This is a genomic window from Pseudomonas sp. S3_A03 (assembly GCF_054668275.1).
In genome coordinates this window covers 5,906,626-5,959,056 of sequence record NZ_CP162753.1, presented here as the reverse complement: position 1 = coordinate 5,959,056, position 52,431 = coordinate 5,906,626, and the positions used below count along the sequence as shown (strand labels likewise).

Sequence of the window (52,431 nt, the reverse complement as noted above, 5' to 3'; positions counted from 1 at the left end):
CACCATCTCGCCGAGCCCGATGCCGCTGTTGGCCTACCTGGCCGCCAAGACCACCACCATTCACCTCGGCGCCGGCACCATCATCGCGCCGTTCTGGCACCCGTTGCGGGTCGCGGGCGAATGCGCCTTGCTGGACGTGATCAGTAACGGTCGCATGGAAGTCGGTCTGGCCCGTGGCGCTTATCAGGTGGAGTTCGACCGAATGGCCGGTGGCATGCCCGCCTCCTCCGGCGGCCAGGCGCTGCGCGAGATGGTTCCGGTGGTGCGCGCCCTGTGGCAAGGCGATTACGCCCACGATGGCGATATCTGGAAATTCCCGACCTCCACCAGCGTGCCCAAGCCGATCCAGAAGCCTAATCCGCCTATGTGGATCGCCGCTCGCGATCCGGACTCGCATAACTTCGCCGTGGCCAACGGCTGCAACGTCATGGTCACGCCGCTGATGAAGGGCGACGAAGAAGTCCTCGATCTGAAGAACAAATTCCAGGCCGCGCTGGATAACAACCCGGACGTGCCACGCCCGCAACTGATGGTGCTGCGTCACACCCACGTTCACGCGGCCGACAACCCCGAGGGCTGGAAAGTCGGGGCCAAGGCGATCTCGCGTTTCTATCGCACCTTCGATGCCTGGTTCGGCAACAAGGTAACGCCGGTCAACGGCTTCCTGGAACCGAGCCCGGAAGAGAAGTTCGCCGAGCGCCCGGAGTTCCAACTGGAGAGCCTGCACAAGACCGCCATGATCGGCACCCCGGAAGAAATCATCCCGCGCATCAAGTACTACCAGCAATTGGGTGTCGACGAATTCAGCTTCTGGTGCGATAACAGCCTGCCTCACGCGGAAAAGAAAAAATCCCTGGAGCTGTTCATCAAACACGTGGTCCCGGCGTTCCGCTGAAAGTCCACCACCCCGGCCCCTCGGACGCAAAGCCAGGGGCCGCCTGACGTGTGGGGTCGATTCCAATGATCAATGATCGCCGCCCATCACTCGCCCTTCCCTCCGGCGCCGAGCAGGCTTACCTGCGCGGCGAATCGACCGTTTCACATCTGCATTTCAAGCGCCTGCGCGCCAGCGTGACTGCCAAGCAGAACGGTTTCTGGCAACCCGTTTATTGAGCTGACCCGAACTGGAATTCACGCACCCGCGTCTCTTCAAAACGAGGCGTGCCCGGTGCTTTGTGCTTCGGCCCATGATCAGGTTTGCTCAATGAATAATAAAAACGCGCTGTTGATCATCGACATGCAGCAGGAGGACGGATTCGTCCTGGAACACTTCGACACCGTGGCGGCCAACACCGTCGCCCTGCTCAAGACCGCCCGCCGCCAGCGGGTGCCTGTCATCTATACCCGTCACATCAATCAGGCCGACGGCAGTGACCTGCCGCGCGGCGAACCGCGAGCGGCCGACGGCGGCCCCAGCAGCTATCGCGCGGGCACCCGCCACGTGGAAATCCTCGAACTTTTGGCGCCGCAGCCTGATGAGCTCGTTATCGACAAGAGCCGTTACAGCGCCTTCCACCGCACCGACCTGGATGGCCGGCTCAAGGCGCTCGGGGTCGATACCCTGATCGTCTGCGGCGTGTTGACCGATGTTTGCGTGCTCAGCACGGTGTTCGACGCCTTCGCCCTGGGTTATCAGATTCGGCTGGTCAGCGATGCCTGCACCACGACCACACTGGCGGGGCATTACTCGGCGCTGCTGATGATGGCCAACTGGATCTACGCCATGGAAATCCTCACCGGCGCCGAATGCCTGCGAGCCCTGGAGAACCGCGATTATCTAAGCCTGATCCCCGAGCGCCCAGACCTGTTCGCCCACCAGCCCCATGAGCTGGAACGCACCATCGCCCGCTTGCAAACCCATCTCGCCCGGACTCAGGAGTAATCGCCATGCAAGTTGAAAAAAGAAGCATCGATTTCATCCCTGAGGCTGAACGCCATGGCCAACCCGGCTCGCTGTTCTTCATCTGGTTTGGCGCCAACATGAACATCACCACCATTGCGTCCGGCGTGTTGCCGGTCGTGATGGGGCTCAATCTGTTCTGGAGCGCGCTGGCGATCATCATCGGTTCGCTGCTGGGGGCCATCTTCATGGCCTCCCATTCTGCCCAGGGACCGAAACTGGGCATCCCGCAAATGATCCAGAGTCGGGCGCAATTCGGCGTGCTGGGGGCGGTATTGCCGCTGCTGTTCGTGATGCTGATCTACCTGGGGTTTTTCGTCAGCAACACCTTGCTCGCCGCCCAGGCATTGGAGTCCGTCAGCCCGTTGCCGGCCACCGGCAACATCTACCTGATCGGGGCATTGTGCTTTGTCGTCGCGCTCTACGGTTATCGCCTGATTCACCGCTTGCAGAAGCTGCTGTCGATCCTTTCGCTGCTGGTGTTTATCGGCGCGACCGTGTCAGCGCTCCAGTTGCCAATTCCTGCGGAGCAATGGCTGCCAACCGACTTCTCGTTGTCGAAGTTCCTGGTGGCGGTGAGCATCGCCGTGACCTGGCAACTGTCCTACGCGCCGTACGTGGCCGACTACTCGCGTTACTTGCCGAGTAGCACGCCAACCGCAAAAGTGTTCTGGTACAGCTACGTCGGCACGGTCAGCGGCGGTGCCTGGATGATGATTTTAGGGGCGATTCTCAGCGTCGGTATCACGGGCTTTTCCAGTAACGTCGGCAGCCATATCGCCGGCCTGTTTGGGAGCGGCGCGCTGCTGCTGTTCGCCTTCATCGTCTATGGCCAGGTGTCGATCAATGTGTTCAACCTGTACGGCGCCTTTATGTCGACCATCACCGTGATCGAACCCTTTGCCCAGCTCAAGGTGACACCTCGTGTACGCGGCCTGTTCATGCTGCTGATCAGCCTGGTGGCCACAGCCTTGTGCACCATCAGTCAGGACGACTTCATCAACTTTTTCCTCAATTTCATTTTCTTCATGAGCTACTTCCTGATCCCTTGGACGGCAATCAATCTGGTGGATTACTACTGCCTGCGCAAAGGGCAATACCGGATCGATGACATCTTCGACAAGGACGGGATCTACGGACGCATCAACTGGATCGCTTGCGGCAGTTTCGTGCTGGCGATCGCGCTGGAAATCCCCTTCATGAACACCACGTTGTATGTCGGCCCGGTGGCCAACGCCCTGGATGGCGTAGACCTGGCGTGGATGGTCGGGTTGCTGGTACCCGCCCTGAGTTACTACTGGCTGATGAAACTCGGCAAGCGTGCCCAGGGGGTGGGCGAGATGTCTTGAGTGTGAGGCAGGGCAGCAGGTGTAAGGCCAACATCGATCGGTAGCCAACATGCCCTTGCTCGCAGGTTTGTGATGGATCATCGGGGCCCAACGATGCCTCGATGATCAGGTCTGTTTTCGGATCGAGGTCTTGATCGGGGCACAGGGAGCAAACGACCGTGTTGTTTCGCTGCTCACCCGGTGCGAATATTTCGCTTTATGTACCAGGCAATAGGGAGGCTTCGAACGTGAGCGCTACTGCTTCAATCTGGTTATTTGTCGTGCCATTCGCCATTGCAGCCGCAATCCCCGGCCCTGCTCAGGGAGCCCTGCTCGGCCAAGTGGTGTCGCGCGGCGCAAGGTCTACGATACCCTTCATCGGCGGTATGGTGCTGGGAAATGCGGCCTGGCTGGTGGTTGCCACCCTCGGTCTTACGGCGCTGGCACTGCAGTTCGAGCATGTGTTCATCGCGGTGAAATGGCTGGGTGTTGCCTTTATTCTGTTCATCGCATGGAGCCTATGGTGCAAGAGCACCGAACAACCTCAAGCACCTCCCAAGCGCTCAGTGGGCCGAGGCCTTCTTGCAGGCGCTGTGCTGACCCTGAGCAATCCAAAGGCGGTGGTATTTTTCGGCGCGGTGTTGCCTCATGCATTTGATCTGACGGCTCTGTCCTGGCCCGAAGTCCTCTTTATCACCGCACTCGGCATTGGGATTGATCTGACCATCCAATTGGCTTACCTGGTTACCGCATCGCGAATCAAGTGCGCCCTCCAGTCACCCAAGGCAATGAAGCGTCTGAACAGAACATCCGCCGGCGTAATGACTGGCTGTGCGGGCTGGATGGCTGTTTCACACTGATCTGCTTGCAGCAATGTTCACCGTTGAACGTCTACGCCGCCCCAGGTTGGCCTTTTGCATCAAGGATGAAATGCGAAATGCTGCAGACGAAAAAAAGCCCGCTCAATGAGCGGGCTTTCTGTGGTGACCTGGCGTTCAGCGTTCCAGGTTACCGAATATGGCGCAGCGGACGGGACTCGAACCCGCGACCCCCGGCGTGACAGGCCGGTATTCTAACCGACTGAACTACCGCTGCGCGTAACACATGAAGCGAATGGTGGGTGATGACGGGATCGAACCGCCGACCCTCTGCTTGTAAGGCAGATGCTCTCCCAGCTGAGCTAATCACCCTTCGTCTCGGTGTGGCGCGCATTCTACGGAGCGACCCTGGGTCTGGCAAGCACTTTCTTAAATCTTTTTTGAGGCCTTCCAATGGCTTAGGCAGGGTTGGCCTGGGGCGTTATCAAGAGAATAATGCCCCCCTTTGTATAAAGGAGAGACTCACCCCATGTGGTTCAAGAACCTGCTTATCTATCGCCTGACCCAAGATCTGCCTGTTGATGCCGAGGCGTTGGAGACTGCAATGGCCACCAAACTGGCGCGCCCTTGTGCAAGCCAGGAGTTGACCACTTACGGTTTCGTCGCGCCTTTTGGTAAAGGCGAAGACGCTCCCCTGGTACACGTCAGCGGAGATTTCTTGCTGATCGCCGCACGCAAGGAAGAACGCATTTTGCCGGGTAGCGTGGTACGTGACGCGCTCAAAGAGAAAGTCGAAGAGATCGAGGCCGAGCAGATGCGCAAGGTCTATAAGAAGGAACGCGACCAGCTCAAGGATGAAATCATCCAGGCCTTCCTGCCGCGCGCGTTTATCCGTCGCTCGTCGACCTTCGCCGCCATCGCGCCGAAACAAGGCTTGATCCTGGTGAACTCGGCCAGCCCCAAACGCGCCGAAGACTTGCTGTCGACCCTGCGTGAAGTGATCGGCACCCTGCCGGTACGCCCCCTCACCGTAAAAACCGCACCGACGGCGATCATGACCGACTGGGTGACCACCCAAAACCCGCCGATGACTTTTTTGTCCTCGACGAGTGCGAACTGCGCGACACTCATGAAGACGGCGGCATCGTGCGCTGCAAGCGCCAGGACCTGACCGGCGAAGAGATCCAACTGCACCTGACCACCGGCAAGGTCGTGACGCAACTGTCCCTGGCGTGGCAGGACAAGCTGTCCTTCATGCTCGACGACAAAATGACCGTCAAACGCCTGAAGTTCGAAGACCTGTTGCAAGACCAGGCGGAACAGGATGGCGGCGACGAGGCCCTGGGCCAACTGGATGCCAGCTTTACCCTGATGATGCTGACCTTCGGCGAATTCCTGCCGGCGTTGGTTGAAGCGTTGGGCGGCGAAGAGACCCCACAGGGCATTTAAAGCCATGTGAATCAAACTGTGGGAGGGGGCTTGCTCCCTGCCACATTTGATAGGTGTTCAACTTCAAGAATCTGATAACAAGGACATCCCCATGCGCGCACTCGCCGCCCTGAGCCGCTTCGTCGGCAATACCTTCGCCTACTGGGTGCTGATTTTTGCCGTGCTGGCCTTCCTTGAACCCGGTTGGTTCGTCGGCCTGAAAAGCGCCATCGTCCCGCTGCTGGGCCTGGTGATGTTCGGCATGGGGCTGACCCTCAAACTCGATGACTTCGCCGAAGTCGCGCGCCACCCATGGCGAGTGGCGCTCGGCGTGGTTGCGCACTTTGTGATCATGCCGGGCGTGGCCTGGTTGTTGTGCCAAGTGTTCCACCTGCCGCCGGAAATAGCCGTCGGCGTGATCCTCGTCGGGTGCTGCCCAAGCGGCACCTCGTCCAATGTAATGACGTGGCTGGCACGCGGCGATTTGGCGCTGTCGGTGGCCATCGCGGCCGTCACCACCCTCCTCGCCCCACTGCTCACGCCGGCGCTGATCTGGCTGCTGGCCTCGGCCTGGTTGCCCGTGTCGTTCATGGAACTGTTCTGGTCGATCCTGCAAGTGGTGCTGCTGCCGATCGTGCTCGGCGTGGTTGCACAACGCCTGCTCGGCGAGCGGGTGCGTCATGCCGTGGAGGTGTTGCCGCTGGTGTCGGTGATCAGCATCGTGATCATCGTTGCGGCGGTGGTTGCCGCCAGCCAGGCGAAGATCGCCGAGTCGGGCCTGTTGATCATGGCCGTGGTGATGTTGCACAACAGCTTCGGTTTCTTGCTGGGTTACTTCACAGGCCGCGTGTTCAGGTTGCCATTGGCGCAACGCAAGTCGCTGGCGCTGGAGGTGGGCATGCAGAACTCCGGGCTGGGCGCTGCGCTGGCCAGCGCGCACTTCTCGCCACTGGCGGCGGTGCCGAGTGCGCTGTTCAGCGTCTGGCACAATATTTCCGGGGCATTGCTGTCGACCTACTTCCGTCGCATGAGCGAAAAGGAAGACCGGCGCATGGTGGAGAACACTCCGCAAACTTGATCGCCCGATCCGTTTTCGGCACTCTACGGGCTTCGCGGGGACGACCTCGCGACGCCAACGAGCGTTGAATCCGGGGACGACCCCGCCTGAAGAAGCGAGGTCATCATGTCCTGGATCATTCTGTTTTTTGCCGGGTTGTTCGAAGTCGGCTGGGCCGTGGGCCTTAAGTACACCGACGGTTTCAGCAAGCCGCTGCCCACTGCCCTCACGATTGTCGCCATGGCCGTCAGCCTCGGCCTGCTGGGGCTGGCAGTCAAAGAGCTGCCACTGGGTACCGCCTATGCCGTATGGACTGGCGTAGGCGCCGTGGGTACGGTGATTGCGGGCATTGTCCTGTTTGGTGAATCCATGGCGTTGTTTCGGTTGGCCAGTGTGGCCTTGATCATTTGCGGGCTCATTGGTCTCAAGATCAGCACTTAGGCCACTGCCGCTTCCCAGAGCGAGCCCCACATTTTGATGTGTGAATGTGGGGCTTGCTCGCGATGAGGCCGACCCAACCCATGCAGGGCTACCGGACACTCCCCCGCAAACCGCCCACCACAGCCTGCAACTGCACAGGCGTTGCAGCCTGCGCGGCAATCGGCTCCCCGGCCACCAACACCACCCGCGACCAAATCCGGTGGAAAAACCCCTTGTTTGGATCGCGACTGAAGAAACTTCCCCACAGCCCCTGCAACGCCATCGGGATCACCGGCACCGCCGTCTCTTCCAGAATGCGTGTCACCCCGCCACGAAACTCATTCATCTCGCCATCGGCGGTCAGCTTGCCTTCCGGGAAGATGCACACCAGTTCGCCGTCCTTCAGGTACTGCGCAATCCGTGTGAAGGCCTTTTCGTAGATCTGGATGTCTTCATTGCGCCCGGCAATCGGAATCGCACCGGCGGTGCGGAAGATAAAATTGAGTACCGGCAGGCGGTAGATCTTGTAGTACATGACAAAACGAATCGGCCGACGCACTGCGCCGCCAATCAACAATGCATCGACAAACGACACGTGATTGCACACCAGCAACGCCGCGCCTTCATCAGGAATGGCCTGCAGGTTGCGATGTTCCACCCGGTACATGGAATGGCTGAGCAGCCAGATCATGAAACGCATGGTGAACTCGGGGACGATCTTGAAGATGTAGGTGTTGACCGCGACGTTGAGCAGCGACACCACCAGGAACAGTTCGGGGATCGACAGCTTGGCCACGCTCAGCAGCACGATCGACACAATCGCCGACACCACCATGAACAGCGCGTTGAGGATGTTGTTGGCGGCAATCACCCGTGCGCGCTCGTGCTCGGCGGTACGCGACTGGATCAGCGCATACAGCGGCACGATATAGAAACCGCCGAACACCCCCAGGCCGAGGATATCGAACAACACCCACCACGCCTGGCCGACACTGAGCACCGCCAGCCAGTCGTTGGCCTGGATGTTCTGCACGAAGCCGCCGGAATGCCACCACAGCAACAGGCCGAACACCGTCAGGCCGAATGAGCCAAAGGGCACCAGGCCGATTTCCACCTTACGCCCGGAAAGTTTCTCGCAGAGCATCGAACCGAGGGCGATGCCCACCGAAAACACGGTGAGGATCAACGTCACCACGGTTTCGTCGCCATACAACCACTCTTTGGCGTACGCGGGGATCTGCGTCAGGTAGATCGCCCCGACGAACCAGAACCATGAGTTGCCGACGATCGAGCGCGACACCGCCGGCGTCTGGCCCAGGCCCATGCGCAAGGTGGCCCAGGACTGGGTGAAGATGTTCCAGTCCAGGCGCAGCTGCGGGGTCGACGCCGCCGCACGGGGAATGCTGCGACTGGCCAGGTAACCCAGCACCGCGACGCCAACAATCGCCACGGACACCACAGGCGCATAGTGGGCGGACGACATCATCACTCCCGCACCGATAGTGCCGGCCAGAATAGCCAGGAAGGTGCCCATTTCCACCAAGCCGTTGCCGCCCACCAACTCGTCGTCGTGCAGGGCCTGGGGCATGATCGAATACTTGACCGGGCCGAACAGCGCCGAGTGCGTGCCCATGGCAAACAGCGCCAGCAGCATCAGCTCCAGATGGTTGGTCAGGAAGCCTGTGGCGCCCACGGCCATGATCACGATCTCGCCGATCTTAATCGCGCGGATCAGCGCATCCTTGTTGAATTTCTCGCCAAACTGCCCGGCCAACGCCGAGAACAGGAAAAACGGCAGGATAAACAGCAGCGCGCACAGGTTGACCCAGATAGAGCGGTCACCGTCGATGGTGAGCTTGTAGAGAATGGCCAGGATCAACGACTGCTTGAAGATGTTGTCGTTGAAAGCGCCCAGCAACTGGGTAACGAAGAACGGCAAAAAGCGCCGTGTGCGCAGCAAGGTAAATTGCGAGGGGTGGCTCATCGTCCGTGTTCCTGCGTGGCCGTTATTTATCAGGCCACGACTTTACCTAATCGCGCTCACTTATTCCCTAATCCTGCAATGCAGGGTGAAACAAAAAGCTCACCTTTGTAGGCGCCTTGCACGGTGCGCTTGGCGACAACCCACCACATCAGCGCCAAGGCCACTACCAACACGCAGCCCATTACGCCGAAGAAGCCCAGGTGCAGCACGGCTGCCAGTTTCAGCGTGGCCAGGGCATACACCCCCAATGGGAAGGTAAACCCCCACCAACCGAGGTTGAACGGGATACCGGCGCGCAAGTAACGCAGGGTGATCAGCACCGCGATCAGCATCCACCACAGGCCGAAGCCCCACAGGGTGATACCCGCGATCAGGCCAAGGCCGCCGGCAATTTCACCGACGCCGGGCAAGCCATTGGCGGCAAAGATGACGGGAGCATCGCCGCCCAGCAACAACATCCCAAGGGCCCCGGTGCCGATGGGACCGAGCGCCAGCCAACTCGACGCGGCCATATTGGCGTGGGGCAATTTATGCAGGGCCATGCGCAGCATCAGGATAGTCAGGATGCTGAACGCCACCGGCAGGGAAAACGCCCATAGCACGTAGCTGGTCACCAGCATCACCAATTGCCCATGGGCATCTGCCAGGTGTGGCGCGAGCAAGCCACCGCTGGCTGCGGCGACTTCAGCGGCGACTACAGGCAGCAGCCACACGGCGGTCATCCGGTCGATGCTGTGTTCCTGACGGGTAAACATCATGAACGGGATCAGCACACCGCAGGCCAGCGCCATGGCCACGTCCAGCCACCACAGCGCTTCGGCCAGCGGAATCACATCGGCACCCCAGCGCGGCAGGCCGAACAGCAACAAGCCGTTAAGAATGGTTGCCAGGCCCATGGGAATGGTGCCGAAAAACATCGAAACCGTGGAATGCCCGAAGATCCGGCGCGCCTCGTGAAAAAACATCACCCACCGCGCCGCATACAAAACGCTGAACAGCAGGAACAGGCCAATGGTCAACAGCCAAAGCCCTTCGGCGAGCGCCTGCACACCTGGCAGAGTGACGGGCAACTGCGCCAAGGCCAGCGCCAGCACCCCGGTGCCCATGGTCGCGGCAAACCAGTTGGGGGTGAACTGGCGAATCACTTCCTGAGGGCGGGTCAGGTGGCTGAAGGGTTTGAAGCGGGCAGTAGTCGAGCAGGTCATGATGGCAATCCTCTTCCTCGCATGAGGGTGGGACCATGGTAGAACCTGATCGAATATCTATATAACGGGTAATATCTCTAACTGTTATCTATTTTGCCGATAAGCGCTAAACACTGCCCTCGCTTTCTATCACCAGAATTCGCGCAGGGCCCTGGGGATGAGCCACGTGCTCGGTGCCGACGCTGGCGTAGAAAATATCCCCCACCGCCAGCTCCGCCACCTGCTCAAAACCATGGTCGCGGTAGTACATGTTTACCCGCCCATCCAGCACCACAAACACTTCTTCACCGTCGTTGGTGTGCCAGCGATACGGCTGGTCGGTCCAGTGCAAACGGGTGGTGATGCCGTTCATGTTGGCAATATCCAATGCTTCCCAGGCACGGCTGCCGGTGAAGTCCTTGCTGCGGATGATCTTCACGCTTGAATCTCACGGCTTTTTGAATCGGCGATTATTACCGGATCAAGGGCTGGATGTCGCCTTGCGCCTGGAAGAATCCTGCATGAGCAGCGCGACCAAGGCACTGAGTGTCAGCCCGATCAACAGCGCCCCATACGCATCCGTAGTGGCAATCAAACCAACGCTGCGGATCAGATTACCCGCCAACAGTGATGGCACGCAGAACGCCAGGTAACTCAGCACATAGAACGCCGACATCAAACCCGCCCGCTCGTGGGGCAAGGCCAGCGGTACGACGCTGCGCACAGCCCCAAGGAACCCGGTTCCGAAGCCACTGCCGGCGATCAGCGTGGCGACAAAAAATAACGGCAAGCTGCCGGCGTGCACAGCGCTCAGGATCAACGCCACACCCACCGCCAGCAATACAGCCCCCAGGCGCAGGAGCCTGTCGGCCGAGCGATTGCGCAGGCTGTAGATCATCAGCGCTGCGCTCAATGTCAGCACGGCCACCAACCCGCCACCGATCAGATGGGATGTGGAGCCGGTCGCCGCCCGCACCAGCGACGGCGCGAGGGACAGATAAAAACCTCCCATGGCCCATACCGCGACGTCTACCGGCAACGCCACCCATAACGCGCGGCGAGCCTGGGCCGGCACGTGCAAGGTGGGCCACAGCGAGGCCAGCGCTCCCGGTATCCGGCTGACGGTTTCCGGCAAGCGCACTACATACAAGGCTTGTAACAGCATCAGGCTGAACAGCACCGCGTAAATCAAGGTGGTCGGGAACGGTGCAAACTCCACCAGCAGGCTGCATCCCATCGCCCCGCACGCCATCCCCAACATCGGCGCCACACTGTTGATCAGCGGCCCTTGCTGGCGATCGGTATCGAGCAACGCCGCCCCCAGCGCCGCCGTGGCCATGCCGGTGGCAAAGCCCTGCAATGTACGCGCGGCAATCAGCCAGGCCACGCTGCTTTCATTGATAAATAGCAGCATCGCCAGCATGTTCAGGACCAGCGCGGCAAAAATCACCGGCCTACGCCCCAGATGGTCCGACAACGACCCCACGGTCAGCAGCGCCGCCAGCAGGCTCAAGGCGTACACGCCAAAGATCAGCGTGAGCATGCCTGCCGAGAAATGCAGGCCTTCCTGATACAGAGGGTACAACGGCGTCGGCGCGCTGGAGGCGGCCAGGAATGTGAGCAAGGTGATCGCGAGGAACACCAGACTGGAACGATGAGACGTCAGGTTGGGCATGGGCACGCTCCGCTAAAGCTAATATTTTGCTTTTGTGGAGTGTGCGACCGGCCAGCACTTAAAGCAAATTCTTTGTGTTAAGGTCACAAACATGGTGATTAAAGAAGGCCTCCGCCCGGGAGGCCGTAGTGCCCGGGTACAAGAATCCGTTCATTCGGCAGTGCGCGAACTGCTGGAGACCCATGAACGCACGAGCGTGACCGTGCCGATGATAGCCGCGCGCGCAGGCGTCACCCCGTCGACCATCTACCGACGCTGGGGCGACCTGTCGGTGCTGCTCGCCGACGTGGCCCTGGCGCGCATGCGCCCCGACAGCGAACCGGCCAACACCGGCAGCCTGCGCGGTGACCTGCAAGCCTGGGCCGAGCAATATCTGGATGAAATGAGTTCGGCGCCGGGGCGCAACATGATGCGTGACGTGCAGTGCAGCGTGACGCCAGGATATTGCGTGAGCATCTTGAGTGGGCAGTTGCAGGCGATTGTCGACCGCTACCCGGACCAGGCGCCACCGAGCGTGGACCGTTTGATCAACCTGCTGGCGGCGCCGACGGTGTTTCGCATTCTGTTTTCAAGCGCACCGTTGGAAGTTGAACAACTGCACGAGCTGATCGAGCTGGCGCTGAAGTCATAAGGCCTCATACAAAACCAAATGTGGGAGGGGGCTTGCCCCGATGGCGGTGTAACAGTCCACATAGTTTTGACTGCGCCACCGCTATCGGGATGTAAGCCCCCTCCGACATTTTTTACCGCGTTCAGATCAGTACTTACGTACGCATCCCACGCCCACTCACCAGCAACCGCGCGCAACCGATATACAACACCACGGTGGCCACGATCATGAAGGTGATCGCCACGCTGATCTTGATATCCGACACACCCAGGATGCCGTAGCGGAAGGCGTTGACCATGTGCAGCACCGGGTTGGCCAGTGACACGGTCTGCCAGAACGGTGGCAGCAAGGTGATGGAATAGAACACGCCGCCCAGGTAGGTCAGCGGCGTCAGCACGAAGGTTGGGATGATCGAAATATCATCGAAGTTGCGTGCAAACACGGCGTTGATAAACCCCAGCAGCGAGAAGATCGTCGCCGTGAGCACCACCACCAGAATCGTCACCCCGAGGTGATGCACTTGCAGCTGCGTGAAGAACAGTGACAACAGCGTCACGATCACCCCGACCATCAAACCGCGCAGCACGCCACCCAAGGTGTAGCCGATCAGAATGGTGTGCGGCGACACCGGCGACACCATCAATTCTTCGATGGAGCGCTGGAACTTGCTGCCGAAGAAACTCGACACCACGTTGCCGTAGGAGTTGGTGATCACTGACATCATGATCAGGCCCGGCACGATGTACTCCATGTAGGTGAAACCACCCATGTCGCCGATCTGCCGACCGATCAGGTTACCGAAGATCACGAAATACAGGACCATGGTGATCGCCGGCGGCAGCAACGTCTGCGGCCAGATCCGGGTAAAGCGCTTCACTTCGCGGTAGACGATGGTTTGCAGCGCAACGAGGTTAGGTTGCAGTTCGGAACTCATACCGCCACCTTCGTCAGATTTTTCTCCACCAGGGACACGAACAACTCCTCAAGGCGATTGGTTTTGTTACGCAGGCTCAGCACTTCGATGTTCTGGGTTGCCAACTGCGTGAACAGCGCGGTAATGCCCATGGCTTTGTCGACCTGGACTTCCAGGGTGTGGCTGTCCACCAGGCGGCTCGGGTAGCCGAGCAGTTGCGGCGGCACCGACAGATTGTTCTTCAGGTCGAGCAGGAAGGTTTCCACATGCAACTGGCCCAGCAGGTTACGCATGCTGGTGTTCTCGACGATGGTGCCGTGGTCGATGATGCCGATATTGCGGCACAGCTGCTCAGCCTCTTCCAGGTAATGGGTGGTGAGGATGATGGTGATGCCCTTCTCGTTCAGCTCGGTGAGGAAGGTCCACATCGAGCGACGCAGCTCGATGTCCACGCCGGCGGTGGGCTCATCGAGGATCAGCAGGCGCGGTTCGTGCACCAGTGCGCGGGCGATCATCAAGCGGCGTTTCATACCACCGGACAGCGAGCGCGAAGGCACATCGCGCTTGTCCCACAGGCCCAGTTGGGTCAGGTATTGCTCGGCGCGTTCCTTGGCGACTTTCATCGGGATGCCGTAGTAACCGGCCTGGGTCACGACGATGTCGAAGGTCTTTTCGAACTGGTTGAAGTTGAATTCCTGGGGCACCACGCCGATAGAGCGCTTGAGCGCCGCCGGGGATTTATCCAGGTCATGACCGAAAATATTCACCGTGCCGCTGGTCTTGTTCACCAGGGTCGAGAGGATACCGATGGTGGTGGATTTGCCTGCGCCGTTGGGGCCGAGCAAGGCGAAGAAGTCACCTTCGGCGACGTCCAGATCGATACCACTCAGGGCCTGGAAACCGTTGCCGTAGGTTTTGGTTAGCTGCCGGATGGACAGAGCGGAACTCATATCGGAATACGCACCAAAGAAGGGAATAGAAAGAATAGATGAGGGGCGCACCGCAGGTAGTTCAACCCGCGGCGCATGGCGAGCATGGTGCGTGCCCGCGTCGCACAAGTACAGTCACCTGTATTAATAGTCAGTATTAAGTCAACACGGTCATGACCGCTTTGCGATACGCCGGCCGCTGCTGCAGGCGTTGGTACCAGGCCTCTAGATGGGGCATTGCAGGACGTTCGATGGGCATTTCGAACCAGGCGTAAATGAAACAGCCCAAGGGGATGTCCCCCATGCCGAAAGCGTCGCCGGACAGGTAAGGCTGCCCGGCGAGGGCCTGCTCGACCGTCTGGAGCGCATCAATGCAGGCTTGGCGTCCTGCGTGGATGGCGTGCCAGTCCTGTTTTTCTGCGGGGGTACGCAATACCCCCCAGAACACGATCTTGAAGGGCTCGGCCAGGGTCGAGGTGGTCCAGTCCATCCACTTTTCGGCATTGGCACGGGCTTGCAGGTCGCTTGGGTAAAACGCCGACGCGTGCTTGGCGCAGAGGTAACGCACAATGGTGTTGGATTCCCACAACGCAAAGTCGCCGTCCTGAATCATCGGCACCCGGCCATTGGGGTTCAGCGCCCGGTACTGCGGGGTATCGACCACACCAAAAGCCCCGCCCGCATCAATTGCCTCATAGTCCAGGCCGAGCTCCTCGGCGCACCACAGTGCTTTCCTGACATTGGATGAATTTTTACGACCCCAGATCTTCAGCATGACCGCGCCTTATTGTGGTGAACATGGCTTGATGAACGCAGCAGCATACGCCGGTTCACCCACGGCTTAAATCGCTCTGCAAGTCGCCCAGCAGGCTCGGCATGTGTTCGGCAAACAGGTGCGGGTAACATTTCTGAATATGGGCGAAGAACATTTCTTCGGGCACATCGGCAAATTGCCCATGGTCCAGCACGTACTCCATCGAACGCTGGCCTTGGCGATTGAACGCATGGAACACGCTGTCGTTAACCCCATCGAATTCCAGCGGCGGCACATCGAATAGCTCACACAATTGCTGATTGAACGCCGGCGTGGCCTTGACCCAGCCACCGTCCAGGTACAGCTCGGTGTAACCGTGCATGGCGAACACATCACTCTTGAGCAACGCGAGCAGACGCGGGGTCGACAGGTGATTACGCACATCCGCCAGGCCGATGCGCGCGGGGATACCGCAATGGCGGGCGCAGGCGGCGAGCAAGGTGGCCTTGGGCACACAGTAGCTCTCGCGGGTAGCCAGGGCGAAGCTGGCGTTCAACGTGCCGGGGTCGCGGCTGAAGGTGTAGGGGTTGTAGCGCACAGCCTCGCGTACGGCGAGATAGAGACTGACTGCCTGGTCACGTAAATTCGCATGGGTTCCGCGGTTTTTTTCGGCGAACTCCACCACCGCAGGGTGGTCACTATCGATGAAGCGGCTGGGACTCAGGTACGTTTCCATGAGCTTTATCTCCAAAGGAAGCCTGAAGTCTAACGACCGGCCTGCCGCAGAGATAACGACGATTCGGCCAAATGTCGGCGCCTGCTGATCGTTGCCTCCCGTACAACTCGTTACACCCCGACCACCGCGCTTTCTAGGATGCCGACTAAGCTCCTTGGTGGTTTCGCCCTGGTTCACGGAGGATTGAATATGCTGTTGTTGTGGATACTGGTTCTGGTGGTCGGCGTTGCTTACCTGGCGCACCGCCGCACGGCGCCCCTGCCCGCCTTGGGCGTGGTTGCCGTTTACTTGTTGGCGATGGGGGCCTGGAGCCATGCACCGGGTTGGCTGCTGCTGATCTTCTGGGTGTTGATCGCCATCGTCGCCGCGCCCTTGTTGCTGCCCGACCTGCGCCGCCAATACTTCACCAAACCACTGTTCAGTTGGTTTCAGAAAGTCCTGCCGCCGATGTCCGAAACCGAGCGCGACGCCATCGACGCCGGCACCGTGTGGTGGGACGGCGAGCTGTTCAGCGGTCGCCCCGACTGGGACAAATTGCTGGCCTACCCCAAGGCCCGATTGACCGAAGAAGAACAGGCCTTCATCGACGGCCCCACCGAAGAACTCTGCGCCATGGTCAGCGACTGGGAAATCGGCCAGGCCATGGACCTGCCGCCCGCCGCCTGGGAGCACATCAAGACCCACGGTTTCTTTGCCCTGATCATCCCCAAGGAATACGGCGGCAAGGGCTTCTCCGCCTACGCCCACTCCCAGGTCGCGATGAAGCTGGCCACACGCAGCGGCGACCTGGCGTCCACTGTGATGGTGCCCAACTCCCTCGGCCCGGCCGAACTGCTGCTGCATTACGGCACCGATGAGCAACGCAACCACTACCTGCCGCGCCTTGCGCGTGGCGACGACATCCCGTGTTTCGCCCTCACCGGCCCGCTGGCGGGCTCCGACGCAGGCGCCATGCCCGACACCGGCGTGATCTGCAAAGGTGAATGGGAAGGCCAGGAAACCCTGGGCCTGCGCCTGAACTGGGAAAAACGCTACATCACCCTCGGCCCGGTCGCGACCTTGCTCGGGCTCGCCTTCAAGGCCTATGACCCGGACCACCTGCTGGGTGAAGAAGAAGACCTGGGCATCAGCCTCGCGTTGATTCCTACCGATACCCCTGGCGTGGAAATCGGCCGTCGCCACCTGCCGCTCGGCGCCGCCTTCATGAACGGCCCCAACTCCGGCAAGGATGTGTTCATCCCCCTGGACTACCTCATCGGCGGCCAGGAAATGCTCGGCAAGGGCTGGATGATGCTGATGAATTGCCTGTCAGTAGGCCGTTCAATTTCCCTGCCGGCGGTCGGCACCGGCGCGGCCAAGTTCACCAGCCTGGTGACCGGCCAATATGCTCAGGTGCGCGAGCAGTTCAATGTGCCGCTGTCGGCTTTCGAAGGAATCCAGGAAGCCCTGGCGCGTATCGGCGGTAACGCCTGGCTGATGGACAGCGCCCGCATGCTCACCGCCAACGCCGTCGACCTGGGCGAGAAACCCTCAGTGCTGTCGGCGATCCTCAAATACCACCTCACCGAGCGCGGCCGCGAGTGCATCAGCCACGCCATGGACGTGCACGGCGGCAAGGGCATCATCATGGGCCCGAACAACTACCTGGGCCGCAGCTGGCAAGGCGCGCCCATTTTCATCACGGTGGAAGGCGCGAATATCCTCTCGCGCAACCTGATGATCTTCGGCCAGGGCGCCATCCGCTGCCATCCGTTCGTGCTCAAGGAAATGGCCCTGGCCGGTCGTGAAGACCACGACCAGGCGCTGAAAGAGTTCGATGGCCTGCTGATGCAGCATATTGGTTTTGCCGTGGGCAACGCTGCCAGCACCCTGGTACTGAATCTCGGCGTTGGGCATTTCGAGAAAGCCCCCGGCAACCGCTTGAGCCAAGGCTATTTCCGTGCACTCAATCGCCAGGCCGCCGCGTTCGCCCTGCTCGCCGACTTGAGCATGATGCTGCTGGGCGGCGAGCTGAAACGCCGCGAACGCCTGTCGGCACGCTTGGGCGATGTGCTGAGCCACATGTACCTGGCGTCGGCGGCGCTCAAGCGTTATCACGACCTGGATTCGCCCGACCATCTGGAACCGCTGTTTGCCTGGGCCATGGAAGAAAGCCTTGGCGAATCGGAACGCGCACTGGATGAATTGCTGAGCAACTTCCCGAACAAGGTGCTCGGCTGCCTGCTGCGGGTGATCGTGTTCCCGTTCGGCCGTCGCCACACCGGGCCGTCGGATGCACTGGATGCCCAAGTGGCTGCGGTGATCGGCCGCGCCAAAGGCGACCCGACCCTGGAAGAATTGCTGGCCGGCTGCTACCGCCCGCAATCGGCGGACGATCCGGTAGGCGCGCTGCAACAGGCTTACGATCTGCTCGGCGCCAGCCATCCGCTGCAGAAAAAACTCCACACCGCGCTGAAAAGCGGCCAGGTCAAACCGGCCGCCGGCGAGCATGCCATTGACGCCGCGCTGCACGCCGGCGTGCTGCAACCGGCCGAAGCGCAGGCCCTGCGTGACGCCGAAGCGGCGCGACGCAAGGTGATCGACGTGGATGATTTCAGCAAGGAAGAACTGAGCCAGGCAGAGGGCAAAACCCGCTGAGTCGAGCGGTCATATAAATACGGGCGCTTGAGCTATATACTCTCGCGCCCGTTTTTGCTTTAGAGGACTTATCTCGTGTCCAACGTCGTTGCCGATCATCTCGTCTTGCTCGACCACCTGCGCAGCATCCTGGTTGCCGTCGGCGAAGCCGAACAGGTGCCCGAGGAAAGCCACACCCTGTTCCTGGAGCGCTTTGACGAATTGCGCGCTCTGCTGCCCATCGACCCGATCGAGAGCCAGTACCTGGGCCAGGACCTGATGAGCCAGGTCATCCTGCGCTACCCGCAAATTGCCCACCTGGTGCCGCGCGACCTGCTGTGGTTCTTTGGCGGCGATTGCCTGCACTTTATGCCCGACGAAGAACTGGACCTGTACCAGGCCCTGGAAGAGCGTCGCTATGAAGCCGAACAGAACGACGAACCGTTCGATTGGAACCAGGAAAAGCAGTTGATGGCGATGCCCCAGGATCAGAGCAAGCACTGATCTGGAGAATGCTGAATTCCAGTCTGTGTGCGAGCACGCCCGCACACATTTCCATTGCGTTTCTACCGTCGACGCAATGTCGGCTCCTTCGCCATGCACTCCACCAGATAGTCGATAAACACCCGCAACTTCGGCGGCAGGTAGCGCGTGGGCGAATGCAGCAACCATGCGTCGCCATGGTAGGACGCAATAAAATCCCACCCTGGCAACACCTGGACCAATCGCCCCTCCTCCAGCGCATGACGCGCCGTAAAGTACGGCAGGCTAGCGATACCCACATGCTGCAACACCGCATCCAGCCGCACGCCGGTGTGATTCGCCGCATAGCGCCCGCGCACGCCGACGGTGACGGCCTTGCCGCCCTGACGAAATTTCCAGCGTGAGTCAGCCGGGGTTTCGCCAAGGTAAATGCAACTGTGCTGCAGCAAATCATGGGGATGCGCCGGCGTGCCGTGTTCGGCCAGATAGTGCGGCGTCGCGCAGAGCAAATGCTCGATCGGCAACAACTGTCGCCCCACCAGCCCCGGCGGCGGGCTGTCGGTAATGCGGATGCTCAGGTCGACGTTATCGTCGATCAGGTCCACATGCCGGTCTTCCAGGATTAACTGCACATCCACCTTGGGATAGCGCCGCAGGAACGCCGGCATATGCGGATGCACCACAAACCGCCCCACCGCCTTGGGCACGCTGACCCGCACCAGGCCCTCGGCTTCATGAGTGAACTGGCCACTGACCTCCATTACCGAGCGCGCCGCACTGACCATCTCCTTGCAGCGCTTGAAGACTTCTTCACCGCCTTCGCTCAGGCGCAATTTGCGCGTGGTGCGTTGCAGCAAGCGCGTGGCCAGGGCCTTCTCCAGGCGCGAAATACTGCGGCTCACCGCCGACGGCGAAACGCTCAACTGTCGCGCCGCTTCGGAGAAGCTGCCGGTTTCCACCACTTTGACGAAAATTGCCATTTCGCCCAGTAGCGGTAAAGGAAGATTGATGCTCATAACGCACAGGTCCATTGATAACTGCGCGGATTATCACTCATCGGCGCACTATTTATACTGCCCACAGAACCCTGATGCGGATGTAGAAATGACCGAGCGCCTGTTTTTCACCCATGACCACCTGACCGCCGAACTTGAAGTGATCAGTTGCATACCCCGCGAGGGCCAGTTTGCGGTGATCCTGCGGTCGACGATTTTTCACCCGCAGGGCGGCGGCCAGCCCTTCGACACCGGCCAGCTCGGCGAAAGCAACGTACTGCGCGTGGCCCTTGAGGCCGATTGCGTGGTGCATTACCTCGACCAACCCGTGGCGCCCGGGCCAATCACCGTGCGCGTCGATGCACAACGCCGCGCCCTGCATAGCCGCCTGCATTCGGCCGGGCACTTGATCGGCAACGCTGGTGAAACCCTGGGCTGGAAGCCGATCAAGGCGCACCACTGGCCAGGTGAAGGCAAAATCACCTTTATCCGCGGCGAGGCCGCTCAAGCGATGAATGCCGAAGTGATTCAACAGCAAGTCAACCAATGGATCGCGGCGGACTTCCCACGCCATACGGCCCTGGAAGACGGCACCCGTGAAGTGGGCTTCGGTGAATTGCCCGTCTATGCCTGCGGCGGTACCCACGTGCAAACGCTCAGCGAATTGGGCCAAGTGACGATCCTGGCCTTATCAGAGAAAAAGGGCGCACTGTCGGTGCGTTACACCCTCGATTGAGGGGTGTGGCCATACCCTGGCCAGCCTTGACCATGGCCACCCGAGTAGTGGTAGTGTGTAGAAATGTTTCTGACAGATCGATCAGAAACGCCCTACTCCCACCTTGCAAAGGAATGCTTTCAACAATGCACTTTCCACTCAAGCAATTGGCGGCGGCCACCCTGTTCGCGGCTGGCCTTTCGTTAGTGACCTCGCCCGCCTTCGCTAATATCACGCCGTCACAAAGTACGGCGATTCTCAAACAGTTCAACGAAACGTCCGTCACCGATTTTCGTGGTTTCCTCGGCACCCTGGCCAAGGGCGACCTGGGCAAAACCGATGACGTGGGCCCGGCGATCGGCGCCTTCCTCGATAACCAAACCTTGAGCGCCGACCAGCAAAACGAGATCAACCGCCTGCTGGGCATTTATACGCGGGTGAAATACGGCAAGGCAGCCCTGGAAACCCTGCGCGAGCTGGTGGAAATTCCGACGTTCAATGTGGACGGCGTGCCGCAATACCAAAACCCGGAGTTCCTCAAGATCGCCGACAAGATCCAGGCCCTGGCCAAGACCTTCAACCTGGACTTCCGCAACGTCGATAACCGCGTGTACGAAATCTCGCTGGGAGGCAGCGGCGACGAAGTGGTCGGCATTCACGCACACGCCGACGTAGTGCCGGTGACGCCGGAAAACTGGGTGCTCAAGGACGGCACCAAACTCGACCCGTTCAAGGTCACGTTGATCGGCGACCGCATGTACGGTCGCGGCACCGAGGACGACAAGAACGGCATCGTGGTAGCGATGTACGCGATGAAGGTGATCAAAGAAGAAAAGCTGCCGCTGGCGCGCAACTTCAAGCTGCTGGTGGACACCACCGAGGAGACCTCCGGCGACGCGATCCCTTATTACTTTGAACACAACCCCACACCGCAATACAACCTGGCGCTGGATGGCGGCTACCCGGTGGTGATTGCCGAGAAGGGGTATGGCACCGTCATGGCCACGTTCCCGCGTCGCACGGGCGAAGGCAAAGGTGCAGAAATCGTCGCAATGACGGGCGGCATGGCGACCAACCAGATTCCGTCGGCCTCGGTCGCCACCTTTATCAGCGACACGCCTGCGCAATTGGCGGCCAGCCTGCAAACGGCCGGCACCGAATACGCCAAGCGCAACGGGGGCGACTTCGAGGTCACCGCCAAGGTCGACGGCAAGGACGTCAAACTGACCGTCACCGGTGTGTCGGCCCACTCCTCCGAGCCGGAATCCGGTATCAACCCGGTGGCGCGCATGCTGGAGCTGATCCACAGCGTCGACGGCAAGATCGCCCTCAAGCACAACCACATCACCGACGCTGCGCGGTATGCGTCCGATAACTGGGGCCTGGATTATCTGGGCGGTAAATTGGGCGTGGGTTTCTCCGATGAATTCATGGGGCCATTGACCACCTCACTGACCTTTGTCGGCCTGGATGACAACACTTTCAAGCTGGCGGTGAACCTGCGGGTGCCGAAGGGCAAGTCCCCGGAGAAACTCAAGGCCCAGATCGCCGAGAAGCTGAGCGCCTGGGACAAGCAGACCAAGGTCAACGTGAACTTCACTTACTCGGTCGCCGAGCCGATGTTCCGCAACCCGGAAGGTGAATGGGTGAAGGCCTTGCTCGCGGTAGCCAGTGAAAACCTGGGCATGGAACACAGGTTCGGCACCTCGGCCGGCGCAACCTCGGTGCATGAGCTGCCGAACGGCGTGCAATTCGGCCTGGCGCGGCCGGAGGTGAAGTACACCGGGCATACCGACAATGAGTTCAAGACGGTCGAGCAGTTCTTGCTGGACCTGCAGATCGTCACGGAAATGATGGGGCGTGTGGGGCAGTTGCCGAAACTCTGAAACCTCTGCTCTCACCCATATGAAAACGCCGCTCCCCCTCAGAGCGGCGTTCTTGTCTGGGCAGAACATGCGTAGGAAACCTCCTGTTTTGCTCGACCTCAGCCCCTATGAGTCTTTCAGGCTGCTGTTCGACACCACTTTCCATGGCATTGGGTGCTAGTTTCGACAGGCCTCTCCAACTACCTACGCAGATAGGAGTGCCATAATAATGAACAACCCACTCAAAGCACTGCTCGCCGCCACTGCGCTCGCCGGCAGCCTTTCAACATTCTCCCTGCCCACATACGCCAACATTACCCAGCAGCAGAGTTCAGTCATTCTCTCGACTTTCAGTGAGACATCGTTCACCGATTTTCGTGAGTTCCTGAGACGCCTGGGCACCAGCAGCCTCGCCGTCAGCCAAACACTCGCACCGGCAATCAATGCCTTCCTCGATGCCAAGGACCTTACCAACGAGCAGCAAAACCAGCTTCATCGACTGCTTGGCTTGTATGCACGACTCAAATACCGTGATGCAGCCATCGATACCCTGGGTGAACTGGTGGCCATCCCAACCTTCCGCGTGGAAGGCGTCGCTCAGCATGAAAATCCCGAGTTCCTTCGGTTCGCCTACACCCTCGAACGCATTGCCCGATCGTTCAACCTGACATTTCGCAACGTCGACAACCGCGTATATGAAATATCCTTGGGCGATAGCGGCAACGAGGTCGTGGGAATCCATGCGCATGCCGACGTGGTACCAGCCAATCCAGAGGACTGGGTGCTTGAAGACGGCACACGCCTCGATCCATTCCAGGTTACTCAGGTAGGTAACCGCCTGTATGGCCGAGGCACGGAGGATGACAAAAACGGGATCGTCGTGGCGCTATATGCAATGAAAGTCATCAAGGAAGAACAACTGCCGCAGGTACGCAGTTTCAAACTACTGGTGGATACCACCGAGGAGATCGCCGGCGATGCGATCGCCTACTACTTTTCACGCAACCCAACCCCCAACTACAACATCGCACTCGATGGCGGCTATCCCGTGGTGATCGCCGAGAAGGGCTACGGCACGCTAGTTACCCATTTCCCCCGGCGCGACGCACAGGGCAAGGGCGCCGAAATCACCTCCGTGACGGGAGGACTTGCCGCGAACCAGATCCCGCGGACGGCCGTCGCGACTTTTGCCGATGACAACCCGGCACAATTGGCGGCCGTCCTGCAAAAGACTGGCGCCGACTATGCCAAGGGCAATGGCGGCGACTTCGAGGTGACCGCCGAGGTCGTCGGCAAGGACGTCAAGCTAACGGTTACGGGGGTTGCGGCCCATTCCTCGGAACCCGAGTCAGGTGTAAACCCCGTCGCCAGGATATTGGGCCTGATCCACGAGTTGGCGGGAAAAATCGCCCTCAAGCGCAACCACATCACTGACGCAGCGCGCTACGCCACCGACAACTGGGGCCTGGATTATCTGGGCAACAAACTGGGGATTGGCTTTACCGATACATTCATGGGGCCACTGACCACCTCCTTGACCTATATCGGTATGGACGAAAGAGCTTTCACCGTGACGGTCAATCTGCGAGTGCCGAAGGGCAGGGCCACAGAAGTACTCAAAACCGATATCGATGAAAAGCTGCAAGCCTGGAGCCAACAGACCGGGGTGGCGATGACCATCGATTGCTCGATTGCCGAGCCGATGCACCGCAACCCCGAGGGTGAATGGGTCAAAGCATTGCTGGCCGTGGCCACCGAGAACCTTGGCATGGAGCCCAAGTTCGGCGCGTCCGCAGCCGCTACATCGGTCCATGACCTGCCCAACGGCGTGCAATTCGGCCTTGCCAGACTCGATACCAAATATACCGGCCACACCAACGGTGAATTCAAGACAGTCGACCAGTTCCTCCTGGATTTGCAGAACGTGACCGAGATGATGGGGCGAATCGGGCAAATGCCCAAGCTCTGACGACGAGGTCTTTATAAATCAAGCACAAACAAAAACGCCGATCATCACTGATCGGCGTTTTTGTTGAATATGGAGCGGGAAACGAGACTCGAACTCGCGACCCCGACCTTGGCAAGGTCGTGCTCTACCAACTGAGCTATTCCCGCAAATGGCGTCCCCTAGGGGACTCGAACCCCTGTTACCGCCGTGAAAGGGCGGTGTCCTAGGCCACTAGACGAAGGGGACACGCTACTGAAACACATGGTGTGTATCTCAGTGCCCAGAGGCCTCGCCCGAAGACGCGGCCCTGGTTTCACTCAATGTCGCCCAAAGGCAACACTGCTTAAAATTTGGAGCGGGAAACGAGACTCGAACTCGCGACCCCGACCTTGGCAAGGTCGTGCTCTACCAACTGAGCTATTCCCGCAAATGGCGTCCCCTAGGGGACTCGAACCCCTGTTACCGCCGTGAAAGGGCGGTGTCCTAGGCCACTAGACGAAGGGGACACGCTACTGAAACACATGGTGTGTATCTCAGTGCCCAGAGGCTTCGCCCGAAGACGTGGCCCTGGTTTCACTCAATGCCGCCCAAAGGCAACACTGCTTAAAAATTGGAGCGGGAAACGAGACTCGAACTCGCGACCCCGACCTTGGCAAGGTCGTGCTCTACCAACTGAGCTATTCCCGCATATGGCGTCCCCTAGGGGACTCGAACCCCTGTTACCGCCGTGAAAGGGCGGTGTCCTAGGCCACTAGACGAAGGGGACACACGTACAACATTCACTACTCAACGCGTTTTGCTGTGTGCTTTACGCTTTAAGTGGCGCGCATTCTATGGATGGATTGGTAGATCGTCAACCCCCAAGGATAAATTTATTAAAATCAATGACTTCGCCTGCGTTTGCAGGCTTTCATGGGCATTCTGCCCGTCCAGGCCTTGGCGCCTATATTCTGGCGCACGACAAGACGTTATAGTTCGCTCAAGCAAATGATGGCAATGTGCATCCATGCAGGGAGCGCGTACCTATATAGAAGAAACTACCTGGGCAATTGGTCGATCAGTCCTATCCGATAGCTGGCCCAGTCACTACACTCCACTGTAAACCCTATAAAGAGGTCACACCGGTGACACCACTCATGATCACCCTGCTGGTAATAGCCGGGATCGCAATACTGATCGCCATTGGCTACATGAACCACGTGGTGGAAAACAACAAGCTGGAAAAACAACGCACCGTGATCGAGCTCAACGATCGCATGCGTCGTTGCGGTGAAATCACCGAGACGTTCCCTGGCCAATTCATGACCCCGGCGCTCAAACTGTTGTTGACCCGCCTGGAGCTCAACGTCAACCAGCGCCTGTTAAACCTCAACAAGACCAGCGCAGCTCACAAGGCGCGCATCACCGAGTTGAGCGCGCTGGTGGCCCAGGGCGAGTCCATTCCGGTAAACAACCCACCCACGCCGATCCAGACCGAAGCCAAGGCCAAGGACGTACGCTTTTTGCTCGAAGCCCTGCATGGCCAGGTCACTCGCGCCGCCCAGGACGGTTTCCTGCCGGCAAACGAAGCCAAGCACTGGATCAAGGAAATTCGCCATATCCTGGTGCTGCTGCACATCGAGTTCTTCAATAACCTCGGCCAGCACGCCTTGCAGCAGGGTCAGCCGGGCCAGGCGCGCCTGGCCTTCGAGCGCGGCGCGCAATACCTGCGCAAGCAACCGGAGCCTGTGCTCTATAGCGCGCAGCTGCAGCAGCTGGAAGCCCAACTGGCGCGTACCAACGCTACCGTGCTGGCCAACAGCCAACAGACGATAGAAGAAGCCAGCGAATTGACCGAGGGCATGAAAGAGGTCGAGGCCGACGCCGAGTGGAAAAAGAAAGTCATCTACGACTGACCAAGCCTCCCCTCGTGGTGAGCCCTGCTCACCACGAGATGCCATCACTTTGCACCTATCCCCATGCCCAAGACTCGCGTAAAAACATGCCCCTCACTCCGTGAAGTTAGAGGTCGTGCCATGCCTTTCGCCGTGATTGATGGACAACCGCTGCACTATATCGACCAGGGCACAGGCCCCGTGGTCCTGCTGGGGTCAAGCTACCTGTGGGACCGCCATATGTGGGCACCGCAGATCGAGGCCCTGTCGCAACAGTACCGCGTCATCGTTCCCGAGCTGTGGGGGCATGGCGAATCGGGCCCGCTGCCCACGCACACCCACTCCCTCGACGACCTTGCGCGCCAGGCCCTGGCGCTGCTGGATCAGTTGGACATCGCGCAAATCAACCTGGTTGGCCTTTCGGTGGGGGGCATGTGGGGCGCGCGTCTCGCATTCTTGGCGCCCGAGCGCATCAACAGCCTGGTGCTGATGGACACCCACCTCGGGGCCGAACCCGAAGCCACGCGCCAATACTACTTCTCGCTGTTCAAGATGATCGAAGACGCCGGCGCCATTCCTGAGCCGTTGCTGGATGTGATTGCCCCCATCTTCTTTCGCCCGGGTATAGACCGCGAGTCGGCGCTGTATCAGGATTTTCGCTCGTCGCTGCAAGGCTTCCCACGGCAACGCCTGCTGGACAGTATCGTGCCATTGGGCCGCCTGATCTTCAGTCGCGAGGATGTACTCAAGCAACTGCCGAGCCTGGACCGCGACACCACATTGGTGATGTGCGGCGAGCAGGACAAGCCGCGCCCCCCGCACGAGTCCGAGGAAATGGCCGAACTGATCGGCTGTACCCTGACATTGATTCCAGACGCCGGGCATATCAGCGCACGGGAAAACCCGGACTTCGTCAACGAAGCCCTGCTGACCTTCCTCGCCAACCACGCCTGACCACCCTCGCCTTTGCTCACCGCTCCCCGGCGGCGATCAGAGGCGGAAGTGCCCCACCATCCCCTTGAGCTGCGCCCCCAACTGCGCCAGTTGGATGCTGGACGCGGCGTTACCCTGCATGCTCAACGCCGACTGATCGGCGCTGGCACGGATACTGGTGACACTGCGGTTGATCTCTTCGGCCACCGAGCTTTGCTCTTCGGCCGCGGCGGCGATCTGCTGGTTCATCTGTTGAATCAATGACACCGCCGCCGCGATGCTGCCCAAGGCACTTTCTGTTTCCAGGGCATCACTGACCGCCAACTTCACCAGTTCGCCACTTTGCTGGATCTGTTGCACCGACGACTGCGCCGCGCTGCGCAAGGTGCTGACCAGCCTCTCGATTTCTTCGGTCGATTGCTGAGTCCGCTTGGCCAGCGCCCGGACCTCATCGGCGACCACGGCAAAGCCACGGCCTTGCTCACCTGCACGGGCGGCCTCGATGGCTGCGTTCAAGGCCAGCAGGTTAGTCTGCTCGGCCACGCTCTTGATGACGCTCAACACCGTGCCGATGTTCTGGATTTCGGCGCTGAGGCTTTGGATGCTGGCACTGGCACTGGTGCTCGAATTGGCCAGCAACTCGATGCGCTGCAAACTCTGGCGGACCACTTGTTGGCCGCTGTCAACCTTGTCGTCCGCCGTCTGCGCGGCTTGCGCGGCCTCTTCGGCATTGCGCGCCACGTCGTGCACGGTAGCGGTCATCTGGTTCATCGCCGTGGCCACTTGCTCGGTTTCTTCCTTCTGGCTGCTGACCTCGACATTGGTCTGCTCGGTGACGCTGGACAACGAATGCGCCGAGCTGGCCAATTGCTCAATGCCAGCTTGCAGCCCACTGACCATATCGCTCAAGCCGTTCCCCATCTGTTGCATCGCCTGCATCAACTGCCCGATTTCATCCCGGCGGCTGACCTCCATGCGCCCACTCAGATCACCGGCTGCGATTTGCTGCGCCACCGCGATCACACTGCGCAGCGGCGCGACGATCAGGCGCGTAATCACCCAGGCCGCAATCAACCCCACCAGCAACGCCAACGCCGACGACCCGATGATCAACATCGCGCTTTTCTTCAGTTGTGCCCGCATCGACACATCTTCAGCGTCATAGGCCTGGTTGACCCGGCTGACCACTTGGTCGGCCCGATCATGCAACTGTTTGTAGACGACCTTTTCCTGCGCCAGCAGGCCGGTGTATTCGCCCAGTTTCTCGCTGAAGGCGGCGATATGCCCCGAGACTTCGCCGAGTACCGTCTGGTAGCCAGGGTCCTTGACCGCGGTTTTCAGCTGTTCCACCTGAGCCAGGGCTTGATCGGCCTGCTCGATCTTGCCTTGCTCGGCGTCATCCGCATCGACCCTGCGGCTCTGGTCCAGGCGCACGTGGGCTTCGTTCATGGCCTGCAGCATCAAACGCGAGACCTGACTGACCTGGCCGGCCTGCTCGATAAACTCGGCGCCCTCCTTGCCTTGGCTTTCCTTGAGACCATAGGCGCCGTCGTCCGCCAGCCCGGCCTGCAACACGTCGAGGTTATTGGCCACACTGGACACCGACCAACTGGCCATTTCCAGGGCCAGGTCCTTGGTCTGGGTCAGTTCGACAAACTCGTCGAACGCCTTGCGGTAGGCGGCCAGAGCCTGCTCTACATCCGTCATCACCGGCACATTCGCCGCAGACTGGGCCTTGAGGCTGGCCGCCTGCGCGGCCAGGGCATCGATACTTTCATGCAAGGCATCGACCGCCTTGGGGTCGGCATGCAATGCATAGTCCTGCTCGATCAGGCGCACCTTGAACAAACCGCTGTTGAGCGACGACATGGCCTTGAGGTCTTCGAAACGCTGACCAACGGTTTGCAATGACCACACGCCGATAGCCGCTACCAAGGCCGTCAGCAGCAGCACCAGAGTGAATCCAAGAGCCAGTTTTTTCGCCATACCGAGGTTGGCGAAACGTCGTTGCACGCCCGAAATCATTGCACGTGATCCTCTTGCAATGGCAGATGCCATCAAGCCCGATTGACAAGACACGAGATTCGCAACGACCAGGCCATCAACACAAGGCGTCGGCGCCACAATAATGGCAAAAAGCTACACGATCGTCGTTTTCAGGATGGTCGAGGTCGATCTGGCAGGTGCCATGGCACGGAACAAGGCCAAGGCCCGCTGATCAGCAGCATAGGCCACATTTATACGCAGCCACTCACTGTGTTCACCGGTCGGGCTGAACAGCGCCCCAGGCGACAGCAGCACCCCCAGCCGTCGGGCACAGGCTTGTAGCCGCGACAGCTCACTCTCGGCCGGTCGCGCCCATAACAACATGCCGCCGGCGGGCACGGCGAACACCTCCCATTCTTCGTCCTCCAGCACTTGCAACGTGGCGGCCATTTCCGTGCGCAGCCGCTTGCGCAAGCGCTGCACCCACTTGCGGTACGTACCATTGGCCAGCAGCGCGGCGACCACTGCTTCGGCAAACCGCGAAGTGCCGAAACCGGTCAACGTCTTGAGGCTGACCAACTGCGCGATGATCGCCGCGCTGGCACAGAGGTAGCCCACGCGCAACGCGCTGCTCAGGGTCTTGGAAAAACTTGCGATGTAGATCACGCGATCGCCATGGGGCAGCGCCGAAAGCCGTGTGCAGCTGGCGTGCTGCAGATCCCCGTAGACGTCTTCTTCAATGATCAGGAAGTTGTCGCGATGGGCCAGCTCCAGCAAGCGCTCGGCCACCGCCCGACCGAGGCTGGTCCCGGTGGGGTTGTGATACAGGCTGTGAATGAACAGGCATTTGGGGCGATGCTGCTGCAACAGCGTTTCCAGCGCCGGCAGGTCCGGGCCGCCTCGGGTGCGCGGCACTTCCAGCAGGTGCACGCCCTGGAACGCCAATTGCCGATAGAGGTTGCCATACCCCGGCGTTTCCACCACCACGCTGTCACCGGCCCGAAGTAACGTGCGTATCAACAGGTCCTGGGCATGGCTGGCGCCTGCGGTCGTGAGGATGCGATCAAGGCTGGTGGCGATGTGAACCCGGGTAAGGTGCTTGAGCAGTTGCTCGCGCAGCACGGGCAAACCCAACGGGGTGCTGTAGTTGAACAGGCCCGCCGTGTCGGAGCGGGTGACTTCACGAATGGCATAACTGATGTCATCGCTTTCATGCCAGGTATCCGGCAGCCAGCCGCAGCCGAGTTTAAGCTCGCCCACGGGGTTATCGGCAAACGCCCCCCAATCGCGCTCCGCGCCCTCATACCAGTGGCCCTCGTGCGAGACAGGCGGCTGGGCCACCACAAACCCCGAGCCCTGCCTCGGTGCCAGCAACCCTTGAGCGACCATCCGCTCGAAGGCCTCGATGACGCTGGATTGGCTAAGCAGGTTATCCAGGGCCACCTGCCGGATGGACGGCAGGCGCGTGCCGGGACTCACCCCGTCCTTGCGGATCCATTGCGCCACCGCGCTGACGATTTGCTGCACCACCGGTACAAGGGCTTGTCGATCGATCCCTAAATCCATGAGCCACTCACTTCAACTGTCTGATTTCAACCCGAAGAGTTAAGCACAGAAGCCCGTAGTGGCCGGCGGCAAAAATCTATTAAATTATTGATTTTATTAGCTTATTTACCTAATGATACACATTCGATCACAGCGTTTTGCCAGCTTTGGAAAAGCCCCACAGCACCCCAGACTTTTTCGAATAGGGTGCGGCGCAAGGTCCTAGATCGCCGTCGCGCCACCGTCGACCGCCAGGGCGTGGCCGGTGGTGAACGCAGCGCCATCGCTGCACAGGTACAACACGGCGCTGGCGATTTCCTCGACTTTGCCGATCCGCCCAACCGGGTGCATGGCCGCAGCGAATTCGGCCTTGCGGGGGTCGGCCTCATAGGCGCGGCGGAACATATCGGTGTCGATCACCGCCGGGCACACCGCGTTGATGCGGACTTTCTTCTTCGCATACTCGATGGCCGCCGACTTGGTCAGGCCGATCACGGCGTGTTTGGAAGCCGCATAAATGCTCATTTTCGGCGCCGCGCCCAAGCCCGCCACCGATGCGGTATTGACGATGGCACCGCCGCCCTGGGCCAGCAGCAACGGCAACTGATACTTCATGCACAGCCACACCCCCTTGACGTTGACGCCCATGATGGCGTCGAACTCATCCAGGCTGCCGTCCGCCAGCTTGCCTTTCTCGATCTCGATCCCGGCGTTATTGAAGGCGTAGTCAAGACGGCCATAGGCGTTGACGGTTTGCGCCATCAGTTGTTGCACGTCCGCCTCCAGCGTGACATTGCAGCGCACGAACAGGGCCTCACCGCCAGCTTGCCGGATCAACGCCACAGTGCCCTCGCCGCCCGCCACATCCAGGTCGGCAACCACGACCTTCAAACCTTCTGCGGCGAACGCCAGCGCGGTGGCGCGGCCAATACCGGCGGCGGCGCCGGTCACCAGGGCGACCTGGCCGGAAAACGTCATGCTCATGGGAATGTCCTGTGGAAGAAATAGCGGTGGCGCGAGTCTAGCCAACGCCGGGACTTGCACGTCAGCACTATCAAACGGCCGGTTAGCGCTGCATGAGTGCGGGTGATAAGCCGCCAGGGCCGACTATCAATGACACCTATCGACAAGCATTCGCCCCCAGCACGAACCTTGCCCGCAGGCCCTGGAAGGTCTATCACTCATGCTTCATTTCTAAAGAGCCGCTGCCATGACCGCCCAGACCAATCGCCAATTCCTGCTCGCCAAACGCCCGGTCGGCGCAGCCACCCGGGACACCTTCACCTACCAGGAAGTGCCGGTGGGCACGCCGGCGGACGGGCAAGTGTTGGTACACAACGAATACCTGTCCCTCGACCCGGCCATGCGCGGCTGGATGAATGAGGGCAAGTCCTACATTCCGCCCGTCGGTATCGGCGAAGTCATGCGCGCGTTGGGCGTGGGTAAAGTAATTGCGTCGAACCACCCCAACTTCGCCGTCGGGGACTACGTGAACGGTGCCCTGGGCGTGCAGGATTACTTCGTCGGCGAACCGCGGGGTTTCTATAAGGTTGATCCGTCACTAGCGCCTCTGCCCCGCTACCTGTCCGCGTTGGGCATGACTGGCATGACCGCCTACTTTGCCCTGCTGGACACCGGCGCGCCCAAAGCCGGCGAAACCGTGGTGATCTCCGGCGCGGCCGGCGCGGTGGGCAGCATTGCCGGGCAAATCGCCAAACTCAAGGGCTGCCGCGTGATCGGCATTGCCGGCGGTGCCGACAAGTGCAAGTTCCTGGTGGATGAACTGGGCTTCGACGCCGCCATCGACTACAAGAACGAAGACGTACCCGCCGCCCTCAAACGTGAATGCCCCAAAGGCGTGGATGTGTATTTCGATAACGTCGGCGGCGACATTCTCGACGCGGTGCTCAGCCGCCTGGCGCTGAAGGCACGGGTGGTGATTTGCGGCGCCATCAGCCAGTACAACAACAAGGAAGCCGTGAAAGGCCCGGCCAATTACTTGGCACTGCTGGTCAATCGCGCGCGCATGGAAGGCTTTGTGGTGATGGATCATGCGGCGAACTTTGCCGCTGCCGGGCAGGAGATGGCCGGTTGGATGGCCCAGGGCAAGCTCAAGAGCAAAGAAGACATCGTAGACGGGCTGGAGACCTTCCCGGAGACGCTGATGAAGCTATTCAACGGCGAGAACTTCGGCAAGTTGGTACTCAAGGTCAACTGAACCACCCTGGAACCTCTCAACAGGGGAGCGGGCTTGGCTCGCTCCCCTGTTTTTTTACCGCGTATGCCCCAAGGTCAGGCGATCTCGGCCACTACCGCCGCCAACGCCTTGGCCGGATCGGCCGCCTGGCTGATCGGACGACCGATCACCAGATAGTCGGAACCCGCGTCCAGCGCCTGGCGCGGGGTCAGGATACGGCGCTGATCGTCGTGGGCGCTGCCTGCGGGACGGATACCCGGCGTCACCAATTGCAACGACGGGTGAGCGGTCTTCAGCGCCTGGGCTTCCAGGGCCGAGCACACCAGGCCATCAAGGCCGGCTTTCTTTGCCAGGGCGGCCAGGCGCAGTACCTGCTCCTGGGGCTCGATGTCCAGGCCGATCGCCGCCAGGTCTTCGCGTTCCATGCTGGTCAGCACGGTCACACCGATCAGCAGGGGCTTGGGGCCGCTGCGCTGTTCCAGCACTTCGCGGCAGGCACTCATCATGCGCAGGCCGCCTGAGCAGTGCACGTTGACCATCCACACGCCCATTTCGGCGGCAGCCTTGACCGCCATCGCGGTGGTGTTGGGGATATCGTGGAATTTCAGGTCGAGGAACACTTCAAAGCCTTTGTCACGCAGGGTGCCGACGATTTCCGCGGCGCAACTGGTGAACAGTTCCTTGCCGACCTTGACCCGGCAAAGCGCGGGGTCCAACTGGTCAGCCAGCTTCAGTGCGGCGTCACGGGTGGGGTAATCCAGGGCGACGATGATAGGAGTCTGGCAGACGGACATTGGGATGGGCTCTCAGGCAAGTCGAAATCGGCGCGGATTGTAGCGCAAGCGGCGCCGTTGCGGGATCCGATGATCGGTAAATACTGACCAAGCGCTACCCGGCGGGCATTGGCGGGCATTATGTCAAAGCCGATACATTCACGACATGCCCCCAACACGCCCCGCCGCTAGCCTCGCTCGCACGACCTACCGACCAGCACTTCCAGCCATGGGGCTGGGCGCCTATGCTGACCGCAACAACCAGGCAGACGATCGCACTATGCAGACCCCCTTTGTCCCAGTGAACGGCGAACAGAAAGGCGCGGTAATCGCCGATGAAAAACGTTGGAACACCCGCGCGCTGATCGTCGATGACGATGTGCCGATCCGCGAATTGCTGATCGACTACCTGGCCCGCTTCAATATCTTCGCCACCGGCGCCACTGACGGCACCGCGATGCGCCTGGCCATGCAGGCCGAAACCTTTGACGTGGTGGTGCTCGACCTGATGCTGCCAGGCGAAGACGGCCTGTCGCTGTGCCGCTGGCTGCGCGCGGAGTCGGATATCCCGATCCTGATGCTCACCGCCCGCTGCGAGCCCACCGATCGTATCATCGGCCTGGAGCTGGGCGCCGACGACTACATGTCCAAGCCGTTCGAGCCGCGCGAGCTGGTGGCGCGTATCCAGACCATCCTGCGCCGGGTGCGGGATGACCGTACCGAGCAACGCGCCAATATCCGCTTCGACAACTGGCGCCTCAACAGCGTGCTGCGCCAGTTGGTGGCCGACAACGGCCTGGTGGTGCCGCTGTCCAACGCCGAGTTCCGTCTGTTGTGGGTGTTTATCGAGCGCCCGCGCCGGGTGCTGAGCCGCGAGCAATTGCTGGATGCGGCCCGTGGGCGTTCCATCGAAGCATTTGATCGCAGCATCGACCTGCTCGTCTCGCGCCTGCGCCAGAAACTGGGGGACGACCCCAAGGCCCCGCAGTTGATCAAGACCGTGCGCGGCGAAGGCTATCTGTTCGACGCACGGGATATCGGTTGATGCGTGCGCCCTTCAACACACTGTTTGGTCGGTTGTTCGGCGTGTTGCTGGTGGCGATTGTGCTGGCCCATGCGCTGGCGTTCTTCTGGTTTCACCACTACGGGCAACCGCCTCCACCGCCGGAGCGTTTTATCGAGCAGCCGGGCGCGAGCAGCATGCCGCTGCGCGAAAAGCCCCCCGCCCTTGGTTCGGCGGCCCGGTCGTGCCCCTGACCTTTCAATTTTTCTCGCTGATTATTGCGGCCTGGTACGGTGCCAAATTGTTGAGCCGACCGATCCAGCGCCTGAGCGAAGCGGCAGAACGCTTGAGCCTGGACCTCGACAGCCCGCCCCTCGACGAATCCGGCCCACGGGAAGCGCGCCAGGCAGCCTCGACCTTCAACCTGATGCAAAAGCGCATTCGCGAACAGGTCAGCCAGCGCGGGCGCATGCTCGGCGCTGTCTCCCACGACCTGCGCACTCCGCTGTCACGCCTCAAGCTGCGCCTGGAGCAGATCGACGATACAAAATTGCAGGGCCAGATGCGCCAGGACCTGGACGACATGATCGGTATGCTCGACGCCACCCTGAGCTACCTGCACGAACAGCGCACCAGCGAAACCCGACACTGGCTGGACGTGCAAGCCCTGGTGGAGTCGACGAGTGAAAACGCCCAGGACCAGGGGTCGGATGTGCAATTCACCGGCACCTGCGCCCCACTGCAGGTGCAGCCCATGGCCTTGCGCTCCTGCTTGAACAACCTGATCGACAATGCGTTGCGCTATGCCGGCACGGCACATATCGAGCTGGCGGACAGCAGCGAAGCCTTGGTAATTCGGGTGATCGACCAGGGCCCGGGCATTGCCGCCGACAAGCGCGAGGCGGTGTTCGAGCCGTTCTATCGGCTCGAAGGCTCCCGCAATCGCAATTCCGGCGGCGTGGGTTTGGGCATGACGATTGCCAAGGACGCCGTGGAACGCCTCGGCGGCCGCCTGAGCCTGGAGGAGACCCCAGGCGGCGGCTTGACGGCGGTGATGTGGTTACCCCGCACCTGACCCGGTAGCCACTACGACGGTTTGTCTTCGCGGCGCCCCTGCGCCTGGGTGGCGCTCCAATCCGTCAGCAGGCTGTACGCCACGGCCAACAGGGTGGGGCCGATAAACAGGCCGATAAAGCCAAAGGCGATCAAACCGCCGAATACCCCGAGCAACACGATCACCAGCGGCAGGTTGCCGCCACGGCTGATCAGGTACGGCTTGAGCACGTTGTCCACGCCGCTGATGATGAACGTGCCCCACACGCCCAGGAACACCGCGTAGGTGTAGTCGCCCTTCCATGCCAGCCAGGCCGTGGCCGGGATCCACACCAGCGGCGGGCCCATGGGGATCAGGCTGAGCAGGAACGTGACGATCCCCAGCACCAGCGCGCCCGGCACACCGGCGATCAGGAAGCCGATCAGCGCCAGCACGGCTTGGGCGGCGGCGGTGCCGATCACGCCGTTGACCACCCGTTGCACCGTACCGGCCACCAGTTCGATGTAGTACCCCGCGCGGTCACCGATCAGGCGCTCCAACAGGCGGTGCACGAACATCGCCAACCGTGGGCCATCGCGATAGAAAAAGAATACGAACACCAGGCTCAAGGTCAGTTCAAGGATGCCGCCGCCGATCTGCGCACTGCGCGCCAGCAACCAGTTGCCCACCTGGCCCAGGTAAGGCTTGAGGCTGACCATCAACGCCGCGCCCTGCTGATCGATGCTGTTCCACATCCCGACCAGGCGCTCCCCCACAAAAGGGATCGAACCCAGCCAGGTCGGCGCCTCGGGCAGGCCGTCGACCTGAATATCCTTGATCAATGCCACGGCGTCGCGCACATGGTCCGCCAGGTTGAACCCCAGCCACACCAGCGGCACCGCCACCAGCAGCATCCAACCCAGGGTCAGGATGCCGGCCGCCAACGATTCGCGGCCGCCCAGCCAGCGCGTCAGCAGCACCATCAGCGGCCAACTGGCAAATGCCAGTACCGCGCCCCAGAACAGCGCCGACCAAAATGGCGCCATCACCCAGAAGCTGGCACCAAACAACACCAGCAGCAGGATTTGCACCAGCAGGCGATCGTTATTGAGCATGGGTATCTCGAGAAGAAGACTGTAGGAAGAGAGCTTAGGCGAACGGCGCGGGTCCGTTCGCCTGGTAGCGGTCAGCGTATCAGATGCAGGTGCAGGCCTTTGGTTTCAGCGGTACCGGTTTCCAAACGGGCGGCGCGCACGCCTGTGTCGACCAAGGCCTGGCGCCAGGCCTCGGCATGCGGGCCGGCCAGGCTGACGCGCAACGTGGTGTCGAGGTTCAAGCCACGGGAGATCAAGGTCAGCCAGGTGGCGTCCGGCTCTGCGCCGAGTGCGGGAAAGTCCAGCTCGCCGGTGCTTTTCAACTCGCGCAACAACGTCGCCGAGGTGGGCAACAGAGCCCCCAGCGGCGCGCTCGCGTTCATTTGCTCTACATGCAGATAAGCGCGGCGGTTACCGCGGGTGATGCCGTACAACGCTACCAAGGCATTGTCCTGCGGTGCGGCCAGACGCAGCAGCAGGTATTCCTGCTGGCCATCGGCACCCACCAACTTGGCGTTGCCGAAAATCTCGTTGGCCCACAGGCTGCTTTCGCCGCAATCGCGGGCCTGGCACCAGAACAACAGTTGCGCGCCGTTGGCCTGCAATGCCTCGCGGGTGGCGGTAAACGCAGCGCTGGAGCTGTGTTCGGCGGGCATTTCATAGGTAATGGCGGTGGTTTGGCCGCGCGCGGTGGCCTGGCCTTCATAACGCAATTGGCCGCTGATCTTGCGGATCGCGCCCATGGGGTAGATACGTTCTTTTTCTTCGGCGGGGCGGTAATCGACGATTTGCGCATCGACCTGACGGGCCACGGCAGGCAGGTCCTGGCTACCCGGTACGTCGGCGGCAAACACCCAGGGGCTGAGAAGGCTCAACCCGAAGATACGGATACATCCGTTACGCACGCTCATAAGATCAACGCGCCTTGGCCATCGTAGGTCGCAGCGGTGTTGAGATTGTTCATGGTTGACTCCCTTTCAATCCGCCCAGCCTCGGCAGTTGACCGCGCCAAGTCAAGGCGCGGAGAAGAACCGATTGAAACAGTCTGCAACAAGAACCGCACCGGGCTCATCATTCAGGTGCAAATGATGGCCACCTGGCAGCGTCGTCACGCTAAAGGGGAGCTGGGAAAGCAATTCCGGATGTTTCGCCAGCATGCCGTCGGCTGCCACCACCAACTGCGCAGGGCAAGCGACACGACGCACGAAAGCCATGGCCTGTTCGTCGGTCAGACGCATCGGCGAAGCCAGGGTCAAGCGGCTATCGGTGCGCCAGGTATAACCGCCCGGCACCGGCATCAAACCACGCTGGGCCAGCAGTTCGGCGGCTTCACGGCTGACGGCCACCAAGCCTTTCATCCTCGCCTCGACGGCGCGATCCAGGGTGGTGTACACCGGCTTGCGCTTGCCTTGCAGGTTCAATTGCGCCTGCAACGCCATGCCCAGGCGCTCGGCCGCGTTCTCGCCACTGGCCGTCGGAGGGATCACACCGTCGATCAACCCCAAGTGCGTGACCCGTTCCGGCAAGGCACCGGCCAGCACCAGAGAAACGATGGCGCCGAGGGAATGGCCAAGTAATGCAAAACGTTTCCAACCCAGTTGCTCGGCCACTTGCAACACATCGAAGACGTAATCCCACAATGCATAACCCGCGCCGGTTGGACGGTGCGCCGAATGCCCATGGCCCGCCATGTCCAGCGCCACGATGCGCAAGCCTTCGAGCTTGGGCGCCAGGCGCGCAAAGCTGTTGGCGTTGTCCAGCCAGCCATGCAGGGCGATCACCGGCACGCCATCCTCCGGGCCAGACAAATGCGCGGCCAATTCGATATGCGCCAGGCTCAGGCGGACTTCTTCGACCGGCGTGCTCATGCGCAACTGCGCTCGCGGGCCTGCCAGCGGGCGAACAGGGTCTTGATCAAGGTCGCCGTGTCTTGCGGACGTTCAAGCGGGAACATATGTCCGCCCGGCATGGTGAGCATCTCTCCCATCGGCAGGCGGTCTACGCCGCTGGCATGGTGACGCATCACCACGCGGCTCTGGCGGCCGCGCACCACCGCCAAGGGCACCTTCAACTGGCGTACCTGGCCGGGGCTGGTGTGGGGCACACCACGGTAAATGCTGATTTCAGTGGCCGGGTCGAAACGCAAACGCAGGCGATCACCCGCCTGGTACAGGCCATGTTGCAGGTAAGCCTCGAAGCAATCGGGGTCGAAGCCACGAAACAGCGTCTTGCCGGCGAAGTAACTGCGCGCGGCGTCCAGGTCGCTGAACTCCTCACGCCGGCCCAGGGTGCGCCCCGCCGGGGTCAGGCGGTCGATAAAGCCGAAACGCTTGGCCGCGCGTATCACCCAGCGGTCCGCACGGGTCAGTACCGGCGAGTCGAGCATTACCACCCCGCGATACAGTTGCGGCCGGCGCAGGGCCGCGTGCAAATGCAACACGCCCCCCAAGGAGTGGCCCACGCCCCATACTGGTTCCGGCTGTTGTTCCAGATGGTGGATCAATTCATCCACCAGGTTCTGCCAGTTATCGTCCACGGGAAACCTGGGGTCGTGGCCGTGCTGCGGCAAGTGAGCCACGCTGTATTGCGGGGCCAGGGCGGCAAACAGCTTGCCGTAGGTGGCCGATGGGAAGCCATTGGCGTGGGCAAAAAACACGTGCTGCGACATACCGGCCCCCTCTCCAAAACAAAAGTGGATTGTCACAACGCCAGGTCGGCACAGCAATGACTGTAACTGCCAGGAATGATGACACTCACGCCACGCCTATCGCGCCGGCGGGTTCTCGCCCAGGGGCACCACGGCCATGGTCAGGCGCGAAACGCAGTTGGCCTTGCCATCCTCGGTGGTCAGGCGAATGTCCCACACCTGGGTGGTGCGGCCGATATGGATCGCCTTGGCCACCGCCGTCACGCGCCCGCTGCGCACGCCGCGCAAGTGGTTGGCGTTCACCTCCAGGCCCACGCAGTAGAACTTCCTGGGGTCGATGCACAAATAGGCGGCCATGGAACCGACGCTCTCGGCCAGCACCACCGAGGCGCCACCGTGCAGCAGGCCGTAGGGCTGATGGGTGCGGTGATCGACCACCATGCTGGCGGTCAGGGAGTCGTCGTCGAAGCTTTCAAAGCGAATGTCCAGCAGTTCACCGATGGTGTTTTTCTGCGCGGCATTGAGCTGTTCGATATTCGGTTGCGTGCGCCACAGGCTCATGGGGTAGTCCTTGTTGGTTTTATGATGGGCCTAATCCTGCCACACAACGGTCTCGGAACGCTCGCTCCAACGCTGCAATTGCGCGCCGTAGGTCGACTCGATGACGTTGCGCTTGATCTTCAAGGTTGGCGTCAGGAAGCCGTTTTCCACGCCCCAATTGTCGCTGACCAACACCAACTGACGCAGGCGCTCGTGCTTATCCAGCGCCTGGTTGACGTGTTCCAGCCAGCGCTCAAGGCTAGCGCGCAACGCTTGTCGGTCATGGCCTGCCGCCGACAGCACGCACAGCCCTATCGGCGCCGCGAGGCCATCACCCACCACGCACACCTGCTCGATGCTCGCATGTTCGGCCAGGCGGTTTTCGATCGGCGCCGGGGCCACATATTTGCCTTTGCTGGTCTTGAAGATCTCCTTGAGCCGCCCGGTCAGGCGCAGGCGGCCGTCGGCATCCTGCTCGCCTTTGTCGCCCGTGCGCAGGAAACCATCGGCAGTGAGTGTCTCAGCGGTTTTTTGCGGGTCTTTGAAATAGCCGAGCATGGTCGCGTCGCTGCGCACCTGCACTTCTCCCGACGGTTCGATCCGCACCTCGACGCTCGGGCACGGCGGGCCGATCCAACCGATTTTCTGCGCGCCCGGGCGGCACACATGGGAATAACCGCAGCTCTCGGTCATGCCATACACCTCAAGCACGTCCAGGCCCAGCCGCCAATACCAGCGCAGCAGGGCTTGCGGCACCGGCGCCGCGCCGGACAGCGCAATACGCAACGCATCCAGGCCCAAGCCGGCAAGCACCTTATGGCCAACGTACTTGCCGATAAACGGCAGGCGCAGCAAGGTGTCGAGGCGCTTCTGCGGGGTCTTGGCGTACACCCCCATCTGGAATTTGGTCCAGATACGCGGCACGCCAAACAGCGCGGTCGGGCGTGCCCTGCGCAAGTCCGCCAAAAACGTGTCCAGGCTCTCGGCGAAAAACACGGTTTGCCCGGTATAGATCGCGGCCATCTCCACGAACATACGCTCCGCCACGTGGCACAGCGGCAAGTACGACAGCAAGCGGTCACCCTCCCCCAGGCCAAACAATTCGGCGCCGCGGGTAGCGGCGAAGCCCAGGGCACCGAAACTGTGCATCACGCCTTTAGGCAGGCCGGTGGTGCCGGAGGTATAGATGATGGTTGCCAGGTCGGCGGCCGCAGGCGCGGGGTTGTCCTGGATCGGCGGGCAGGCTTGGAGGTCGGCCCAGTTGAAGTCGAACGCGCCACCCGGGCACAGCGGCAGGCTGATGGTCGGCAAGCCGCCAGGTACGCCAGGGGCCATGGCGGGCCAATCGTCGAGCTTGCCGACAAACACCAGCGCCGCTTCGGAATGCCTGAGCACATGGGCAACCGAGTCAGCCGTGAGGTTGGGGTAAAGCGGCACCGAGACATGCCCGGCCATCCAGATCGCCAGGTCGGCGATGACCCAGTGCGCACAGTTTTTCGAGATCAGGGCAATGTGCGAACCCGCCGGCAATTCCCGCTCGCGCAGCCAGCGCGCAGCGCAACGGGCCTGGTGGCCTACTTCACTCCAGGTGAGCGTCTGCACCTCGCCCCCGCGAAGGGCTGAACCAGAAAGCGCTGGCGCGGATGGCGCGCCTCACGTTCGAAGAAGACGTGCAACGGCAAACGAACAGCGACGGGCATGGGACGCGCTCCTTTGTGATCCGACCATAGCCAACCAAGCACTTGCTTGGTCTACGGTATAGCACACACAAAGCAGCGCCAGCGCCTAGGGGTTCTTCACGCTCACCAGGCTCATCAGCCCCGCCAGCGGGAAGTCGCCCTCCAATTCCGCCAGGCTGGCGGTGTACATCGGCTGCGGCTGGCGTTGATGGCCATGCTGCAAAAAGCTGATCAGGCTGCCGACCAATGGCTGATGGCTGACCAGCAGCACAGTGTCATCGGTCTCGAGTTTTTGCAGCACCTCCAGTGGGTTGCCCTCCGGGGTCAGCCACGGCACGGTGCGGACCTGAGGTTCAAAACCAAGGGCTTCGCGCACCAGTTGCGCGGTCTGCTGCGCCCGTACGTAGGGGCTGGCGATGATCGCCGTGATCGGCTGGCCGATCAGGTGCGCGGCGCTGCGCAGCACTTCGGCGCGGCCATGCTCGGTGAGGTTGCGTTCAGCGTCGGTAGGGGCATGCCCCTCGGCCTCACCGTGGCGCAAAATCCACAGCTTCACAGTTTCGGCTCTTCATCACGCACCGGGTGCGGCGCCGGCGGCACGCTGTGGGCGGCCTCGCCCTCCGGTGCGCGCGGGGTGGGCCAATCGGCGAAAGGCCAAGGCTTTTGTTCGCTGTGAAAGCTGCCGAAGCGGCCGATCTGCGCCAGGAACTGGCTGAGGCTGTCGCCGAAGTTCATCAGGCCCAGGCTCGGCGCGCCGTACACCAGGCGGTAGATCAATTGCACCACGACCAGCGCGCCAAGGAGGAACTGCGCCACTTGCCACACCAGGGCAAACACCAGCATCCAGAGAATGCGCAGAACAATGGATTCGTATTGGGGGGCTGCTTTCGGATCGTTCATGACGCGTTCCTCAGTTGAAACCACTGGTGGAAATAAAGTCGACATCGGTTTTCGGCTCGGCGCGCATCAGCAACTCGATGACCTGATTCAAGGTGCGCCCTTCGAACAGGATCGCGTGCAGCCCGGCGACCAGCGGCATATACACGCCCACTTCCTGAGCCTTGGCCTTGAGCACCTTGAGCGTGTTGACCCCTTCGGCCACTTCGCCAAGACGCGTCACCGCGTCGTCCAGGCTCAAGCCCTGGCCCAGGGCGAACCCCACCTGGTAGTTGCGGCTTTTCGGCGACGAGCAGGTGACGATCAAGTCGCCCACGCCCGCCAGCCCCAGGAAAGTCATCGGGTTGGCCCCCTGGTTCACCGCGAAGCGGGTCATCTCCGCCAGCGCCCGGGTGATCAGCATGCTCTTGGTGTTTTCGCCCATGCCCAGGGCCACCGCCATGCCGGCGATGATCGCGTAGACGTTCTTGAGCGCGCCCCCAGTTCGACGCCGAAGCGATCGCCGCTGGCATACACCCGGAACGTACGCCCGTGCAACACCGCCTGGACGCGCTCGCACAAGGCCTCATCTTCACTGGCGACCACGGTGGCGGTCAGCGCATGCTCGGCCACTTCCCGTGCCAGGTTCGGCCCCGACAGCACACCAATGCGCGCCTGGGGGGCGATGTCTTCAAGGATTTCGCTCATCAGCTTGAAGGTCTGCGCCTCGATGCCCTTGGTCAGGCTGACCAGCATTTTGCCCGCCAGGCGTTCGGCGTGAGGCGCCAGCACTGAGCGCAACGCGCTGGACGGCAGCGCGACAAAACACAGCTCGCAGTCGGTCAGGGTGGCCAGCAGGTCGGTAACCGGTTCGACCGCCGGATGAATCTTGATGCCTTTAAGGTAACGAGGGTTTTCGCGATGCACGCGAATGGCCTCGGCTTGCTCGGGATCACGCATCCACTGGCGCACCGCGTGGCCGTTCTCGGCCAGCAGGTTAGCCACGGCGGTACCAAAACTTCCGCCTCCCAGGACCGCAATAGGGCGCTGTTCAGTCATATGCAATCCGTTAATCCATACCAGTGGCGATGGCGGCATTATACGGAGCGGCCCGTTTGCGGCCAGCCCCCGTGTCAATTCGTGCGCCTGTCGGAAAATGCCATGTCTGTGTGAAGTAATTGCAAGGGCGACGACTGGCAAATGGCCCCGCCTCGGTTAACATGGGCGGCTACCCGTCATTATCAAGGCCGTGTCGTGTCTCTGGGCCCTCCTCCCCGTTCATCTGTATTGCTGATGCTGCTCTGCAGTGGCGCCGTGCTGGCCGACGACCTGTTCCTCGACAGCCAGCCGCTGCCGCAGGTCTTGACCGCCACCCGCCTCAAGCAGTCGGCCGCCGCCGTGCCCGGCAGCATGACCGTGATCGACAGCGAATTGATCAAGGCCAGCGGCGCGCGGGACGTCAGCGAACTGCTGCGCCTGGTGCCGGGGATGATGGTCGGCTACACCACCGGCAACCAAGCGGCGGTGAACTACCACGGCACCAGCGCCAGCGATGCGCGACGCATGCAAGTGTTGATCGACGGCCGCTCGGTGTATCGCGCGGGCCTGGCCACGGTGGACTGGAGCGACATTCCGGTGGCCATGGAGGATATCGAGCGCATCGAGGTATTCCGTGGCCCCAACACCGTCAGCTACGGCGCCAATGCGCTGATGGCAGTGGTGAATATTCTTACGCGCTCGCCGGCCAACAGCCATGGCTCGCGGGTAAAAGTCATTCGCGGCGAACGCGGAATCAACGACTTTTACGCCAGCCAGGGCGTGGGTTGGGAAACCGGTGATTTGCGCCTGACCTTGTCAGGGCAACAGGACGAGGGCTTTGACAGCGATGCCGCCGGCGCCGACCGCCGCGACGGCCGCCGCCTCAACCGCTTCAGCCTGGCAGTGAGCCAGACGTTGAATGCGCAGCAGAGCATCGACTGGCAGCTGGACGCCAAGGAAGGCACCAACCAACGCCCGTACACCTACACACCGGTATTTGCGGGGATTAACGAAGGTGGCGACAACTCCGACGTCAGCGCCAAGGACTACGCAGGCTCCCTGCGCTGGAACGTCGACTTCAACCCCGAACACAGCCTGTATGTGCAAGGCTCGGCCCAGCAGTGGGACCGCCGGCAAATCTGGAAAGCCTGCGACGCCAAGGTCTCGTTCAGTCCCGAGCTGACCCAGTTGTGGCAGCTCAACCCCAACTACGCCGAGCTTCTGGCCCGGCATATGGATACCTTCAGCAGCGCCCCACCCGGCAGCGCCGCCGAGCAGGCCTTGGCCAACCAGGTGCTCGATCAATGGCGCAACGGCGCCAACCAGAGCGTGTGCGGTGACATCGACCAAAGCACCCGCGAAAGCCGATACGACCTGGAGATCCAGGACACCCTCAGCCTGTCCGACAGCCTGCGCCTGGTCAGCGGCATCAACTACCGCTACGACCGCGCCGACTCCGACACTTACTTCAACGGCACCCTGGACGACACCACCTGGCGCCTGTTCGGCCAGTTGGAATGGCGTGCCAGCGAGCATTGGTTGCTGCAAGGCGGCGCCATGTATGAAGACACGCACCTGAGCGGTCATTCCTTGACGCCCCGAGTGGCCGTCAACTACCTGATCAACCCGCGCCACGGCCTGCGCGCGGTGTATTCCGAAGCGATCCGCTCGCCGGACATGTTCGAGAACAACGTCAACTGGAGCTACCGCGTCACCAACCTCAGTTCCCCCACCTATGGGCAGAACACCGGGCAGTACTTCGTGAAGACCCGCGGCCCGGGCAACCTCGACAAAGAACTGATGCGCTCGCGGGAACTGGGCTACAACGGTTTTGCCGACATCGGGCTGAACATGGACGTGAAGCTGTTCTACGACGAAATCACCAACATGATCAGCTCGCCCCTGCGCAACAACCAGTACATCGCCAGCAACGCCAACCGTTCGCGGTTCACCGGGGCGGAGTCGCAGTTCGACTGGCGCCTGAGCAACGCCGACCGCCTGCGGCTGACCTACGCTTACGTGGACGCCACGACCAGCAACCCGCTGGACAAAGCGCAAACCGCGCGTAACAGTGGCTCGGCCGGCTGGTTGCGCGAGTGGGGCCAGGGTTGGTCCAGCGCGCTGTTCTACTATGGCGACGACGCACTCAACCAATATCGCTTCGAACGGGTCGACCTGCGGGTGGCCAAGCGCATTGCCCTGGGCAAAGCCAATGTGGAGCTGGCCGGCATGTTGCAACAACGCCTCGATAACCAGCCCACCACCTGGGCCGACAACCATTACGACCATCGCCATGTGCTCTACTTCAGCGCGGAGTTAGAGTTCTGACATGGGCGACTCGTCACGGATGACCTTCTTCTTTATCCATACGCTGTGGCGACGCGCCGTGCTGCTCGCCTGCCTGCTGCTGGCCACGCCCGCGTGGAGCGCCGACATCCTGCTGACCGCCGCCGACGACGCTGCCGGCGTGCAGGCCTTTACCCACGCCCTGGCCGCGCAGCGCCCTGAAGACCGCATCACCTTTACCGCCCTCAAAGACTTGCCGGCACCCAACCGGCTGCCTGCCGGCACGCGCCTGATCCTGCTGGACCTGCCCGGCCTCGACTGGCGCCTGCAAGACCCCCAAGGGCCACCGACCCTGGTGCTGCGTATCAGCCGGCTGCAAGCCCATCAGCGGCCAGGTGTCGCGCAGCACGCGCGCATCAGCCTGTTATGGAGCGATCCACCGCTGGAACGTCAGTTGCAGCTAATCACCAGCATCCTGCCCCAGGCGCGGCGCATCGGTGTGCTCTATGGTGCCGAAAGCGAATTCCTGCTGCCCGAGCTGCGCCACCGGGCGTCGGCACTGGAGCTGGAGATAGTGCCCCAGCGCTGGGACAACACCAGCGACAGTCGCCCGCTGCAAACGCTGTTCAGGAACAGCGACGTACTGCTGGGCCTGGACGACCCGCAGTTATACAACCCGAAAACCGCGAAAAATCTGTTGCTGAGCAGCTACGCCCAGCAATTGCCCCTGGTGGGGCCCAATGCAGGGTTTGTACGGGCCGGCAGCCTGGCCAGCACCTACAGCGACCAGACCGACTGGCTGGCTGTGCTCGACCGCCTGTTGGATCACCCGCCGGCCAATTGGCCACGCACGCTGTACCCGGAACACTTCAAAGTCGTGGCCAACCCACAAGTCGCGCGCTCACTGGGCATCGAACAGATAGACGAAGCCGGCGTGGCCGCCCGCCTGGCCGAAGGAGAAAAACGCCCATGACCTTGCGCCGTCGTTGGGACATCAATACCCGCACCCAGCTCATCACCCTGGGCCCGGCGCTGTTGCTGACACTGCTGTTGATCAGCTTCTTTACCTTCGTGCGTATCCAGGACCTGCGCCAGGAACTGGACCACACCGGTCAATTGATCGCCAACCAGTTGGCCCCCGCCACCGAGTATGGGGTGATTTCCGGCAACAACGAGGTGCTCGAAAGTTTGCTGCGCGCCACCCTGGCCACACCGCACGTGCGTTTCCTGGAGATTCAGGACAGCACCGAACACATCCTGGTGTACGTGGAGCAACCGTCGGAAAAACACGACCGCTCGCTGTCGGTAAAAGTGTTCCAGGCGCCGATTCGCCTGCAGCATATCCAGTTGGGCAATGACTTTTTCCAGGACAACCTCAACGAACCCAAGGCGCCGCGCGCCGATTACCTGGGCCGGGTGATCGTCGGCATGTCCAACGATGCCTTCAGCCAGCGCCAACAGGAGATCCTGTTCAAGGCCGGCATCCTCGCGCTGTTCGCCCTGCTGTTTACCTTCCTGCTGGCCCGGCGCCTTGCCGCCAGCCTGTCGCAACCGATCAGCGCCATGGGCCATGCGGTCAAGGCCATCCAACAAGGCGACTACAAGACGCCGCTGCCGATTGTGGATGACTCCGAGCTGGGCGACCTGTCTCGACATATCAATAACCTCGCCGAAGGCCTCAACCAGGCCAGCCGCGAACAGCAGCAGGCCATGGCCCAGTTGATCCAGACCCGCGAAGAAGCCGAGCGCGCCAACAATGCCAAGTCGGACTTCCTGGCAATGATGAGCCACGAACTGCGCACGCCGATGAACGGCGTGCTGGGCATGCTGCAGTTGCTGGAAACCACCGAAATGACCGAGGAACAGGCCGAATATGCGGCGCTGGCCTCCGAGTCCACCGAACACTTGCTCAAGGTCATCAACGACATCCTCGACTTTTCGCGCATCGAGCGTGCGGCGCTGGAGCTGGAACACATTCCGTTCAACCTGGCCGACCTGATCAACAGTTGCGCCCAGGCCTTCCAGCACAGCGCACAGCAGCGCGGGCTGGAGCTGAAGCTACCGATTCCGCCGGGCATGGAGACCTTGCGGGTGCAGGGCGATCCGACGCGCATCCGCCAGATCCTGGTGAACCTGATCGGCAATGCGCTGAAATTCACCGAGCACGGCAGCGTCAGCGTCGAGCCGCACTGTCAGCCCCTGGACCATGAGCTGGTGTGGTTCACCTGTACCGTGCGCGACAGTGGCATTGGTATTTCCACCGAACGCCTGGAGTTGATGTTCGATGCGTTCCAGCAGGCCGACAGTTCCATTTCAAGACGTTGCAGGGGTACCGGCCTGGGCCTGCCCATCGCCCGCACCCTGGCCGAACGCATGGGCGGCACCCTGCGCGCCCAGAGTGAAGAAGGCCGTGGGTCAGTGTTTACCCTGGAAATCCCTCTGGCCATCGACCAGCACAGCCTGCCCGCCATTGCCTCGGATGCCGAGGGCAAAGCCAGTGCCGGTGATGGCCGCCATGTGCTGCTGGTAGAGGACAACCCGGTCAACCGCGCGGTGGTCGAAGCCATGCTACGCAGCCTGGGTTTTGAAGTGAGCTTGGCTACCGACGGCGCCGAAGCGATCCGCAGTGCCGAAAGCCTGATTTTCACGGCCATCCTGATGGACTGCCGCCTGCCATTGATCGACGGCTATGAAGCCACTCGGCAGATTCGCCAGTTGCCGGGCTGCGCCGACCTGCCGATCATCGCGTTGACCGCCAATGCCTTGCAGGGCGACCGCGAAGCCTGCCTGGCAGCGGGAATGAACGATTACCTGGCCAAGCCGTTCAAACGCACCGAGTTGCAGCAAATCCTGCAGCGCTGGGTACAGTAGCGCCGCGCCATCAGCCAACTGCGACTGGCGTGAAAGACGAAAGTGCGGCAGTCTTAGGCACCCGAACGGGCCTATAAACAGACCCGGTTTAAAATTTCAGTGAACAAGTGTACATTCAGTGCCTTGAAGCTGTGACTTTCACTACAACGCAATAGTCTATGTGTAGGCTGCCGACATGAGGCATGAACGCTTCATTCGGTTCGGGAAGATTTGCCCTACCCTGCCGCATGGGATTATTGAGGAGCTCGCATGACCAAACAAAACGCCTTTACTCGGGAAGACCTGCTGCGCTGCAGTCGCGGTGAGCTGTTCGGCCCAGGTAACGCGCAATTGCCCGCCCCGAACATGCTGATGGTGGATCGCATCACCCATATCAGCGAAGAGGGTGGCAAGTACGGCAAAGGTGAATTGGTCGCCGAGCTGGATATCAACCCGGACCTGTGGTTCTTCGCCTGCCACTTCGAAGGTGACCCCGTGATGCCAGGCTGCCTGGGCCTCGACGCCATGTGGCAACTGGTCGGCTTCTACCTGGGCTGGCAAGGCCTGCCGGGCCGCGGTCGCGCCCTGGGTTCGGGCGAAGTGAAGTTCTTTGGCCAGGTCTTGCCGACCGCCAAGAAAGTCACCTACAACATTCAAATCAAGCGCGTCCTCAAGGGCAAGCTGAACCTGGCCATCGCCGACGGTTCGGTGACTGTCGACGGTCGCGAGATCTATACTGCCGAAGGCCTTCGGGTCGGCGTATTCACTTCCACTGACAACTTTTAAGGGTTATCCGCATGCGCCGCGTCGTTATCACTGGTCTGGGCATCGTTTCTTGCCTGGGCAATGACAAAGAGACCGTCACCGCTAACCTGCGTGCAAGTCGCCCTGGCATCCGCTTCAACCCGGAATATGCCGAAATGGGTCTGCGTAGCCAGGTTTCCGGCTCCATCGACCTGCCCCTCGAAGAACTGATTGATCGCAAGATCTATCGCTTCGTCGGCCACGCTGCCGCCTACGCCTACCTGGCCATGAAAGACGCCATCGCCGACTCAGGCCTGAGCGAAGACCAGGTATCGAACGTACGCACCGGCCTGATCGCCGGCTCCGGCGGCGCATCAACCCTCAACCAGATGGAAGCGCTGGACATCCTGCGCGAAAAAGGCGTGAAGCGCGTTGGCCCCTACCGTGTAACGCGGACCATGGGCAGCACCGTTTCGGCCTGCCTGGCCACGCCGTTCCAGATCAAGGGCGTGAACTACTCGATCTCCTCCGCCTGCGCCACCAGTGCTCACTGCATCGGTACCGCCGTAGAGCAGATCCAGTTGGGCAAGCAGGACATCGTATTCGCCGGCGGCGGTGAAGAAGAGCATTGGAGCCAGTCGTTCCTGTTCGACGCCATGGGCGCACTGTCCACCCAGTACAACGAAACCCCGGAAAAAGCCTCCCGTGCCTACGATGCCAAGCGTGACGGTTTCGTCATCGCCGGCGGCGGCGGCATGGTGGTGGTTGAAGAGCTGGAACACGCTCTGGCCCGTGGTGCCAAGATCTACGCGGAAATCGTTGGCTACGGCGCAACGTCCGACGGCTACGACATGGTTGCGCCAAGCGGTGAAGGCGCCATCCGTTGCATGCAGATGGCGATGTCCACCGTCGACACCCCAATCGACTACCTGAACACCCACGGCACTTCGACTCCGGTCGGCGACGCCAAGGAAATGGAAGGCGTGCGTGCGGTATTTGGCGACAAGGCTCCGAAAATCAGTTCCACCAAGAGCCTGTCCGGTCACTCCCTGGGCGCCGCCGGTGTTCATGAAGCGATCTACTGCCTGTTGATGATGGAAGGCAACTTCATGGCCGGCTCGGCCAACATCGACGAGATCGACCCGGTCGTCGCCGATATGCCGATCCTGACCAAGACCGTTGAAAACGCGAAAATCGACACCGTGATGAGCAACAGCTTCGGCTTCGGTGGCACTAACGCCACCCTGGTGCTGAAACGCTGGCAGGGTCAGTAAGCCCTGTAGCCCCATGAAAAAGCCCCGACTGGTTCGGGGCTTTTTTATGGGTGAGCCCATGTGGAACCGCCTCGCCTTTACCGCACCTTCATTGCATTCAGCGCTTGGGCAGGATGGCCAGGAAGTTATCGCGGGCCACCTTGCGGGCGATGTCCTCAGGCAAGGCGTCCAGGAAAGGCTCAAAGCGGCGCATTTCCTTACCCAATTTGTTGAAACGCCCCACTACGTCCGAGCCCAACATAAACCGCTCCGGAAAGCGCTCCACCAGCTCGACCCACTCCGCACGAGGCACGCCTGCGTCATCAAGCAAATACGGCGTGAGCATGCTCCAGGACAGGTCGATGTACAGATTGGGGTAAGCCTCCAGCAGGCGGCTCAAGGTGGGCAGCAAAAAATCCATCTGCACCTGATGTCGATGGATCTCTTTGCTGGTACCCGCGTGCGCCCAGATAAACCGTGTGTGCGGGTGGTTGCGCAGTGGCTCTTCGATTTCGGCCAGGTACAACGGGTTGCGCTCGCGCTTGGAGGTGATGTTGGAGTGCAGCATCACCGGCAAGTCGTTTTCGGCGGCCAGGTGGTAAATGCGCGTCATGGCTTCGTTGTTGGCGCGAGGGGTGTCGCCGGACGTCAGGGCCGTGAGGTCATCGTGGCGGGTAAACACCTCACCGATGCCCTGCCACAGGCCTGGGTTAAGGTCGAGCATGCGCTGGATATGCGCGTCGGAATTCTTGTCGTTGGGGTTGAAACCGCTTAGAAACGGATGAAAGTGCTGGCGCTGTTCAGGCGTCAGCTTATTCACGGCCGCGGCGACAATAACGTCGGTGGCGCTGTACCAATAGGCATCTGCGTCATCGCCCGCGTAGTAGCGCGGGCGCTTGGGTTCGTCTTCGTGCCACTTTTTCGCCACGGGGATGCCGGAAATCATCACGTGCTCAATGCGATTTTCGTGCATGGCCTTGAGCAATTTTTCCATGCCCGCCGTTTCCTGGAAAAAATCCACGTAATGCAGGTGCGCGTCGCTGTAGGCATAGTCGCGGGCCTGCACGGCAAGGCTGCTGGCGGCGAACAACAGGGCAACACTCAGGCGGGTCCAGAGCACGATACAACCTCGATCAGGGCGAGTACGAGTAGACCTTGCCTTGCGCGCCGAGGTTCATCATGCAAAAACGTGGAACACCCCAAGGCCCGCATGCTCTATAACTGCATGACCTACATCCTGCCACCCTGTGAGGTTTGCCATGCCTGTTACCGTGAATACACTGAACGCTGAAAATTTTCGCCACAGCGTCAACATCAATAACCACGAGTTGTTTACCGACCTGCCCAAAAGCCTGGGCGGCGACGACTCCGCGCCCTCCCCCCACGATTACTTCGACGCGGCATTGGCGTCCTGTAAAGCCCTGACCGTCAGGCTGTATGCGCAGAAGAAAAACATCCCGCTCACCGGCGTCACCGTGGAAGTGACCCACGACGCCGCCGAGGAACAAAAGGGCAAATACAAACTCGGCGTCAAGCTGACCCTCAAGGGTGTGCTCACCGACGCACAGCGCGACGAGTTGCACCGCGTTGCCGACAAATGCCCGGTGCACAAGCTGATGACCACCGCCGAGATCAGCATCGAGACCACGCTATCGGAAGGTGCGTTCAGCCAATAGCAGCAACCTCTCGTCGAGCGGGTTATGCTCACGGCCAACTAACCCG

At 61.1% G+C, this 52,431-nt stretch carries 44 protein-coding genes, 8 tRNA genes and 5 pseudogenes; 25 read left to right on the top strand and 32 right to left on the bottom strand.

The features are described 5' to 3' along the window. The 5 genes from AB4O25_RS27560 to AB4O25_RS27540 all read left to right on the top strand — a co-directional run. A partial coding sequence (locus AB4O25_RS27560; RefSeq protein WP_460150224.1) for an LLM class flavin-dependent oxidoreductase occupies positions 1-895 on the top strand: 895 nt, incomplete at its 5' end. Between the two features lie 65 nt (positions 896-960). After that, entirely contained in the window at positions 961-1,113 is a 153-nt protein-coding gene (locus tag AB4O25_RS27555) for a hypothetical protein (protein WP_017530573.1), read from the top strand. A 91-nt stretch (positions 1,114-1,204) separates the two neighbouring features. After that, positions 1,205-1,882 carry a cysteine hydrolase family protein gene (locus tag AB4O25_RS27550; RefSeq protein ID WP_460150222.1) on the top strand — a complete coding sequence of 226 codons (678 nt, stop codon included), beginning with the start codon at positions 1,205-1,207 and terminating at the stop codon, positions 1,880-1,882. A gap of 5 nt (positions 1,883-1,887) precedes the next feature. Further along, positions 1,888-3,249 carry a purine-cytosine permease family protein gene (locus AB4O25_RS27545; RefSeq protein ID WP_017530575.1) on the top strand — a complete coding sequence of 454 codons (1,362 nt, stop codon included), beginning with the start codon at positions 1,888-1,890 and terminating at the stop codon, positions 3,247-3,249. Between the two features lie 227 nt (positions 3,250-3,476). Further along, positions 3,477-4,088 carry a LysE family translocator gene (locus tag AB4O25_RS27540; protein WP_068932409.1) on the top strand — a complete coding sequence of 204 codons (612 nt, stop codon included), beginning with the start codon at positions 3,477-3,479 and terminating at the stop codon, positions 4,086-4,088. A 158-nt stretch (positions 4,089-4,246) separates the two neighbouring features. Here AB4O25_RS27540 and AB4O25_RS27535 read toward each other — a convergent pair. After that, positions 4,247-4,323: transfer RNA gene (locus AB4O25_RS27535), tRNA-Asp, on the bottom strand. A gap of 19 nt (positions 4,324-4,342) precedes the next feature. Beyond that, positions 4,343-4,418: transfer RNA gene (locus AB4O25_RS27530), tRNA-Val, on the bottom strand. Between the two features lie 157 nt (positions 4,419-4,575). On the opposite strand from AB4O25_RS27530, the pseudogene rdgC reads away from it, so the two are divergent. The 3 genes and pseudogenes from rdgC (at position 4,576) to sugE (ending at position 6,972) form a co-directional block, all read left to right on the top strand. Further along, positions 4,576-5,495: pseudogene (gene rdgC / locus AB4O25_RS27525) on the top strand (recombination-associated protein RdgC). 91 nt (positions 5,496-5,586) lie between these two features. Next, positions 5,587-6,552 carry a bile acid:sodium symporter family protein gene (locus tag AB4O25_RS27520; RefSeq protein ID WP_068932411.1) on the top strand — a complete coding sequence of 322 codons (966 nt, stop codon included), beginning with the start codon at positions 5,587-5,589 and terminating at the stop codon, positions 6,550-6,552. A 105-nt stretch (positions 6,553-6,657) separates the two neighbouring features. Beyond that, on the top strand, positions 6,658-6,972 hold the full coding sequence (gene sugE / locus AB4O25_RS27515) for a quaternary ammonium compound efflux SMR transporter SugE (RefSeq protein WP_460150220.1): 315 nt from the start codon (positions 6,658-6,660) through the stop codon (positions 6,970-6,972). Between the two features lie 88 nt (positions 6,973-7,060). Here sugE and AB4O25_RS27510 read toward each other — a convergent pair whose 3' ends face one another. From AB4O25_RS27510 to AB4O25_RS27495, 4 genes are all read right to left on the bottom strand, one after another. Then, positions 7,061-8,935 (bottom strand): MFS transporter, encoded by a 1,875-nt coding sequence (locus tag AB4O25_RS27510; RefSeq protein ID WP_017529790.1) that lies wholly within the window; start codon positions 8,933-8,935, stop codon positions 7,061-7,063. A 56-nt stretch (positions 8,936-8,991) separates the two neighbouring features. Further along, positions 8,992-10,140: a TDT family transporter gene (locus AB4O25_RS27505; protein WP_460150219.1), complete on the bottom strand. Its 1,149-nt coding sequence runs from the start codon at positions 10,138-10,140 to the stop codon at positions 8,992-8,994. Between the two features lie 106 nt (positions 10,141-10,246). Further along, positions 10,247-10,558, bottom strand: a complete 312-nt coding sequence (locus AB4O25_RS27500; RefSeq protein WP_065876927.1) for a cupin domain-containing protein — start codon at positions 10,556-10,558, stop codon at positions 10,247-10,249. A 42-nt stretch (positions 10,559-10,600) separates the two neighbouring features. Next, on the bottom strand, positions 10,601-11,794 hold the full coding sequence (locus AB4O25_RS27495) for an MFS transporter (protein WP_460150217.1): 1,194 nt from the start codon (positions 11,792-11,794) through the stop codon (positions 10,601-10,603). Between the two features lie 91 nt (positions 11,795-11,885). On the opposite strand from AB4O25_RS27495, the gene AB4O25_RS27490 reads away from it, so the two are divergent. Continuing rightward, positions 11,886-12,425, top strand: coding sequence for a TetR/AcrR family transcriptional regulator (locus AB4O25_RS27490; protein WP_017529786.1), 540 nt, complete (start codon positions 11,886-11,888; stop codon positions 12,423-12,425). Between the two features lie 133 nt (positions 12,426-12,558). On the opposite strand, the gene AB4O25_RS27485 is transcribed toward AB4O25_RS27490, so the two are convergent. From AB4O25_RS27485 to AB4O25_RS27470, 4 genes are all read right to left on the bottom strand, one after another. Beyond that, positions 12,559-13,338, bottom strand: a complete 780-nt coding sequence (locus AB4O25_RS27485) for an ABC transporter permease (protein ID WP_017529785.1) — start codon at positions 13,336-13,338, stop codon at positions 12,559-12,561. Next, positions 13,335-14,267: an ABC transporter ATP-binding protein gene (locus AB4O25_RS27480; RefSeq protein ID WP_017529784.1), complete on the bottom strand. Its 933-nt coding sequence runs from the start codon at positions 14,265-14,267 to the stop codon at positions 13,335-13,337. Before AB4O25_RS27480 ends, AB4O25_RS27485 begins: the two co-directional genes overlap by 4 nt. A gap of 136 nt (positions 14,268-14,403) precedes the next feature. Continuing rightward, positions 14,404-15,021: a glutathione S-transferase family protein gene (locus tag AB4O25_RS27475; RefSeq protein ID WP_017529783.1), complete on the bottom strand. Its 618-nt coding sequence runs from the start codon at positions 15,019-15,021 to the stop codon at positions 14,404-14,406. Between the two features lie 55 nt (positions 15,022-15,076). Then, on the bottom strand, positions 15,077-15,736 hold the full coding sequence (locus tag AB4O25_RS27470) for a transglutaminase-like domain-containing protein (RefSeq protein WP_017529782.1): 660 nt from the start codon (positions 15,734-15,736) through the stop codon (positions 15,077-15,079). Between the two features lie 189 nt (positions 15,737-15,925). On the opposite strand from AB4O25_RS27470, the gene AB4O25_RS27465 reads away from it, so the two are divergent. Then, positions 15,926-18,373, top strand: a complete 2,448-nt coding sequence (locus AB4O25_RS27465; RefSeq protein ID WP_017529781.1) for an acyl-CoA dehydrogenase — start codon at positions 15,926-15,928, stop codon at positions 18,371-18,373. A 75-nt stretch (positions 18,374-18,448) separates the two neighbouring features. Continuing rightward, the gene (locus tag AB4O25_RS27460; RefSeq protein ID WP_065876924.1) at positions 18,449-18,856 is read left to right on the top strand and encodes a PA2817 family protein; all 408 of its coding nucleotides are present in this window, start codon (positions 18,449-18,451) and stop codon (positions 18,854-18,856) included. A gap of 62 nt (positions 18,857-18,918) precedes the next feature. On the opposite strand, the gene AB4O25_RS27455 is transcribed toward AB4O25_RS27460, so the two are convergent. Then, positions 18,919-19,851: a LysR family transcriptional regulator gene (locus AB4O25_RS27455; protein WP_017529779.1), complete on the bottom strand. Its 933-nt coding sequence runs from the start codon at positions 19,849-19,851 to the stop codon at positions 18,919-18,921. Between the two features lie 88 nt (positions 19,852-19,939). Between AB4O25_RS27455 and AB4O25_RS27450 the strand changes: the two genes are divergently transcribed. From AB4O25_RS27450 to AB4O25_RS27440, 3 genes are all read left to right on the top strand, one after another. After that, a complete protein-coding gene (locus AB4O25_RS27450) occupies positions 19,940-20,566 on the top strand; it encodes an alanyl-tRNA editing protein (protein ID WP_017529778.1) in 627 nt (208 codons plus the stop codon). Positions 20,567-20,691: 125 nt separating this feature from the next. Further along, positions 20,692-22,431, top strand: a complete 1,740-nt coding sequence (locus tag AB4O25_RS27445; protein WP_068932421.1) for a dipeptidase — start codon at positions 20,692-20,694, stop codon at positions 22,429-22,431. Between the two features lie 208 nt (positions 22,432-22,639). Next, positions 22,640-24,379, top strand: a complete 1,740-nt coding sequence (locus tag AB4O25_RS27440) for a dipeptidase (RefSeq protein ID WP_017529776.1) — start codon at positions 22,640-22,642, stop codon at positions 24,377-24,379. A 70-nt stretch (positions 24,380-24,449) separates the two neighbouring features. On the opposite strand, the gene AB4O25_RS27435 is transcribed toward AB4O25_RS27440, so the two are convergent. The 6 genes from AB4O25_RS27435 to AB4O25_RS27410 all read right to left on the bottom strand — a co-directional run bounded on the left by AB4O25_RS27435 (position 24,450) and on the right by AB4O25_RS27410 (position 25,124). Continuing rightward, positions 24,450-24,525, bottom strand: a tRNA-Gly gene (locus AB4O25_RS27435). A 3-nt stretch (positions 24,526-24,528) separates the two neighbouring features. Further along, a tRNA-Glu gene (locus AB4O25_RS27430) sits at positions 24,529-24,604 on the bottom strand. Between the two features lie 105 nt (positions 24,605-24,709). Next, positions 24,710-24,785, bottom strand: a tRNA-Gly gene (locus AB4O25_RS27425). Positions 24,786-24,788: 3 nt separating this feature from the next. Beyond that, positions 24,789-24,864, bottom strand: a tRNA-Glu gene (locus AB4O25_RS27420). Positions 24,865-24,969: 105 nt separating this feature from the next. Then, positions 24,970-25,045 (bottom strand) — tRNA-Gly (locus tag AB4O25_RS27415). A gap of 3 nt (positions 25,046-25,048) precedes the next feature. Next, positions 25,049-25,124: transfer RNA gene (locus tag AB4O25_RS27410), tRNA-Glu, on the bottom strand. A gap of 358 nt (positions 25,125-25,482) precedes the next feature. On the opposite strand from AB4O25_RS27410, the gene AB4O25_RS27405 reads away from it, so the two are divergent. Together AB4O25_RS27405 and AB4O25_RS27400 are read left to right on the top strand one after the other, a co-directional pair. After that, a complete protein-coding gene (locus tag AB4O25_RS27405; RefSeq protein WP_026067464.1) occupies positions 25,483-26,253 on the top strand; it encodes a hypothetical protein in 771 nt (256 codons plus the stop codon). 120 nt (positions 26,254-26,373) lie between these two features. Further along, entirely contained in the window at positions 26,374-27,186 is an 813-nt protein-coding gene (locus tag AB4O25_RS27400) for an alpha/beta fold hydrolase (protein WP_017530383.1), read from the top strand. Positions 27,187-27,222: 36 nt separating this feature from the next. On the opposite strand, the gene AB4O25_RS27395 is transcribed toward AB4O25_RS27400, so the two are convergent. The 4 genes and pseudogenes from AB4O25_RS27395 to AB4O25_RS27380 all read right to left on the bottom strand — a co-directional run bounded on the left by AB4O25_RS27395 (position 27,223) and on the right by AB4O25_RS27380 (position 31,680). Continuing rightward, complete coding sequence (locus tag AB4O25_RS27395) at positions 27,223-27,927, bottom strand: methyl-accepting chemotaxis protein (protein WP_460151008.1); 705 nt, start codon at positions 27,925-27,927, stop codon at positions 27,223-27,225. 201 nt (positions 27,928-28,128) lie between these two features. Then, positions 28,129-28,281: pseudogene (locus AB4O25_RS27390) on the bottom strand (HAMP domain-containing protein); the annotation flags it as partial. 1,023 nt (positions 28,282-29,304) lie between these two features. Next, the gene (locus AB4O25_RS27385; RefSeq protein ID WP_065878015.1) at positions 29,305-30,717 is read right to left on the bottom strand and encodes an aminotransferase-like domain-containing protein; all 1,413 of its coding nucleotides are present in this window, start codon (positions 30,715-30,717) and stop codon (positions 29,305-29,307) included. Between the two features lie 201 nt (positions 30,718-30,918). After that, entirely contained in the window at positions 30,919-31,680 is a 762-nt protein-coding gene (locus tag AB4O25_RS27380; RefSeq protein ID WP_460150215.1) for an SDR family oxidoreductase, read from the bottom strand. A gap of 226 nt (positions 31,681-31,906) precedes the next feature. On the opposite strand from AB4O25_RS27380, the gene AB4O25_RS27375 reads away from it, so the two are divergent. Further along, positions 31,907-32,914, top strand: a complete 1,008-nt coding sequence (locus AB4O25_RS27375; protein ID WP_017530387.1) for an NADP-dependent oxidoreductase — start codon at positions 31,907-31,909, stop codon at positions 32,912-32,914. Between the two features lie 74 nt (positions 32,915-32,988). Here AB4O25_RS27375 and pyrF read toward each other — a convergent pair whose 3' ends face one another. Beyond that, entirely contained in the window at positions 32,989-33,687 is a 699-nt protein-coding gene (pyrF, locus tag AB4O25_RS27370) for an orotidine-5'-phosphate decarboxylase (protein WP_460150213.1), read from the bottom strand. 259 nt (positions 33,688-33,946) lie between these two features. On the opposite strand from pyrF, the gene AB4O25_RS27365 reads away from it, so the two are divergent. Both AB4O25_RS27365 and AB4O25_RS27360 read left to right on the top strand, forming a co-directional pair. Beyond that, complete coding sequence (locus AB4O25_RS27365) at positions 33,947-34,711, top strand: response regulator (RefSeq protein ID WP_460150211.1); 765 nt, start codon at positions 33,947-33,949, stop codon at positions 34,709-34,711. Next, a pseudogene (locus AB4O25_RS27360) lies at positions 34,711-35,744 on the top strand (sensor histidine kinase). Before AB4O25_RS27365 ends, AB4O25_RS27360 begins: the two are co-directional and overlap by 1 nt. An 11-nt stretch (positions 35,745-35,755) precedes the next feature. On the opposite strand, the gene AB4O25_RS27355 reads toward AB4O25_RS27360, so the two are convergent. The 9 genes and pseudogenes from AB4O25_RS27355 to AB4O25_RS27315 all read right to left on the bottom strand — a co-directional run bounded on the left by AB4O25_RS27355 (position 35,756) and on the right by AB4O25_RS27315 (position 43,597). Further along, positions 35,756-36,817 carry an AI-2E family transporter gene (locus tag AB4O25_RS27355; RefSeq protein ID WP_017529287.1) on the bottom strand — a complete coding sequence of 354 codons (1,062 nt, stop codon included), beginning with the start codon at positions 36,815-36,817 and terminating at the stop codon, positions 35,756-35,758. A gap of 71 nt (positions 36,818-36,888) precedes the next feature. After that, complete coding sequence (locus AB4O25_RS27350; protein ID WP_017529288.1) at positions 36,889-37,707, bottom strand: DUF4892 domain-containing protein; 819 nt, start codon at positions 37,705-37,707, stop codon at positions 36,889-36,891. A gap of 102 nt (positions 37,708-37,809) precedes the next feature. Further along, positions 37,810-38,664 (bottom strand): alpha/beta hydrolase, encoded by an 855-nt coding sequence (locus AB4O25_RS27345; RefSeq protein WP_017529289.1) that lies wholly within the window; start codon positions 38,662-38,664, stop codon positions 37,810-37,812. Beyond that, on the bottom strand, positions 38,661-39,464 hold the full coding sequence (locus AB4O25_RS27340; RefSeq protein WP_017529290.1) for an alpha/beta fold hydrolase: 804 nt from the start codon (positions 39,462-39,464) through the stop codon (positions 38,661-38,663). Before AB4O25_RS27340 ends, AB4O25_RS27345 begins: the two co-directional genes overlap by 4 nt. 96 nt (positions 39,465-39,560) lie before the next feature. After that, positions 39,561-40,004: a hotdog fold thioesterase gene (locus AB4O25_RS27335; protein ID WP_460150209.1), complete on the bottom strand. Its 444-nt coding sequence runs from the start codon at positions 40,002-40,004 to the stop codon at positions 39,561-39,563. A 30-nt stretch (positions 40,005-40,034) separates the two neighbouring features. Beyond that, positions 40,035-41,683: pseudogene (locus AB4O25_RS27330) on the bottom strand (AMP-binding protein). Positions 41,684-41,768: 85 nt separating this feature from the next. After that, positions 41,769-42,218, bottom strand: coding sequence for a phosphohistidine phosphatase SixA (gene sixA / locus AB4O25_RS27325; RefSeq protein ID WP_017529293.1), 450 nt, complete (start codon positions 42,216-42,218; stop codon positions 41,769-41,771). Then, the gene (locus AB4O25_RS27320; RefSeq protein ID WP_017529294.1) at positions 42,215-42,562 is read right to left on the bottom strand and encodes a DUF4389 domain-containing protein; all 348 of its coding nucleotides are present in this window, start codon (positions 42,560-42,562) and stop codon (positions 42,215-42,217) included. The genes sixA and AB4O25_RS27320 overlap by 4 nt, the downstream gene beginning before the upstream one ends. A 10-nt stretch (positions 42,563-42,572) precedes the next feature. Next, positions 42,573-43,597 (bottom strand): annotated as a pseudogene (locus AB4O25_RS27315) (NAD(P)H-dependent glycerol-3-phosphate dehydrogenase). A gap of 195 nt (positions 43,598-43,792) precedes the next feature. Between AB4O25_RS27315 and AB4O25_RS27310 the strand changes: the two are divergent. From AB4O25_RS27310 to fabB, 5 genes are all read left to right on the top strand, one after another. Then, positions 43,793-45,904, top strand: coding sequence for a TonB-dependent receptor plug domain-containing protein (locus AB4O25_RS27310; protein WP_460150208.1), 2,112 nt, complete (start codon positions 43,793-43,795; stop codon positions 45,902-45,904). A 1-nt stretch (position 45,905) separates the two neighbouring features. Further along, entirely contained in the window at positions 45,906-46,835 is a 930-nt protein-coding gene (locus AB4O25_RS27305; RefSeq protein ID WP_017529297.1) for an ABC transporter substrate-binding protein, read from the top strand. After that, positions 46,832-48,733, top strand: a complete 1,902-nt coding sequence (locus AB4O25_RS27300; RefSeq protein ID WP_460150206.1) for an ATP-binding protein — start codon at positions 46,832-46,834, stop codon at positions 48,731-48,733. Before AB4O25_RS27305 ends, AB4O25_RS27300 begins: the two co-directional genes overlap by 4 nt. 249 nt (positions 48,734-48,982) lie before the next feature. Further along, a complete protein-coding gene (fabA, locus tag AB4O25_RS27295) occupies positions 48,983-49,498 on the top strand; it encodes a 3-hydroxyacyl-[acyl-carrier-protein] dehydratase FabA (protein WP_017529299.1) in 516 nt (171 codons plus the stop codon). 11 nt (positions 49,499-49,509) lie between these two features. Then, complete coding sequence (gene fabB / locus AB4O25_RS27290; RefSeq protein ID WP_017529300.1) at positions 49,510-50,730, top strand: beta-ketoacyl-ACP synthase I; 1,221 nt, start codon at positions 49,510-49,512, stop codon at positions 50,728-50,730. A gap of 97 nt (positions 50,731-50,827) precedes the next feature. On the opposite strand, the gene AB4O25_RS27285 is transcribed toward fabB, so the two are convergent. Beyond that, entirely contained in the window at positions 50,828-51,829 is a 1,002-nt protein-coding gene (locus AB4O25_RS27285; RefSeq protein WP_065877997.1) for an amidohydrolase family protein, read from the bottom strand. A gap of 139 nt (positions 51,830-51,968) precedes the next feature. Here AB4O25_RS27285 and AB4O25_RS27280 point away from each other — a divergent pair, with 139 nt between their 5' ends. After that, complete coding sequence (locus AB4O25_RS27280) at positions 51,969-52,385, top strand: OsmC family protein (RefSeq protein ID WP_017529302.1); 417 nt, start codon at positions 51,969-51,971, stop codon at positions 52,383-52,385. The last annotated feature ends 46 nt before the right edge of the window (positions 52,386-52,431 follow it).

Excerpts from the sequence above, each read along its gene's own strand:
- AB4O25_RS27450 (WP_017529778.1), top strand. The coding sequence starts at position 19,940 with ATGACCGAGCGCCTGTTTTTCACCCATGACCACCTGACCGCCGAACTT.
- AB4O25_RS27375 (WP_017530387.1), top strand. The coding sequence starts at position 31,907 with ATGACCGCCCAGACCAATCGCCAATTCCTGCTCGCCAAACGCCCGGTC.
- AB4O25_RS27480 (WP_017529784.1), bottom strand. The coding sequence starts at position 14,267 with ATGAGTTCCGCTCTGTCCATCCGGCAGCTAACCAAAACCTACGGCAAC.
- AB4O25_RS27350 (WP_017529288.1), bottom strand. The coding sequence starts at position 37,707 with ATGAGCGTGCGTAACGGATGTATCCGTATCTTCGGGTTGAGCCTTCTC.
- AB4O25_RS27445 (WP_068932421.1), top strand. The coding sequence starts at position 20,692 with ATGCACTTTCCACTCAAGCAATTGGCGGCGGCCACCCTGTTCGCGGCT.
- AB4O25_RS27305 (WP_017529297.1), top strand. The coding sequence starts at position 45,906 with ATGGGCGACTCGTCACGGATGACCTTCTTCTTTATCCATACGCTGTGG.
- AB4O25_RS27365 (WP_460150211.1), top strand. The coding sequence starts at position 33,947 with ATGCAGACCCCCTTTGTCCCAGTGAACGGCGAACAGAAAGGCGCGGTA.
- AB4O25_RS27355 (WP_017529287.1), bottom strand. The coding sequence starts at position 36,817 with ATGCTCAATAACGATCGCCTGCTGGTGCAAATCCTGCTGCTGGTGTTG.
- AB4O25_RS27345 (WP_017529289.1), bottom strand. The coding sequence starts at position 38,664 with ATGAGCACGCCGGTCGAAGAAGTCCGCCTGAGCCTGGCGCATATCGAA.
- sugE (WP_460150220.1), top strand. The coding sequence starts at position 6,658 with ATGTCCTGGATCATTCTGTTTTTTGCCGGGTTGTTCGAAGTCGGCTGG.
- AB4O25_RS27300 (WP_460150206.1), top strand. The coding sequence starts at position 46,832 with ATGACCTTGCGCCGTCGTTGGGACATCAATACCCGCACCCAGCTCATC.
- AB4O25_RS27545 (WP_017530575.1), top strand. The coding sequence starts at position 1,888 with ATGCAAGTTGAAAAAAGAAGCATCGATTTCATCCCTGAGGCTGAACGC.
- AB4O25_RS27380 (WP_460150215.1), bottom strand. The coding sequence starts at position 31,680 with ATGAGCATGACGTTTTCCGGCCAGGTCGCCCTGGTGACCGGCGCCGCC.
- AB4O25_RS27465 (WP_017529781.1), top strand. The coding sequence starts at position 15,926 with ATGCTGTTGTTGTGGATACTGGTTCTGGTGGTCGGCGTTGCTTACCTG.
- AB4O25_RS27280 (WP_017529302.1), top strand. The coding sequence starts at position 51,969 with ATGCCTGTTACCGTGAATACACTGAACGCTGAAAATTTTCGCCACAGC.
- AB4O25_RS27505 (WP_460150219.1), bottom strand. The coding sequence starts at position 10,140 with ATGACCTGCTCGACTACTGCCCGCTTCAAACCCTTCAGCCACCTGACC.
- AB4O25_RS27395 (WP_460151008.1), bottom strand. The coding sequence starts at position 27,927 with ATGACCGCTACCGTGCACGACGTGGCGCGCAATGCCGAAGAGGCCGCG.
- AB4O25_RS27490 (WP_017529786.1), top strand. The coding sequence starts at position 11,886 with ATGGTGATTAAAGAAGGCCTCCGCCCGGGAGGCCGTAGTGCCCGGGTA.
- fabA (WP_017529299.1), top strand. The coding sequence starts at position 48,983 with ATGACCAAACAAAACGCCTTTACTCGGGAAGACCTGCTGCGCTGCAGT.
- AB4O25_RS27485 (WP_017529785.1), bottom strand. The coding sequence starts at position 13,338 with ATGAGTTCCGAACTGCAACCTAACCTCGTTGCGCTGCAAACCATCGTC.
- AB4O25_RS27385 (WP_065878015.1), bottom strand. The coding sequence starts at position 30,717 with ATGGATTTAGGGATCGATCGACAAGCCCTTGTACCGGTGGTGCAGCAA.
- AB4O25_RS27455 (WP_017529779.1), bottom strand. The coding sequence starts at position 19,851 with ATGAGCATCAATCTTCCTTTACCGCTACTGGGCGAAATGGCAATTTTC.
- AB4O25_RS27510 (WP_017529790.1), bottom strand. The coding sequence starts at position 8,935 with ATGAGCCACCCCTCGCAATTTACCTTGCTGCGCACACGGCGCTTTTTG.
- AB4O25_RS27495 (WP_460150217.1), bottom strand. The coding sequence starts at position 11,794 with ATGCCCAACCTGACGTCTCATCGTTCCAGTCTGGTGTTCCTCGCGATC.
- AB4O25_RS27470 (WP_017529782.1), bottom strand. The coding sequence starts at position 15,736 with ATGGAAACGTACCTGAGTCCCAGCCGCTTCATCGATAGTGACCACCCT.
- pyrF (WP_460150213.1), bottom strand. The coding sequence starts at position 33,687 with ATGTCCGTCTGCCAGACTCCTATCATCGTCGCCCTGGATTACCCCACC.
- fabB (WP_017529300.1), top strand. The coding sequence starts at position 49,510 with ATGCGCCGCGTCGTTATCACTGGTCTGGGCATCGTTTCTTGCCTGGGC.
- AB4O25_RS27320 (WP_017529294.1), bottom strand. The coding sequence starts at position 42,562 with ATGAACGATCCGAAAGCAGCCCCCCAATACGAATCCATTGTTCTGCGC.
- AB4O25_RS27475 (WP_017529783.1), bottom strand. The coding sequence starts at position 15,021 with ATGCTGAAGATCTGGGGTCGTAAAAATTCATCCAATGTCAGGAAAGCA.
- AB4O25_RS27440 (WP_017529776.1), top strand. The coding sequence starts at position 22,640 with ATGAACAACCCACTCAAAGCACTGCTCGCCGCCACTGCGCTCGCCGGC.
- AB4O25_RS27520 (WP_068932411.1), top strand. The coding sequence starts at position 5,587 with ATGCGCGCACTCGCCGCCCTGAGCCGCTTCGTCGGCAATACCTTCGCC.
- AB4O25_RS27400 (WP_017530383.1), top strand. The coding sequence starts at position 26,374 with ATGCCTTTCGCCGTGATTGATGGACAACCGCTGCACTATATCGACCAG.
- AB4O25_RS27555 (WP_017530573.1), top strand. The coding sequence starts at position 961 with ATGATCAATGATCGCCGCCCATCACTCGCCCTTCCCTCCGGCGCCGAG.
- AB4O25_RS27550 (WP_460150222.1), top strand. The coding sequence starts at position 1,205 with ATGAATAATAAAAACGCGCTGTTGATCATCGACATGCAGCAGGAGGAC.
- AB4O25_RS27335 (WP_460150209.1), bottom strand. The coding sequence starts at position 40,004 with ATGAGCCTGTGGCGCACGCAACCGAATATCGAACAGCTCAATGCCGCG.
- AB4O25_RS27340 (WP_017529290.1), bottom strand. The coding sequence starts at position 39,464 with ATGTCGCAGCACGTGTTTTTTGCCCACGCCAATGGCTTCCCATCGGCC.